The 57,671-nt window shown below is 66.8% G+C and carries 47 protein-coding genes (1 of these 47 running past the window's edge); 20 read left to right on the forward strand and 27 right to left on the reverse strand.

Annotation, left to right across the window (positions count from 1 at the left end; translation table 11 throughout):
• Positions 1–8,972, forward strand: an 8,972-nt coding sequence (locus tag TSH20_RS10430; RefSeq protein ID WP_146207474.1) for a tandem-95 repeat protein, incomplete at its 5' end; no start/stop codon positions are given.
• A gap of 40 nt (positions 8,973–9,012) precedes the next feature.
• On the opposite strand, the gene TSH20_RS10435 is transcribed toward TSH20_RS10430, so the two are convergent.
• The gene (locus TSH20_RS10435; RefSeq protein WP_109074666.1) at positions 9,013–9,489 is read right to left on the reverse strand and encodes a MarR family transcriptional regulator; all 477 of its coding nucleotides are present in this window, start codon (positions 9,487–9,489) and stop codon (positions 9,013–9,015) included.
• 254 nt (positions 9,490–9,743) lie between these two features.
• On the opposite strand from TSH20_RS10435, the gene TSH20_RS10440 reads away from it, so the two are divergent.
• Both TSH20_RS10440 and TSH20_RS10445 read left to right on the forward strand, forming a co-directional pair.
• Positions 9,744–10,442, forward strand: a complete 699-nt coding sequence (locus TSH20_RS10440) for an HAD family hydrolase (protein WP_109074667.1) — start codon at positions 9,744–9,746, stop codon at positions 10,440–10,442.
• 247 nt (positions 10,443–10,689) lie between these two features.
• Positions 10,690–10,875, forward strand: coding sequence for a hypothetical protein (locus TSH20_RS10445; RefSeq protein ID WP_109074668.1), 186 nt, complete (start codon positions 10,690–10,692; stop codon positions 10,873–10,875).
• Positions 10,876–10,911: 36 nt separating this feature from the next.
• Here TSH20_RS10445 and TSH20_RS10450 read toward each other — a convergent pair whose 3' ends face one another.
• Positions 10,912–11,385, reverse strand: a complete 474-nt coding sequence (locus tag TSH20_RS10450) for a nucleotidyl transferase AbiEii/AbiGii toxin family protein (protein ID WP_348770422.1) — start codon at positions 11,383–11,385, stop codon at positions 10,912–10,914.
• 8 nt (positions 11,386–11,393) lie between these two features.
• Here TSH20_RS10450 and TSH20_RS34925 point away from each other — a divergent pair, with 8 nt between their 5' ends.
• Positions 11,394–11,537, forward strand: a complete 144-nt coding sequence (locus TSH20_RS34925) for a hypothetical protein (protein ID WP_158281980.1) — start codon at positions 11,394–11,396, stop codon at positions 11,535–11,537.
• Here the strand turns inward: TSH20_RS34925 and TSH20_RS34605 are convergent.
• Both TSH20_RS34605 and TSH20_RS10460 read right to left on the reverse strand, forming a co-directional pair.
• Positions 11,527–11,832: a hypothetical protein gene (locus TSH20_RS34605; RefSeq protein WP_146205382.1), complete on the reverse strand. Its 306-nt coding sequence runs from the start codon at positions 11,830–11,832 to the stop codon at positions 11,527–11,529. The genes TSH20_RS34925 and TSH20_RS34605 overlap by 11 nt on opposite strands.
• 367 nt (positions 11,833–12,199) lie before the next feature.
• Positions 12,200–13,483, reverse strand: coding sequence for an MFS transporter (locus tag TSH20_RS10460; RefSeq protein WP_109074671.1), 1,284 nt, complete (start codon positions 13,481–13,483; stop codon positions 12,200–12,202).
• Positions 13,484–14,308: 825 nt separating this feature from the next.
• On the opposite strand from TSH20_RS10460, the gene nifJ reads away from it, so the two are divergent.
• The 6 genes from nifJ to TSH20_RS10490 all read left to right on the forward strand — a co-directional run bounded on the left by nifJ (position 14,309) and on the right by TSH20_RS10490 (position 24,061).
• Positions 14,309–17,827 carry a pyruvate:ferredoxin (flavodoxin) oxidoreductase gene (gene nifJ / locus TSH20_RS10465; RefSeq protein ID WP_109074712.1) on the forward strand — a complete coding sequence of 1,173 codons (3,519 nt, stop codon included), beginning with the start codon at positions 14,309–14,311 and terminating at the stop codon, positions 17,825–17,827.
• Positions 17,828–18,158: 331 nt separating this feature from the next.
• A complete protein-coding gene (locus TSH20_RS10470; RefSeq protein ID WP_109074672.1) occupies positions 18,159–19,664 on the forward strand; it encodes a tagaturonate reductase in 1,506 nt (501 codons plus the stop codon).
• Between the two features lie 64 nt (positions 19,665–19,728).
• On the forward strand, positions 19,729–20,025 hold the full coding sequence (locus tag TSH20_RS10475) for a hypothetical protein (RefSeq protein ID WP_109074673.1): 297 nt from the start codon (positions 19,729–19,731) through the stop codon (positions 20,023–20,025).
• A 51-nt stretch (positions 20,026–20,076) separates the two neighbouring features.
• On the forward strand, positions 20,077–21,141 hold the full coding sequence (locus TSH20_RS10480) for a LacI family DNA-binding transcriptional regulator (protein WP_109074674.1): 1,065 nt from the start codon (positions 20,077–20,079) through the stop codon (positions 21,139–21,141).
• A gap of 177 nt (positions 21,142–21,318) precedes the next feature.
• Complete coding sequence (locus TSH20_RS10485; protein ID WP_247871375.1) at positions 21,319–22,362, forward strand: serine hydrolase domain-containing protein; 1,044 nt, start codon at positions 21,319–21,321, stop codon at positions 22,360–22,362.
• A 256-nt stretch (positions 22,363–22,618) separates the two neighbouring features.
• Positions 22,619–24,061: an FAD-binding oxidoreductase gene (locus TSH20_RS10490; RefSeq protein WP_247871374.1), complete on the forward strand. Its 1,443-nt coding sequence runs from the start codon at positions 22,619–22,621 to the stop codon at positions 24,059–24,061.
• A 22-nt stretch (positions 24,062–24,083) separates the two neighbouring features.
• Here the strand turns inward: TSH20_RS10490 and pflA are convergent, their stop codons facing one another.
• Positions 24,084–24,851, reverse strand: a complete 768-nt coding sequence (gene pflA / locus TSH20_RS10495; RefSeq protein ID WP_109074676.1) for a pyruvate formate-lyase-activating protein — start codon at positions 24,849–24,851, stop codon at positions 24,084–24,086.
• A 236-nt stretch (positions 24,852–25,087) separates the two neighbouring features.
• Positions 25,088–27,373 carry a formate C-acetyltransferase gene (gene pflB / locus TSH20_RS10500; protein WP_109074677.1) on the reverse strand — a complete coding sequence of 762 codons (2,286 nt, stop codon included), beginning with the start codon at positions 27,371–27,373 and terminating at the stop codon, positions 25,088–25,090.
• A 396-nt stretch (positions 27,374–27,769) separates the two neighbouring features.
• Here pflB and TSH20_RS10505 point away from each other — a divergent pair, with 396 nt between their 5' ends.
• Positions 27,770–28,654, forward strand: a complete 885-nt coding sequence (locus TSH20_RS10505) for a MurR/RpiR family transcriptional regulator (protein WP_109074678.1) — start codon at positions 27,770–27,772, stop codon at positions 28,652–28,654.
• 271 nt (positions 28,655–28,925) lie between these two features.
• Here the strand turns inward: TSH20_RS10505 and TSH20_RS10510 are convergent, their stop codons facing one another.
• A complete protein-coding gene (locus TSH20_RS10510) occupies positions 28,926–29,303 on the reverse strand; it encodes a hypothetical protein (RefSeq protein ID WP_109074679.1) in 378 nt (125 codons plus the stop codon).
• 206 nt (positions 29,304–29,509) lie between these two features.
• Between TSH20_RS10510 and rraA the strand changes: the two genes are divergently transcribed.
• The 4 genes from rraA to TSH20_RS10530 all read left to right on the forward strand — a co-directional run bounded on the left by rraA (position 29,510) and on the right by TSH20_RS10530 (position 33,527).
• A complete protein-coding gene (gene rraA, locus TSH20_RS10515) occupies positions 29,510–30,025 on the forward strand; it encodes a ribonuclease E activity regulator RraA (protein WP_109074680.1) in 516 nt (171 codons plus the stop codon).
• 202 nt (positions 30,026–30,227) lie between these two features.
• Entirely contained in the window at positions 30,228–32,819 is a 2,592-nt protein-coding gene (gene acnB / locus TSH20_RS10520; protein WP_109074681.1) for a bifunctional aconitate hydratase 2/2-methylisocitrate dehydratase, read from the forward strand.
• A 125-nt stretch (positions 32,820–32,944) separates the two neighbouring features.
• A complete protein-coding gene (locus TSH20_RS10525) occupies positions 32,945–33,223 on the forward strand; it encodes a type II toxin-antitoxin system RelE/ParE family toxin (RefSeq protein WP_109074682.1) in 279 nt (92 codons plus the stop codon).
• Positions 33,224–33,239: 16 nt separating this feature from the next.
• Positions 33,240–33,527, forward strand: coding sequence for a HigA family addiction module antitoxin (locus tag TSH20_RS10530; RefSeq protein WP_109074683.1), 288 nt, complete (start codon positions 33,240–33,242; stop codon positions 33,525–33,527).
• 40 nt (positions 33,528–33,567) lie between these two features.
• Here the strand turns inward: TSH20_RS10530 and TSH20_RS10535 are convergent, their stop codons facing one another.
• The 8 genes from TSH20_RS10535 to TSH20_RS10570 all read right to left on the reverse strand — a co-directional run bounded on the left by TSH20_RS10535 (position 33,568) and on the right by TSH20_RS10570 (position 41,080).
• Positions 33,568–34,473: an MBL fold metallo-hydrolase gene (locus tag TSH20_RS10535; RefSeq protein WP_109074684.1), complete on the reverse strand. Its 906-nt coding sequence runs from the start codon at positions 34,471–34,473 to the stop codon at positions 33,568–33,570.
• Positions 34,474–34,554: 81 nt separating this feature from the next.
• Positions 34,555–35,331, reverse strand: coding sequence for an SDR family NAD(P)-dependent oxidoreductase (locus TSH20_RS10540; RefSeq protein ID WP_109074685.1), 777 nt, complete (start codon positions 35,329–35,331; stop codon positions 34,555–34,557).
• A 27-nt stretch (positions 35,332–35,358) separates the two neighbouring features.
• Complete coding sequence (locus TSH20_RS10545; protein ID WP_109074686.1) at positions 35,359–36,888, reverse strand: tripartite tricarboxylate transporter permease; 1,530 nt, start codon at positions 36,886–36,888, stop codon at positions 35,359–35,361.
• 51 nt (positions 36,889–36,939) lie between these two features.
• Entirely contained in the window at positions 36,940–37,476 is a 537-nt protein-coding gene (locus TSH20_RS10550) for a tripartite tricarboxylate transporter TctB family protein (protein WP_109074687.1), read from the reverse strand.
• Between the two features lie 67 nt (positions 37,477–37,543).
• Positions 37,544–38,533, reverse strand: a complete 990-nt coding sequence (locus TSH20_RS10555) for a tripartite tricarboxylate transporter substrate binding protein (RefSeq protein WP_109074688.1) — start codon at positions 38,531–38,533, stop codon at positions 37,544–37,546.
• 65 nt (positions 38,534–38,598) lie between these two features.
• A complete protein-coding gene (locus tag TSH20_RS10560; protein ID WP_109074689.1) occupies positions 38,599–39,252 on the reverse strand; it encodes a 2-dehydro-3-deoxy-6-phosphogalactonate aldolase in 654 nt (217 codons plus the stop codon).
• Positions 39,249–40,283, reverse strand: coding sequence for a 2-dehydro-3-deoxygalactonokinase (locus TSH20_RS10565; RefSeq protein ID WP_109074690.1), 1,035 nt, complete (start codon positions 40,281–40,283; stop codon positions 39,249–39,251). The genes TSH20_RS10560 and TSH20_RS10565 overlap by 4 nt, the downstream gene beginning before the upstream one ends.
• Positions 40,268–41,080, reverse strand: coding sequence for an IclR family transcriptional regulator (locus TSH20_RS10570; RefSeq protein WP_109074713.1), 813 nt, complete (start codon positions 41,078–41,080; stop codon positions 40,268–40,270). Before TSH20_RS10570 ends, TSH20_RS10565 begins: the two co-directional genes overlap by 16 nt.
• Before the next feature lie 243 nt (positions 41,081–41,323).
• On the opposite strand from TSH20_RS10570, the gene TSH20_RS10575 reads away from it, so the two are divergent.
• Positions 41,324–42,433 carry an ABC transporter substrate-binding protein gene (locus tag TSH20_RS10575; protein ID WP_109074691.1) on the forward strand — a complete coding sequence of 370 codons (1,110 nt, stop codon included), beginning with the start codon at positions 41,324–41,326 and terminating at the stop codon, positions 42,431–42,433.
• A gap of 24 nt (positions 42,434–42,457) precedes the next feature.
• Here the strand turns inward: TSH20_RS10575 and TSH20_RS10580 are convergent, their stop codons facing one another.
• The gene (locus TSH20_RS10580) at positions 42,458–45,472 is read right to left on the reverse strand and encodes an MASE3 domain-containing protein (protein WP_109074692.1); all 3,015 of its coding nucleotides are present in this window, start codon (positions 45,470–45,472) and stop codon (positions 42,458–42,460) included.
• 470 nt (positions 45,473–45,942) lie between these two features.
• Here TSH20_RS10580 and TSH20_RS10585 point away from each other — a divergent pair, with 470 nt between their 5' ends.
• Both TSH20_RS10585 and TSH20_RS10590 read left to right on the forward strand, forming a co-directional pair.
• Positions 45,943–46,269, forward strand: a complete 327-nt coding sequence (locus TSH20_RS10585; protein WP_109074714.1) for an antibiotic biosynthesis monooxygenase — start codon at positions 45,943–45,945, stop codon at positions 46,267–46,269.
• A 34-nt stretch (positions 46,270–46,303) separates the two neighbouring features.
• Entirely contained in the window at positions 46,304–47,194 is an 891-nt protein-coding gene (locus TSH20_RS10590; protein ID WP_109074693.1) for a pirin family protein, read from the forward strand.
• 10 nt (positions 47,195–47,204) lie between these two features.
• Here the strand turns inward: TSH20_RS10590 and TSH20_RS10595 are convergent, their stop codons facing one another.
• The 9 genes from TSH20_RS10595 to TSH20_RS10635 all read right to left on the reverse strand — a co-directional run bounded on the left by TSH20_RS10595 (position 47,205) and on the right by TSH20_RS10635 (position 54,953).
• Complete coding sequence (locus tag TSH20_RS10595; protein ID WP_109156395.1) at positions 47,205–48,053, reverse strand: hypothetical protein; 849 nt, start codon at positions 48,051–48,053, stop codon at positions 47,205–47,207.
• A 128-nt stretch (positions 48,054–48,181) separates the two neighbouring features.
• Positions 48,182–48,526 carry an iron-sulfur cluster assembly accessory protein gene (locus tag TSH20_RS10600; protein ID WP_109074695.1) on the reverse strand — a complete coding sequence of 115 codons (345 nt, stop codon included), beginning with the start codon at positions 48,524–48,526 and terminating at the stop codon, positions 48,182–48,184.
• Between the two features lie 23 nt (positions 48,527–48,549).
• Positions 48,550–48,999: an iron-sulfur cluster assembly protein gene (locus TSH20_RS10605; protein ID WP_109074696.1), complete on the reverse strand. Its 450-nt coding sequence runs from the start codon at positions 48,997–48,999 to the stop codon at positions 48,550–48,552.
• A gap of 16 nt (positions 49,000–49,015) precedes the next feature.
• A complete protein-coding gene (sufU, locus tag TSH20_RS10610) occupies positions 49,016–49,483 on the reverse strand; it encodes a Fe-S cluster assembly sulfur transfer protein SufU (RefSeq protein ID WP_085085654.1) in 468 nt (155 codons plus the stop codon).
• Positions 49,480–50,742 (reverse strand): cysteine desulfurase, encoded by a 1,263-nt coding sequence (locus TSH20_RS10615; protein ID WP_109074697.1) that lies wholly within the window; start codon positions 50,740–50,742, stop codon positions 49,480–49,482. Before TSH20_RS10615 ends, sufU begins: the two co-directional genes overlap by 4 nt.
• Positions 50,743–50,744: 2 nt before the next feature.
• Positions 50,745–52,115: a Fe-S cluster assembly protein SufD gene (gene sufD / locus TSH20_RS10620; RefSeq protein ID WP_247871372.1), complete on the reverse strand. Its 1,371-nt coding sequence runs from the start codon at positions 52,113–52,115 to the stop codon at positions 50,745–50,747.
• Positions 52,115–52,867, reverse strand: coding sequence for a Fe-S cluster assembly ATPase SufC (gene sufC, locus TSH20_RS10625; RefSeq protein WP_109074699.1), 753 nt, complete (start codon positions 52,865–52,867; stop codon positions 52,115–52,117). The genes sufD and sufC overlap by 1 nt, the downstream gene beginning before the upstream one ends.
• Before the next feature lie 85 nt (positions 52,868–52,952).
• Entirely contained in the window at positions 52,953–54,437 is a 1,485-nt protein-coding gene (gene sufB, locus TSH20_RS10630; RefSeq protein WP_109074700.1) for a Fe-S cluster assembly protein SufB, read from the reverse strand.
• Positions 54,438–54,482: 45 nt separating this feature from the next.
• A complete protein-coding gene (locus tag TSH20_RS10635; protein ID WP_109074701.1) occupies positions 54,483–54,953 on the reverse strand; it encodes an SUF system Fe-S cluster assembly regulator in 471 nt (156 codons plus the stop codon).
• Positions 54,954–55,286: 333 nt separating this feature from the next.
• Here TSH20_RS10635 and TSH20_RS10640 point away from each other — a divergent pair, with 333 nt between their 5' ends.
• On the forward strand, positions 55,287–55,814 hold the full coding sequence (locus TSH20_RS10640; RefSeq protein WP_109074702.1) for an MbcA/ParS/Xre antitoxin family protein: 528 nt from the start codon (positions 55,287–55,289) through the stop codon (positions 55,812–55,814).
• 85 nt (positions 55,815–55,899) lie between these two features.
• A complete protein-coding gene (locus TSH20_RS10645; protein ID WP_199232435.1) occupies positions 55,900–56,517 on the forward strand; it encodes an RES family NAD+ phosphorylase in 618 nt (205 codons plus the stop codon).
• A gap of 64 nt (positions 56,518–56,581) precedes the next feature.
• On the opposite strand, the gene TSH20_RS10650 is transcribed toward TSH20_RS10645, so the two are convergent.
• Together TSH20_RS10650 and TSH20_RS10655 are read right to left on the reverse strand one after the other, a co-directional pair.
• Entirely contained in the window at positions 56,582–57,583 is a 1,002-nt protein-coding gene (locus TSH20_RS10650; protein WP_109074703.1) for a hypothetical protein, read from the reverse strand.
• Positions 57,584–57,594: 11 nt separating this feature from the next.
• Positions 57,595–57,671, reverse strand: the final stretch of a protein-coding gene (locus TSH20_RS10655; protein ID WP_109074704.1) for a phage holin family protein. 349 nt of this gene lie beyond the right edge of the window; the window shows 77 of its 426 coding nt (coding positions 350–426); the start codon falls outside the window, past its right edge; it ends in the stop codon at positions 57,595–57,597.

A 57,671-nucleotide genomic window follows, 5' to 3' on the forward strand; every position in this document is an offset into this window, starting at 1 on the left:
TCCGGATCACCGGCATCCCCGCCGGCGCCACGCTCGCCAACACGCTGAACGGCACGCTGACGGTCACCGGCGGCTCGATCACGCTGACCAAGGATCAGCTTGCCGGCCTGACCATCACCCCGCCGTCGAACAGCGACGTCGATTTCGACCTGACGGTTACCGCCGTCGCCAAGGATGGCGTCGCCGCCGAAGCGACGAAGAGCAAGACCCTGCACGTCACCGTCGACCCGGTGACCGACACGCCGACGCTGAGCGTCACCGCCGCGAGCGGCAACGAAGACACCGCCATCGCGCTGGACATCCGGTCGGCCCTGACCGATCTGGACGGTTCGGAATCGCTGAGCATCACCATCGCCGGTGTCCCGGCCGACGCGACGCTCAGCGCGGGCACGCACAACGCCGATGGCACCTGGACGCTGACCCAGGCCCAGCTGTCCGGCCTGACCATCACGCCACCGCACGATAGCGACGTCGACTTCACCCTGACCGTTACCGCCACGGCCACCGACCGCGAGCTATCCCCGGTTTCCGTCCAGACGACGCTGGCCGTCACCGTGGTGGCGGTGGCCGACACGCCGACGCTCGCCGTGACGCCCATCACCTACGACCTTGCGACCGGCCAGAACGACACGCTGACCGGCACCGCCGGCAACGACACGCTGTCGGGCGGCGCCGGCAACGACACCATCCGGGGCGGCGCCGGCGACGACCTGATCTACGGCGACGGCACCGGCATCTTCACCACCGCCCTGACCATCACCCCCGCCGTGACGGACGTCGACGGCTCGGAGTCGATTTCCAAGGTGACGATCTCCGGCGTTCCGGCCGATGCGACGCTCAGCGCCGGCACCCGCAACGGCGACGGGACCTGGACGTTGACCCAGGCCCAGCTGACCGGCCTGACCCTGACCGCCAAGGAGCGGGACAGCGCCACCCCCATCACCCTCACCGTGGTCACGACCTCGGAGGAGCGGGAGAACGGCAGCACCGCCGACAGCGTCTCCCAGACGCTGACCATCCAGTTCACCAACACGCCCAAGGGCAACGACAGCCTGGAGGGCGGCGACGGCAACGACACCGTCTATGGCGGCGCCGGCAAGGACACGCTGGTCGGCGGGGCGGGCGACGACAGCCTCGATGGCGGCACCGACAACGATCTGTTGGCCGGCGGACTTGGCAACGACACCATCGACGGCGGCGCCGGCAACGACACCGTCACCTATGCGGACTCGGCCACCGCGGTGAACGCGAACCTCGCGACCGGGGTCGGCAGCGGCGAGGGCAACGATGTCCTGCGCAATCTGGAGAACGTCACCGGCTCGGCCTTCGACGACACCATCACCGGCGACGGCGGCGCCAACATCCTGCTCGGCGGCGGAGGCAAGGACACCATCACCGGCGGGGCGGGCAGGGACACCATCCATGGTGGCGCCGGCGACGATCTGTCGATCTTCACCGTCGGCACCGATGGCGGCACCTCGTCCAGCCCGGAATTGCAGGATGGCGATGCCGGCATCGACACCTTCCGGGTGATGCTGACCGGTTCGCAGCTGTCGAACGCATCGATCCTGGCCGACCTCCGCACCCTGCGCAACCGGATCGAGGCCGCCGCCGCCGATCCCAATGCCGCGACCAACGACGCCGACGTCTCCAAGGCCGCCACCCTGAACGCGCTCGGCATCAAGGTGGCGGATTTCGAGAAGCTGGAACTCTATGTCGACGGCCAGCCGGTCGATGTCCGCACGGCGTTGAACTACGCGCCGACCGCGACGGCGGACAGCACCTCCACCCGCGAGGATGTCGCGGTCAACGGCCGGCTGGGCGCCACCGACCAGGACACGCTCAACGGCCGCACCGACGACACGCTGACCTACAAGGGCCCCGGCGACAACGGCCAGCCGGTGCGTCTGGCGCACGGCACGCTGGTGGTGAACGCCGACGGTACCTTCACCTACACGCCGGACGCCGATTTCAGCGGTACGGAGACCTTCTCCTTCACGGTGACGGACGGCTACGGCGGCACCTCCACCGCCACCCAGACGATCCAAGTGACGCCGCAGGCCGACGCCATTGCGCTGACCACGCTGACCGCGCGCGGCAACGAGGACGCGGCCGGCGGCATCGCGCTCGCCCCGACCATCACGCTGAGCGACGTCGACGCCGCCAGCCCGGAAAAGGTGGAGAGCGTCACCCTGACCATGGCCGCCTCGCAGCAGGACGTGGCCGGCGCCAAGCTGTACGTGAACGGCGTTGAGTTGACCCGCAGCGGTCCCGATGCCTCCGGAAACTACAGCTGGACCATCCCGACCACGGCGCTGGCGGCCGGCGGGACGGCCGGGACCTGGACGGTCCAGGGCCTGACGGTCGTCACCACCCACAACTCCGACGCCGACCTCGCCTACACGCTGAAGGTCGGCACCAAGGACAGCACCAGCGCCGGCACGGTGTATGGCACGCAGACGGCGACCGGCACCATCACCGTCGATGCGGTGGCAGATGCGCCGACCGTGACCGCCGCCGCCGCCGCGACGGACGAGGACACCTCCGTCGCGCTGACGATCACCCCGGCCCTGACCGACACCGACGGGTCGGAGAGCATCGGCTACGTCACCATCTCCGGCGTTCCGGACGGGGCCAGCCTGAATTTCGGCAGCGTTCTCAGCATCCAGGGCGACGGCAGCAAGACCTGGAAGGTGGATGCGGCCGATCTGCCGAACCTGCGCCTGACGCCGCAGCACGACTTCTCCGGCACCATCACCCTCAGCGTCACCGCGACCTCGGTGGAGCGGGAGAACGGCTCGACCGCCGTATCGGCGCCGGCCACCCTGTCGGTGACCGTGACCGGCGTCGCCGACGCCCCCATCGTCATCCCCACGGCGGCCACCGGCAACGAGGACAGCGCCATCCCGCTGACCATCGACGCCCACCTGTCCGACGTGACCGGGGAGACGCTGGACCACATCACCATCACCGGCGTGCCGGAGGGGGCGACCCTGTCCGCCGGCACCCACAATGCCGACGGCAGCTGGACCCTGACGCCGGGCCAGTTGAGCGGCCTGAGCTTCACGCCGCCGTTGAATTATTCCGGCACGGTGACGCTGAAGATCACCGCCACCTCGGTGGAGGGGACGAGCACCGCCACCTCGGCGCAGCAGTCGCTGGCGGTGACCGTCAACGCGGTCGCCGATACGCCGGTGCTGTCGGCCTCCGACGCGGTGGGGCGCGAGGACACCGCCATCCCGCTGTCGGTGGTGGCGGCCCTGACCGACCGCGACGGTTCGGAAACCCTCAGCATCCTGGTCGGCGGCGTGCCGGCCGGGGCGACGCTGAACCATGGCCATTACGACGCGGGCCTTGGCAAGTGGGTGCTGACCCAGGCCGACCTGTCCGGCCTGACCATCACCCCGCCGGCCAACTCCAACACCGGCTTCGACCTGACCTTCACCGCGCGGGCGACGGAAAGCTCCAACGGTTCCATCGCCGATGCGACGGCGATGACCGTTCATGTCGACGTGCAGGGCGTGGCCGACGTGGTGACGCCGAACGGCACGCTCACCGCCCGCGGCAACGAGGACACCGCGATCAACCTGCGGCTCGGCGATCTGGTGATGGTCGACAATGACGGGTCGGAGCGCCTGTCGCTGGTCGTCAGCAACCTGCCGTCCAACTCCTGGCTGTCGCTGGCGGCTGGGCACGAGAGCGGGCTGGTCTATCTCGGCAACGGCCGCTGGTCGGTCGATGTGGAGTATCGCAACGAACTGACCCTGACGACGAAGAAGGACTTCGCCGGCACGATCACCCTGAAGGTGGACGTCATCACCACCGACAGCAACGGCGCGCCGATCATCACCGTGAACGGCGTGACCTCCGGCGGGACGCTGAAGGACACCCGCGACCTGACCGTCACCGTCGACCCCAAGACGGACGAGCCGGTCGTCTCCATCGGCGCCCATGCGCAGGAGGACGCCGTCGGCGGCATCCCGCTGACCATCTCCGCCCTGACCGGCGACAGCGACGGGTCGGAGCATATCTCCTCCATCGTCATCTCCGGCCTCCCGGCCTGGGTCACCCTGACCAGCACGGATGCCGGCGCGCTGATCGACAACCATGACGGCAGCTGGACCGTCGATCCGGCCAAGCTCGGAAATCTGCGGCTGAACGTACCGGCCCACAACGCCGACGACTTCACCATCACCGTCAAGGTGACGGCGGTGGACGGTACCGACAGCCTGACCAGGACCTACACCCCGAAGGTCACCGTCACCGCCGTCGCCGACGCGCCGGTGTCGCATGCCGCCGACGGTTCGGCGGTGGCCTACCATGTCGATAACCTGTCGACGACCGGCGTGCCGGACGGTTTGGTTCTCGACCTGAACGCCTTCCTGCAGGACACCGACGGTTCCGAAAAGCTGGCGGTCACCATTTCCGGCGTGCCGAAGGGCACGGTGCTGTCGCGCGGCCTCGACAACGGCAACGGCACCTGGACGCTGACCGCCGAGGAGTATGCCCGGGCGCTGGGCGAGGGCGGCCTGAAGCTGACCGTCAAGGACGCCAATGCCACCGGCATCACCCACAGCGTGTCGGGCACCGTCGACACGGCCAGCGTCACCCTGACGGTCAATCCCTACAGCATTGAAAGCGAGGGCGACCGCAACACCAGCGTGTCCGACAGCTTCGTGCTGAGCTGGACCACCACGGCCGCGACGGGCGGCGGGTCCACGGGTGGTGGTGACACCGGCGGCGGCACCGGTGGCGGCTCGACCGGCGGCGGATCGACGGGGGGAGGCTCCACCGGCGGCGGCTCCACCGATGTCGCCGACAGCCCGCTGCTGACCGTTCAGGCGGCTTCCGGCAACGAGGACACGGCCATTGCGCTCGACATCACCGCGGCGCTGGCCGACACCGACGGGTCGGAGGTCCTGGCCAGCATTGTCATCGAAGGGGTGCCGACCGGCGCCTCGCTGTCGGCCGGTTATCTGGACTCCACCACCGGGAAATGGGTGCTGACTCCCGACCAGCTTTCCGGGCTGAAATTCACCCCGCCGCACGACGCCAGCGGGACCTTCCAGCTGACGGTGACCGCGGTTGCGCGGGAGATCAGCAACGCCGACCGGGCGACCACGACCAAGACCCTGGCGGTCGAGGTGGCGCCGGTCAGCGACGCCCCCGCCATCAGCGCCAGCTCCGTCACGGCGCGGGAGGATCACGCCGCCAGCCTGTCCATCTCCGCCGCCGTCACCGATCTGGTCGGCACGGGGGAGGTGATCACCGCGCTGAAGGTGACGGTTCCGGCCGGCTTCACCCTGTCGGCTGGCACCTCGCTCGGCAACGGAGTCTATGATCTCACCGGCCTGTCCGCGTCGGATCGCGCGGCGCTGACGCTGACGCCGCCGGCCAACTATGCCGGCACGGTGACCCTGACGGTGGAGGCGGCCGCCCAGGACGGCACCGCGACGCCCGCCTGGTCGACCAAGACGCTGTCCGTCACCTACACGGCCGCCGCCGACGCGCCCGCCGTCATCGTCCATGACGCGACCGGCGCGGAGGACACGCCCATCGCCCTGAACCTGTCGGCCAGCCTCGTCGACACCGACGGGTCGGAGACGATGGCGGTCATCCTGTCGGGCCTGCCGGCGGGCGCGGTTCTGAACCACGGCTCCAACAACGGCGACGGGTCCTGGACCCTGAAGCCGTCGGAACTGTCGGGCCTGACCGTCACGCCGCCGCGCAACTATTCCGGCGGCATGGACCTGACGCTGACCGCGACCAGCCTGGAAAGCTCCAACAAGGACACGGCGAGCACGACCGCCAACATTCATGTCGATGTAACGGCGGTCACCGACGCCCCCACCGTCATCGTCACCAATGCGTCCGGCAACGAGGATTCGCTGATCGCGCTGAACCTGACGGCGGCGCTGGTCGACACCGACGGGTCGGAGACGATGGCCGTCGTGCTGTCCGGCCTGCCCGCCGGCGCGGTGCTGGTGGATGCCAACGGCAACATTCTGACGCCCACCGCCGGTTCGGTCAGCCTGACCGCCGCCCAGCTGTCGGGCCTCAAGCTTCAGCCGCCGGCCGATGCCGGCACCGACTTCAACCTGACGCTGACGGCGACGACGACGGAGACCGTCGGCGGCGCCACCGCGACCACCAGTCAGCTGTTCCGCGTCAGCGTCGATCCGGTCGCCGACCAGCCCATCCTGACCTGGGCGCCGCTGACCGGGACCGAGGACACGGGGCTACCGCTGAACCTCGCCGTGGCGCTGGCCGACACCGACGGGTCGGAGCGGCTGGGGCTGCTGACGATCACCGGTGTGCCGACCGGTGCGCTGCTGTCGGCCGGCACCCACAACGCCGACGGCAGCTGGACCCTGACGCCGGCCCAGCTCAACGGCCTGATCCTGACGCCGCCGGCCAACAGCGATGCGCCGATCAGCCTGACCGTCACCGCCGTCAGCATCGAATCCAACGGCAGCACGGCGACCAGGGTCGTCACCGTTCCGATCACCCTCCACGCGGTATCGGACACCCCGACGCTGTCCGTCGCCGCCGCCGCCGGCAACGAGGACTCATCCATCGCCCTGGCGATCAACCCGGCGCTGACCGATCTCGACGGGTCGGAGACGCTGACCGTCACCATCGCCGGCATTCCGGACGGTGCCCACCTGTCCAACGCGGCGGGCGACGTGCTGACCGTCACGGGCGGGTCCATCACGCTGACGGCCGGGCAATGGACCGGTCTGGCGATCACGCCACCCTCCAACAAGGGTGACGACTTCACCCTGACCGTCACGGCGACCGCCACCGACGGCACCGCCACGCCGGTCAGCACCAGCGCGTCGCTGCCCGTCACGGTGACTCCGGTGACCGACACGCCGACCCTGTCCGTCACCGCTGCGACCGGTGACGAGGACACCGCCATCGCGCTGACGATCACCCCGGCCCTGACTGATCTCGACGGGTCGGAGACGCTGACGGTCACCATCGCCGGCATCCCCGACGGCGCTCATCTGTCCAACACGGCGGGCGACGTGCTGACCGTTTCCGGCGGCTCCATCACCCTCGCCCCCGGCCAACTCGCCGGTCTGGCGATCACGCCGCCGTCGAACGACAGCCAGAATTTCAATCTGACCATCACCGCCACCGCCAAGGACGGCAGCGCCGCTCCGGTCTCCGTAACGTCGACCCTGCCGGTGACGGTCAACCCGGTGTCCGATGCCCCGACCCTGACCGTGACCGCGGCGGCCGGCGACGAGGATGCGGCGATCCCGCTGACCATCACCTCGGCCCTGACCGACAGTTCGGAACTGCTGAGCATCACCATCTCCGGCGTTCCGGCCGGTGCGACGCTCAGCGCCGGTACGCACAACACCGACGGGACCTGGACGCTGACCCAGGCCCAGCTTGCCGGCCTTAAGATCACGCCGCCGCTGAACGACGACGGCGACTTCACCCTGACCGTCACCGCGACCTCCACCGACGGCACCGCCACCCCGGCCTCCGTCGTGGCGCAGCTGCCGGTCACCGTCCGCGCCCTGTCCGACGCGCCGACCCTGCAGGTTGATCCGGCATCGGTGGCGGAGGACGGCACGGTCGCCCTGTCGATCACCTCGGCCCTGACCGACGCGTCGGAAACGCTGAGCGTCACCATCGCCGACATCCCTGCCGGCGCCACCCTGTCGAACACGGCGGGCGACACGCTGACCATCGTCAACGGCTCGATCATGCTGACGCCGGCCCAGCTTGCCGGGCTGGCGATCACGCCGGCCCACGACAGCGGCAGCAGCTTCACCCTGTCGGTTACCGTCACCTCGACGGACGGCACCGCCACGCCGGCGACAACCAACCGTGCGCTGGCGGTGACGGTGACCCCGGTCGCCGACACGCCGACCCTGGCCACCCCCGCCGTGCACGGCAACGAGGACACGGCGATCACGCTGACGATCACCGCCGCCTCGACCGACGGTGACGGGTCGGAGACGCTGTCGGTGCGGATCACCGGAATACCGGACGGCGCCAGCCTGAACCACGGCACCCACAACGGCGACGGCAGCTGGACCCTCGCCGCCTCGGATCTTGCCGGCCTGACCTATACCCCGCCGGCCAACGCCCATGGCACGGTCGACCTGTCGGTCACCGTGACCGCCCACGATGGCACCGACACCGCGGCGGTGACGCAGACCCTCAGCATCACGGTCGATCCGGTGAACGACAAGCCGACCCTCGCCGCCGCCCACCCCGCCACCGCCATCGCCGCGGACGCGACCGATCATCCGGCAGTTGTCGCCGACGCGACGATCACCGATGTGGACAGCAGCGTCATGTCCGGCATGTCGATCCGCATCGCCGCCGGATCGCAGACCGGCGACGCGCTGAACCTCGACAGCCTGACCATCGACACCGACCCGTCGACCGGCCGCAGGACGGTGTCGGGCACCGGGATCGAGGTCAGCTGGGACGACAGCACCCACCAGCTGTCATTGTCGGGCAGCGCCTCCACCGCGACCTACACCGACATCCTTCAGCATCTGGCGCTCAGCCCGAATGGCGGCGGTGCCCGGACGCTGGAGGTGACGGTCAGCGACGACCAGGGGCTGTCCAGCGATCCGCTGGCGGTGCAGGTGCTGGTCTCGGCCGATGCGACGATGACCGGCAGCAGCGGCGCCGACATCCTGCATGCCGGAAGCGGCACCACCAGCATGTCCGGCGGGGCCGGCGACGACCTGTTCATCTTCGCCCCGCGCGACGGCAACCTGACCATCGACGGCGGGGTGGGCTGGACCGACGTGGTGGAGGTCGGCGCCTTCGTCGCCAATGCCGGCACCAACTGGCTCCAGCAGCTGGACGGGCACGCCTACACCATCGACCCGTCGGGCCACGGCCTGACCTTCACCCAGGAGACGACCGTCACGCTGGAGGACCAGAACCATCACCAGCTGGTGCTGCAGAACATCGAACGGCTGACGTTCTGACCGGATGGAGGCAGTGGGACAGCGGAGTGGGGCGGGGCGGTCAGGCGACCGGCGCGCCGTCCTCCGCGGTCGCGGTGCCCGCCTGCATGTGGGTGATGATCCGCTTCATCAGGCGGCCCAGCATCGCCCGTTCGTCCTCCGCCATGGCGGCAAGCGGCGGGGTCAGCGACTGGCGCAGGGGGTCGCGGTGCAGCAGGGCCCGCCCCTCGTCCGTCAGGTCGAACAGCCAGCCGCGCTTGAATCCCGGATGCGGACGGCGGGCCAGAAACCCCTTGTCCACCAGGGTGGACACCGTGCGCGACACCGGTGCCAGATGGATCCGCTGGAACCGGGCCAGCGCGGTCAGGGTGCGCGCCGGCTCCGGCGCGTCATGGAAATAGCGCAACGCCACCCATTGCGCCGGGAAAAGTCCTTCGGTGAAGCTGATGCCATAGACAAGCCGGCTGACCTGATCCAGCAATGTGACCAGATCCTCGTCTGTCGACCAAGCGTCGCCATGCCCCGGCCTTTCCGACACGCGCTTCTCTCCCTACAGGCATTGCGCCGAACATACAGGCGGCAAGCTTGGGCGCGGACTGTAGCGAAGTCAACGCGCCAGCGGAAGCGCCAGTCTTCGCGTCTGCGTGGTGAAGCCACCGTGAAAGTTCGCGTGGATTATCGTCGAGGAAAATCCATCGCCGTCCTCCGCAAATCCTTGGCAAAACGCGCCGGCCGGTCCCACGTCTGGTCCTGTCGAATTCGACCCGCTTCCACAACCCGCGGACAATGGACATGACCGGCTATCCCCACGTGACCAACGCCTTCCTGTTCGACCTGGACGGCACGCTGACCGACACGGTGTACCAGCATGTGCTGGCCTGGAAGGAGGCGTTGGACGAGGAGGGGATTGCCCTGTCGGTCTGGCGCATCCACCGCAAGATCGGCATGAGCGGCGGGCTGTTCACCAACATGCTGCTGCGCGAGACCGGCCTCGCCATCGACCAGGACCTGCTCGACCGGCTGCGCCATCGCCATACGCAGGCCTACAAGCGGCTGGCCGCCGGCGTCGTCCCGCTGCCCGGCGCCCGCGATCTGCTGGACACGCTGACGGAGCTGAACATCCCCTGGGCCATCGCCACCAGCGGCCGGATGGAGACGGCGCGGCCGGCGCTGGAAAAGCTGGGCGTCGATCCCGAACGCGCCGCGGTCATCACCCGCGACGAGGTCGAATATGCCAAGCCGGACCCCGACCTGTTCCTGGCCGCCGCCGCGCGCATCGGCGTCGACATTACCAGCGCCTTCGTGGTCGGCGACAGCATCTGGGACATGATCGCCGCCAAGCGGGCGCGTGCGCTCGGCATCGGCCTGCTGTCCGGCGGCTATGGCCGGGAGGAGCTTGAGCGCTCCGGCGCGTTGCGCGTCTACGAGGATCCGGCCGACATGCTGACTCACCTGGACGAGGTGGGCGGTCGCCGCGGACTGGCGCAGTAAAAGATCGTCCTACATCAAGTAACCAGCCCGGTCCCTGTTTACAGAACGGATCGGAGCGCTGTGATCACCTTCCGCAGTCTGCATCATGCATGGTCACAGCGCTATGATGCAGTGCAACATCATCATGAAGGACATGCGGGATCGGCGCGTTTCACGGCGGCGCGCTGGTGGCAGCATGGGTTTGCCGATGACGCCGACGCCGCTCCCCGACGCCCGATCATCGCAATTCCAGCCAAGGAGCCGTCGCATGTCCTCCCATCAGCCGTCCTCTCACAAGCCCGCCGCGCGCCACACGATCGCCCGCGCCCTTGTCGCTTCGGCCTTCGCGCTGGCCTCGCTGCTGTCGGTCGCCGCCGCTGCCGCCGTCTCCGCCCAGCCGGACCGCGCCGCCCCCGCAATCGAGATCGACAGCCAGTCCTTCCTGTTCAACTGATCGGCTCCGGAAGGCGCGGAACTCGCCCGGTCCGCCCTAAGCCGGAATCTGCTCGACGAACTCGGTCACCATGCCGCGAGCGAGTGGCTTGAGGTGCTCCCACGCCGGGAGGATCTCCAGATCCTCAAGAACTCGCTCATGGTATGCCTGTGGAAGCGTTTGCAGTCTTCGGACGAGTTTGCCTTTGACCTCGTGCAGACGGTGGATGTGAGCCTTTAGAAGGTCCGCATGGCGTGTCATGATGGCTGCCACATCAAAGATGTCTCTCGGCTTCAACCCCTCGGCACGGTGATACAGTTTCTTGATGGCGATCTCGACGGCGTGTTCCATCGGCACCGTCCATCCGCGGAAATGGTAATCGAGAATCGGCACCGTCGTCAGACGATCCGACAGGATGAAGTCGATCTCGCCTTCTGCATAACGAATTTTCAGATAGTGGGCGGCTTCATCATAATCCTGGCTGTCCCAGAGTCTCTCACCGCCCAGACGGGGGAGAGCAGCGGGATGTATTGAGGGTCATGGATGAAAAGATCGATGTCCTTGGAACGCCGATGTTCGAACTGAACCATCAGCGCGGTTCCACCGCTGAAGCTGTAGAACCTCAGCGGCGTTCCATTCGCTTCGAGCGCATCGATTCCGCGCAGGGCGCGTTCAAGAAGTGACTGCCAGCCCGGAGAGTTCGGCATCGAGCACCTTATTGAATTCGCCGGTAAGCGCCTTGATCTTGGCGTAGGTCGCTCCAAGGGCGGCGATGGTGATGCCATGCCCTTCGGCGAACGCCAGCACGAGATGTGGCTTCACCTCGATGAAAAATGTTGCAATGTGCGGCAGCCAAGGGTCGATCTCGGCCGATTTGACGGACGCGGCAAGCGTTTCTGCGTCAAGCGACCGCTTGAACGATGCGTTGACCGTTCCAAGCACAAGCCTGTCAACCTTTGCGGCCGATACCGACGTCATCGCAACCACCGTCCACAACTGCACGAGTAGCCTACAATACATGGTGGGGTGCGGGCGAGTCCTCAAGCCATGCGTCAAAAAGCGCGCAGCGGCATGATCGGTTCCGGACAAAAGAAGAGCCGCCGGTGATACCGGCGGCTCTGAAGTCCGAGAGGAACGTCCAACAAGTTGTGCCGGGTCAACCCACGGCGCATCCAGCGGTACGGGACTAATATACTAATATCTCATCCGTGTGGCAAGCAACTTCGTCCTTGCGGTTAGCTTTTTTGTCCAGCGGTCCGCCCGGCCGGTGTCATTCCCCATGCTCAACGGAAAACGCCCCCCGGCGCAAGGCGGGAAGGCGTTCCGATCGCGCTGAAGGAATGCGTCAGTCAGCGCCGGCCGTGGCGTTCGGCATGGCGGCGGCGGGCTTGCCCCCCCGCTGGCCCAGGACCAGGGCGATGATGGCGAAGGCGGCCAGATCGAACACGGTCAGGCAGGCGAACAGCGGCTCGTACCCGATGGTGGTGGCCAGCTGACCGATGATCAGCGAGAAGATCATGCCGCCCATATAGCCGGCCATGCCGCCAAAACCGGTCGCCGTGGCGACGTCCTGCTTCTCGAAGGTGTCGGTGACCAGGGCATAGAGCAGGCTGGACAGCATCTGGTGGGCGAAGGCGCCGAGCGAGAACAGGAAGATGGCGGCGATCGGGCTGACGGTGAAGCTGATCAGGGCCGGGCCGACCATGCACACCGCACCCACGCCGACGCCGGCGATGCGGGAGTTGACCAGCGACATCTTGAAGCGCTTGACGAAGAAGGGCGACAGGTAACCGCTGAGGATGCAGCCGATGTCACCGGCCAGGAACGGCAGCCAGGCGAACAGGGCGAACTGCTTGATGTCCATGCCGCGGGTGGAGACCATGTACAGCGGGATCCAGAAGCTGAAGGTCTGCCACGCCGGCTCGGTCAGGAAACGGGCGGCGGCGATGCTCCAGAACTTGCCCTTGCCCAGCACGCGCTTCACCGACGGCTTCGGCAGCTCGACATGCGCCTGGCCTTCCAGGATATAGTCGTGCTCTTCCTTGGTCAGGCGCGGATGGTTCTCCGGGTTGCGGTACAGCATGTACCACAGGGCCGACATGCCGACGCCCAGCAGACCGGTGACGATGAAGGCTTCCTGCCAGCCATAGGTCAGCGACAGCCAGATGACGAAGGGCGGGGCGACCATCGCGCCGATCGAGCTGCCGGTGTTGAACCAGCCGGTGGCGATGGAGCGTTCCTTGGCCGGGAACCACAGGGTGGAGGTCTTCACGCCCGACGGCATCGCCGCCGCTTCGCTGACGCCCAGCAGGCCGCGGAAGAAGGCCATCGACTGCCAGCTGCCGGCCAGTGCATGCGCGGCGGCGGCGGCGCCCCAGACGAAGGCGAACATCGCATAGCCGAGCTTCAGCCCGACCAGATCGGTGATGTAACCGGCGACCGGCTGCATCAGGCTGTAGCAAAGCTGGAAGGCGCTGACGATGAAGGAATACTGCTCGGTCGAGAAGTGGAGCTGTTCCTTCAGCGTCGGCGCCAGGATGCCCAGCGTGTTGCGGTCGATGTAGTTGACCACGGTGCCCAGCATCATCAGGGCAAGGATTTGCCACCGCAAACCACGGATCTTGTTCATGTTTTCCTCACATGCCTGCCACGGCAGGCGCCGGTGCGCACGTACAGGCCCTAAGGCGGCGATCCTCGGGCGGGGATGCCTTGCCGGCGGGTGTTCGGTGCCGGGCGACGGTGTCGCTTCCACTCCGTTTCAAGAGGGGCGGGAGCATCGCTGATAGAGTTATATTAATATATCAGTGTGCGCCGCAAGTGGTTTTCCGGGACCGCCGTCTGCCCTTGCGAAAATGTCGCAGGACGATGATGCGGTGCGCTGACTTCTTCGCAGTCGCAGCATGATCACGTCCTTACCGACGGACGCCATTTGCTGCAATGCAATGTAATTTCGGGTTGAAACGCCTGTTCTTCTGTTCGGAATTTTGGCCGAGAGCTGATCGCCCCGGCGCATCCGCATGTAGGAAGCCACAGCGCCCGGTCGTGATAAATGACTTGCATCAATGGTCTGCGCCCGCCTTGCGCCCCTCTCGGCGGTCGCTTTCACCCCATCGTTTGTCGGCAATCCCGCAGCAAAGCTCGGCATTCACCTAATGCTGCGCTGCGACAAATTGAGGCCTTCCTTGCAAAAGTAATATATCAGACATTGGTGCAGCGCAGAACGGCGCCACCCGGAAATTCTGCGCGGAACTGACGAGTGTCAATGTGTCCGGCCCGCTCCGGATGGACCATTCCCACTGGTCGACAGCCGTTTTCCGCCGGTTTTTGAAAACGCCTTCCCATTGTCGAAGACGCGGCCATGGAGACGACCGTCGCCAGCAGAGAGGACATTTCCGGCATGACCCAGAGCCCACCCTCCACCGCCTCCTCCCGGCCGGCAGCCGCCATCCGCATCATGGACGGCAACGAGGCGGCGGCCTCGGTGGCTTACCGCGCCAGCGACGTCATCGCGATCTATCCGATCACGCCCAGCTCGCCGATGGGGGAGTTCGCCGACGAATGGTCGGCGGCGCGTCGTCCCAACCTGTGGGGCGGCGTGCCCCAGGTGGTGGAGATGCAGTCGGAAGGCGGTGCCGCCGGTGCGGTCCACGGCGCGTTGCAGGCGGGCGCGCTGGCCACGACCTTCACCGCGTCGCAGGGCCTGCTGCTGATGATCCCCAACATGTACAAGATCGCCGGAGAGCTGACGCCCTTCTGCATGCATGTGGCGGCGCGCACGCTGGCGACCCACGCGCTGTCGATCTTCGGCGACCATTCCGACGTGATGGCCTGCCGCCAGACCGGCTTTGCCATGCTGGCCTCGGCCAATGTGCAGGAGGCGCAGGATCTGGCGCTGGTCGCCCATGCCGCCACCCTGCGGGCGCGCGTGCCCTTCCTGCATTTCTTCGACGGCTTCCGCACCTCGCATGAGTTCAACTGCGTCGAGCCCCTCGCCGACGGGGATCTGCGCGCCCTGATCGACGATGCTTGCGTCGACGCCCACCGCCGCCGTGGCCTGACGCCCGACCATCCCGTCGTCCGCGGCACCGCGCAGAATCCCGACGTCTTCTTCCAGGCCCGCGAGGCCGCCAACCCCTGGTACGAGGCCTGTCCGGCCATCGTGCAGGAGATGATGGACCGGCTCGCCGCCCGCACCGGCCGCGCCTACCGCTTATTCGACTATCATGGCCATCCGCAGGCGGAGCGGGTGGTGATCGTCATGGGGTCGGGGGCCGAGACCTGCAACGGTGCGGTCGATCGGCTGGTGGGGGAGGGCGAGCGGGTCGGCTGCCTGACCGTCCGCCTGTTCCGCCCCTTCGCGATTGCCGATTTCGTCGCCGCCCTGCCGCCGACGGTGCGCCGCATCGCCGTGCTCGACCGCACCAAGGAGCCGGGAGCGGTCGCCGACCCGCTCTATCTCGACGTGGTCGCCGCCCTGGCCGAGGCCCGCGCCGCCGATGCCTCCGCAGCCGATCCCATGATCATTGCCGGCCGCTACGGCCTGTCGTCCAAGGAATTCACCCCCGCCATGGCGAAGGCGGTGTTCGACGAGTTGGGCCGCGACCGGCCGAAGCGCCGCTTCACCATCGGCATCACCGACGACGTCACCCATCACTCGGTCCCCTGGGACCCGGCTTGGGGCGTGGAGGAGCCGGGCGTGTCGCGCGCCGTCTTCTTCGGCCTCGGCGCCGACGGCACGGTCGGCGCCAACAAGAACTCGCTCAAGATCATCCAGTCCCGGACCGGCGGCCACGCCCAGGCCTATTTCGTCTATGACAGCCGCAAGTCCGGCTCGACCACCGTCTCGCACCTGCGCTTCTCCAAGGACCCGATCCGCGCGCCCTACCTGATCGGGCAGGCCCAGTTCGTCGCCTGCCACCACCTGCCGCTGATGGAGCGGGTGGAGGTGGTCGAGATGGCCGCCCCCGGCGCCACCATCCTGCTGAACGCCCCCGGCACGCCTGAGCAGGTATGGGGCAGCCTGCCGACGGAGGTGCAGCGCCTCTGCATCGAACGCAAACTGTCGCTGCACGCCATCGACGCCGGTGCGGTGGCGCGCGAGGTCGGGCTCGGCCGCCGCGTCAACACCATCATGCAGACCTGCTTCTTCAAGCTGTCCGGCGTGATGCCCGTCGAGGACGCCATCGCCGAGATCAAGGCGGCCATCGCCAAGACCTACGCCCGCCGCGGTGAGGAGGTGGTGAAACGCAACGTCGCCGCCGTGGATCAGGCGCTGACCCACCTGCGTCCCGTTCCGGTCCCCGACCATGTCACCGCCGACCACGACCGCCCAGCCCCCGTACCCGAAACGGCTCCCGATTTCGTCAAGCGCGTCACCGCCATGATGATCGCCGGACATGGCGACCGGCTGCCGGTGTCGGCCTTCCCGGTGGACGGCACATGGCCGACCGGCACCTCCAAATATGAGCACCGCAACATCGCGGCGGAGGCGCCGGGCTGGAACGCCGACCTCTGCATCGAGTGCAACAAGTGCGTGCTGGTCTGCCCGCATGCCGCCATCCGCGCCACCGTGGTGCCGGAATCGGCGCTGGCCGACGCACCGGCCGGTTTCGAGACCATCCCCTACAAGGGCCGCGAATTCCCCGGCGGCCGTTATCGCCTGCAGGCCTCGCCCGCCGACTGCACCGGCTGCACGCTGTGCGTCGCGGTTTGCCCGGCGGAAGAGAAAGATGGTTCCGGCCGCAAGGCGCTGGAAATGCGCCCGGTCCAGGCACTGGCCGGCCAGCAGGAGGCCTTCGACTTCTTCCGCAGCCTGCCCGCCATCCCGCGCGAGTCGGTCCCGGTCACCGTCAAGCACAGCCAGCTGCTGGAGCCGCTGTTCGAGTTCTCCGGCGCCTGCGCCGGCTGTGGCGAGACGCCTTACATCAAGATGCTGACTCAGCTGTTCGGCGACCGCATGGTGATGGCGAACGCCACCGGCTGTTCCTCGATCTATGGCGGCAATCTGCCGACCACGCCCTACACCACCAACGCCAGCGGCCACGGCCCGGCCTGGGCCAATTCTCTGTTCGAGGACAATGCGGAGTTCGGCCTCGGCCTGCGCGTCGCCATCGACGGCATGGCCGAACAGGCGCGCGACACGCTGGCTCTGCTGTCGGCCCAACTGGAACCCGGTCTGGTGACCGCACTGCTGGAGGCCGACCAGTCCGACTCCGCCGGCATCGCCGCCCAGCGGACCCGCGTCGCCACCCTGATGGCGCAGCTCGCGCCGCTGAAGGACCCGCTGGCCCGCCGACTGGAGCAGCTGGCCGACTATCTGGTCCGCAAATGCGTGTGGATCGTCGGCGGCGACGGCTGGGCCTACGACATCGGCTATGGCGGGCTGGACCATGCGCTGGCCTCCGGCCGCGACGTGAATATCCTGGTGATGGACACGGAGGTCTATTCCAACACCGGCGGCCAGCAGTCGAAGGCAACCCCGATCGGCGCCTCGGCCAAGTTCGCCACCGCCGGCCGGTCGGCGGCCAAGAAGGATCTGGGGCTGATGGCGATGGCCTACGACCATGTCTATGTCGCCCGCACCGCCTTCGGCGCCCGCGACAGCCACACGCTGAATGCCTTTATGGAGGCCGAATCCTACCACGGCCCGTCGCTGGTCCTCGCCTACAGCCATTGCGTCGCCCATGGCTATGAGCTTTCGCACGGGCTGGAGCATCAGAAGCTGGCAGTGGAGAGCGGTCACTGGTCACTCTACCGCCGCGACCCGCGCCGGCTGGCCGAGGGCAAGACCGCCCTGCAACTGGATAGCGGCGCCCCCTCCGCCGGCCTCGCCGCCTTCATGTCCGGCGAGTCCCGCTTCAGCGCGGTCGAGCGTGCCAACCCCGAGCGCTATCACGCGCTGCTGGACGAAGCCGAAGCGGAGATCCGCCGTAAGCGCCACCTGTTCGAGCATATGGCGGGGTTCAAGGAGTAGGGGAGGCGTTAGACCCCCACCCTAACCCTCCCCCGCTCTCAGCGGACCAACGGTCCGCCTGTCGCGTCAGCACAAAGCGGAGCTTTGTGCGAGAGCTGGGCGGGGGAGGGGATTAAGCGCTTGTTCGAAAAAGAAGCGGCAGTCCCTCCCCCGCCCAGCGGGGGAGGTTAGGTGGGGGTCTAACTCCGCAAGAATCCCACTCCCCAACCACAATGCCGCACCCTTTTCCCCTTGCTCCACCCATTAATATATTAGTATATTGAACCCATCGCCCGCGCTTGCCTCCGATGCAGCGGGCTCCGATCTTCAGCTCCCGTAAGGATGCCCAGTCATGCGTTCCCTGACCCGTGACCAGCTTGCCGGCGGCGCGTTCGACGTCGCCCACACCGATGGCGCTCCGACCCTGCCCGTGACCATCCTCCAGGTCGGCGACGGCAATTTCCTGCGCGGTTTCGTCGATTGGATGGTCGATGTCGCCAACGGCCAGGGACTGACCAAAGCTGGCGTCGCCATCGCCCAGCCGCTCGACCAGGGCATCGCCCCGCTGCTGAAGGCGCAGGACAACCTCTACACCGTCCTGCTGCGCGGCATCGAAAACGGGCGCGAGGTCGAATCCCGCCGCGTCGTCTCCTGCGTTTCAGAGGCGCTGAACCCCTACGCCGACTGGGCGCGGATGGTCGAGCTGGCCACGTCCCCGGCGCTGCGCTTCTTCGTCTCCAACACCACCGAGGCCGGCATCGCCGACCGCGAGGAGGCCTATGCCCCCGGCACCTGCCCGGACAGCTTCCCGGCCAAGGTCGCGGTCCTGCTGTACGCCCGCTACAAGGCGTTGGGCGGCAGCGCCGACAGCGGTCTGGTCTTCCTGCCCTGCGAACTGATCGAGGCCAACGGCGCCAACCTGAAGCGCATCGTCCTGGCCCACGCCAAGCGCTGGGGCCTGGAACCCGGCTTTGCCGACTGGGTGGAGACGCACAACCACTTCCTGAACACGCTGGTCGACCGCATCGTCCCCGGCTACCCGAAGGACGAGGCCGCCGCCCTCAGCGCCAAGTGGGGCTATGAGGACAAGCTGGCCGTCGCCGCCGAGCCGTTCCATGTCTGGGTGATCGAGGGTCCGGCCCATCTCGCCGACGAGCTGCCGCTGCACAAGGCCGGCCTGAACGTGGTGTGGACCGACGACCTGCAGCCCTACCGCACCCGCAAGGTCCGCATCCTGAACGGCGCCCACACCGCCAGCGCGCTGGCCGCCTATTGCGCCGGTCTCGACACCGTCAAGTCGATGATGGACGACGCGACCGTCTCCGCCTACCTGAACACGGTGATGTTCGGGGAGATCGTCCCCTACGTGCCCCTGCCGGAGGCGGAGCGCCAGGACTACGCCCGCACCATCATGGAGCGGTTCGGCAACCCCTATATCCGGCACGAGCTGATCTCGATCACGCTGAACTCGGTGTCGAAGTGGCAGGTGCGCGTCCTGCCCAGCCTGAAGGACGCGGTCACCCGCAACGGCTCGGCCCCGGCCGGCCTGTCCTTCTCGCTGGCGGCCCTGCTGCGCTTCTATCGCGGCACGCTGGCCGACGGCGCCTACACCGGCACGCGCGAGGCCGGGTCCTACCCGATCAGCGACAATGCCGAGGTGATCGCCGCCATGAGCGCCGCCTGGGCCGCCAACGCCGGTGATGCCAAGGCGCTGGTCGCCGCCGTCCTGTCCGACGCCCGCCTGTGGAAGGAGGACCTGACCGCCATCCCCGGCCTTGCCGCGCGGGTCGCCGACAGCCTCGCCGCCATCGAGGCGAAGGGCATGAAGGCCGCCATGGCCGAGTTGGTTGCCGGCTGATCCGGCAGCCATTTTATGAAGCGGGGCGTGTCCGATGGGATGCGCCCCGCTGGGCATGACATCAATGACACCCCTTCTGACCCGGCGGATCGCCGAACTGGAACTCGATGCGGCGGTGCTGCGCCATCGCCTGCTGCATATCCCGCTCGCGCTGCAAGAGGATTGCGGACTGCAGGCTTGCCATAGGATCATCGGTCGCGAAGCGCTGACCCTGTTCCGGGCCGTCCGGCAGGAGACGCGCGACGATGACGACGAATGCGACCGTGCGCTCTGCCGGATCGAGGCCGCCTATCAGCTCGTTCACGACGCGATCGAGGCCCTTGCCGTCCTTGCGCTCGCCGATCCGCCGACGCGGCACTGACCGGCCGCCCACTGATGGGCAAGGCCACCTGATGCGTGAGGAAGACCGACGATGCAGACGACCGAAACCAGGAAGCGGACGCGCCGCGGCACCCAGCGGGTGACGATGACCGACGTGGCCGCCGCCGCCGACGTGTCGCCCAGCACCGTCTCGCTCTATCTCCGCCGGCCGGAATCGGTGTCGCGCCACCTCGCCGAACGCATCGCGCGGGTGATCGACGAGATGGGCTATGTGCCCAATCTGGTCGCCGGCAGCCTCGCCGCGGCGCGCAGCCGCACCGTCGGCGTCATCCTGCCGTCGATCCTGAACTCCTTCTTCGCAGAGACCTACAACACGCTCCAGGGCATGTTCCAGGCGGCGCATTACCAGACCCTGCTGGGCGTCAGCGAATTCAGCCCGGAGGAGGAGGAAAGCCTGATCCGCGCCTTCCTCGCCTGGTCGCCGGCGGCGATGGTGGTGACCGGCTTCCACCACACCGAGCGGACCCGCGCCATGCTGGCCTCCTGCGGGGTACCGGTGGTGGAGATGTGGGACATGCCGGGGCACCCCGGCGAGGCGGTCAACATCAGCGTCGGCTTCTCGCATTTCGAGGTCGGCCGCATGCAGACCAGCCACCTCTACGACCAGGGCAGCCGCAAGGTCGCCTATATCGGCGCCGCCGCCAGCCAGGACCTGCGCGTGCGCAGCCGCACCGACGGTTACGAGGCGGAGGTGATGCGCCGCGGCCTGCACGATCCCATCGACTTCACCGTTCCCGATGCGGCGACGACGGAGGTCGGCCGCTGGCTGATCGACGAGATCCTGACCCGCCATCCCGACATCGACGGCGTGGTCTGCTCCAACGACGCTCTGGCGCTGGGCGTGCTGTTCGAGGTCACCCGCCGCGACCTGCGCGTGCCCGACGATCTGGCGGTGGTGGGCTTCGGCGATCTGCCCTTCAGCAACTCCTGCCCGCCGCCGCTGACCACCGTCCGTCCGCCCCAGCGCGAGATCGGCCGTCTCAGCGCCACCCAGATCCTGGCGGCCTTGAACGGCACCCGCGTCACGGCGAAGCACCACAACCTGGACTGCGAACTGGTGATCCGCGGCAGCACCCGGCCGGTCGCGAAGCGGTAGCTTCCGCGTCTTGCCGTTTCCCGATTGCAGGGCATACCCTCAAATTCGGTTATGGCTTTCGGCGTATCTCTGCCGAGCCGTTCACTGGATTGGACAGGGATCATGCAGGCGCAAGGATTGGACGGACCCGGCGGATTCCGGAACTTCATCAGGCGTTTGCCCCGGCTGATGCCGGGCTTGGCGCTACTGCTGGCCCTTGCGGTTCCGCTGTCCGAAGCTGGCGCCGCCAAGCCCGATCGCCTGCAACGGCTGCTCGACCGCTTCCTCGCCGACGAGGAACTGGATGGCGGCATCCTGCTGGTGTCGGGTCCAGACGGGCGGCGGGTGGTGGTGTCCGGCATCGCCGACCGCAAGGGAGAGCGGCCGGTGACGGAGGACACCCGCTTCTACGTCGCCTCCGTCGGCAAGATGGCGACCGCCGCTGCCGTGCTGCAACAGGTGGAGGAGGGCCTGCTCTCGCTCGACCAGCCGGTGCGGGGATTGGCCCCCGACCTGCCGCTGGACAAGCTGGCCAACGCCAACCGGGCGCGTCTGGTCCATCTGCTCGACCACAGCTCGGGCATTCCCGACTACATCACCGACGCCTATCAGGAGGATGAGGCGGCCAAGCCGGAAAAGCTGCCGCGCAACGGCGCTCTGCTCGCCTATGCGGCGGGGGAGAAGGCGACCGGGCCGGTCGGCGGGCATTACGAGTATTCCAACAGCAACTATGTCCTGCTCGGCCACATCGCATCGCTGCGCGACGGCGTTCCCCTCGCGCAGGTTTTGCGGAACCGGGTGCTGGAACAGGCCGGGATGGCTTCGACCAGTGTGGGCGCCGATCCGCGCGACCGCAGCCTTGCCCACGGCTATACCGAGGAGGGCGACGTCAGCCGCCGGTCCTGGGTGGCGACCACCGGCGACGGGCCGCTGGTCACCACCGTCGGCGATCTGGAACGCTTCGTCTTCGCCCTGTTCCGCGACAACCGGCTGCTGGGGGCGGCGACTGTCCGGCGCATGCTGACCCCGTCGGAGAACGAGGAAGGGCAGGGGCTTGGCGTCGCGCTGTGGAAGGACCGCTGGGGACGCGGCGTCGGCCATGACGGGCGTTACGACGGGTTCGAGGCCGATGTCCGCTATTACCCTGGCCGCCGCACCGCGCTGATCTTCCTGACGAACGGCAACCAGCAGAGCGACGGCGCCCTGCTGGATGCGGTGGCGGAGGAGGTATTCAGCCCCTGAGCAGAAAGGCAGTGTGCAAACAGGCGGTGACCGGCCAGCCGCGCACCGGCACACGCAACAGCGACATGATGTCTCGATAATCGACGCTGTGCGTGCTCTGTTGACGGAATTTATTATCGTTAGGATAATAAGTTTCTATAAACACAACTCACAAAGAAGGGTTGGCAGGCTCATGGTGCTCGGACTGCATTCTTCCCGCCGCAACTTCCTTGTCGGGGCCGGCCGTTTCGCAGGCGCGGCGGCCGCGGTTCGGCTTATGCCCGGTTCCGCCTTCGCGGCGGAGGGGGGCGGGGCCTACTGTCCGCCGCCTTCGGCCTGGACGGATCTGGCGAAAGCGGTGAAGGGAGGGGCGGTGCTGCGGCCGGAGGATCCCTTCTTCGCCGATATCTGCCGCCCGAACAACCTGCGCTATGGCGCCACCCTGCCGGCCGGCATCGCGCGTTGCGCGAACCCGCTGGACGTCCAGGCCTGCATCAAGTGGGTGAAGGAGCAGGCCATGCCCTTCGCCGTCCGCTCCGGCGGCCACAGCTACGCCGGCTTCTCCACCACGCCCGGCCTGCTGATCGACATGTCGCTGATGACGGGGGCCGAACTGCTGCCGGGCAAGGACGGGCTGGTCACGGTCCAGGGCGGCACGCTCAACTCCGCCGTCTACAAACAGATGGAGCGGCTGGGCCGCACCATCACCCACGGGCGCTGCGATTCGGTCGGCGCCGCCGGCTTCCTGCTGGGCGGCGGCATCGGCTTCAACATGCGCAAGTTCGGCATGGCGTCCGACCTGCTGCGGGCGACCGAACTGGTGACGGCGGACGGCAGCCATGTGAAGGCCGATTCCGCCACCGAGTCCGCCCTCTATTGGGCCTGCCGTGGTGGTGCCGGCGGCAATTTCGGCATCAACACCTCCTTCACCCTGGAGACCCGCCCGGCGGAGCCGGTGACGGTGTTCAATCTGGTCTGGACCAAGGATCTGCCGAAGGTCCTGAAGCTTCTGCTGACCGAACTGGCGGCTGCCCCAGACGAGTTCGGCAGCAAGATCAACGTCACCATCCCCAGCTGGCAGGAACGTTGCGCCAATGTGCCGCTGAAGCTGTCAATCCTCGGCCAGCTGCACAAATCGAACCTGACGCTGAAGGACATCTTCAAATCCACCTGGGAGCTGATCGACAAGGTCCAGTCGCAGGTGAAGGAGAATGTGCCCTATTGGACGGCACAGGACTTCCTGGTGGAGACGACCTTCCCCTACTACTACCAGGAAAAATCCAGCTACATGAAGGCCGCGGACATCGGCGACGAGGCCATCGCCGCGATGTTCGATTGGGCGGCGAAGATGCCCGCCACCTCGATGCCGGTGGCCTTCAAGTTCTTCCAGGTCGGCGGCGCCATCAACCGCGTCGGCCCGACCGAGACCGCCTATGTCCACCGCGGCTACGACTGGCTGTTCTCGGTTGAGGCCAACTGGTGGCGGCCGACGGACTCCGCCCTGCTGATCGAGCAGGCGCTGGAGTGGCAGCAGCGCTTCTACGACGACGTCAACCGCCGCACCAGGGCGCAGGGCGCCTTCCAGAACTTCCCCGATCCGTCGCTGGCCGATTGGCAGCGGGCTTATTACGGCGAAAATCTCGCCAAGCTGGCCCAGGTGAAGAAGGCGGTCGACCCGGCCATGCTCTTCACTTTCGCCCAGGCGATTCGCCCGGCGTAATCACGGCGGAAAGGCTGCGGGTTCAGTCCGCCCGCAGCCCCCGCGCCTGGAACTGCTCCCGCACCCGCTCCACCAGCTCGCGCGAGGGTGGTTCGGTGTCGGTCAGCATGTATTTGCGCCCCAATGCCTTCCATTTATGCTCGCCCATCTTGTGGAAGGGCAGCACGTCGACCCGGTCGACCACTCCCAGTCCGGCGACGAACTCGGCCAGCCCGTCGATCTCGGCCGCGTCGTCGGTCAGGTTGGGGACCAGCACATAGCGCAGCCAGATGCGCTTGTTCATCCCGGCGAGCCGCTCCGCGAACTCCAGCGTCGGGCGCAGCGGAACGCCGGTCAGGTGGCGATAGGTCTTCTCGGAAAACGCCTTGATGTCGAGAAGGACGAGATCGACATCCTCCAGCAGATGATCGTCGGCATGGTTGCCGAGGAAGCCGGAAGTGTCGAGCGCGGTGTGCATGCCCAGCGCCTTCGCCCCGCGCAGGATGGCGGCGGCGAACTCCGGCTGCACCAGCGGCTCGCCGCCGCTCAGCGTCAGCCCGCCATGGGCGCGCTTCAGGAATTCGGCATAGAGAGCAATGTCGTCGAGGACTTCGGTCGAGGTCGTCCGCGTCCCGTCATGCATGTGCTGGGTGTCGGGGTTGTGGCAGTACAGGCAGCGCAGCGGACAGCCTGACATGAACAGCACATAGCGGATCCCCGGCCCATCCACCGTGCCCCCGGTCTCGACCGAATGGACCCAGCCGGAAACGGAGCCGGGGCGGGCTTGGGGGAGGGTGGGAGGCTGTGTCATGGGAGCTTGCTCTTTAAAAAAATCGGACCGCCTCGCCCTCTCTCCCCCGGGGAGAGGGAGGGGACCCACGCCGAAGGCGTGGGGAGGGTGAGGGGGCCGGCGCGCTTAGCGCGCCGCCAAGGGGCATACTGCCCCTTGGCAATCCCCTGGCACAGGCTGGCGCCTGTGCTGCCCCCTCACCCTAACCCTCTCCCCAGGGGGGAGAGGGGATTTTACAAGGGTGAGTTGGTCGCTCCTCAATGCTTGTCGTGGAACGTCCGGCTGATCACGTCGAGCTGCTGCTCGCGCGTCAGCTTGATGAAGTTCACCGCGTAGCCGGACACCCGGATGGTCAGCTGCGGATACAGCTCCGGATGGTCCATGGCATGAAGCAGCGTTTCACGGTCGAAGACGTTGACGTTGATGTGGTGGCCACCCTGGTGGGCATAGCCGTCCAGCATGCCGACCAGATTGCTCACCCGCTCGTCCTCGGTGCGGCCCAACGCACCCGGGACGATGGTGAAGGTGTAGCTGATGCCGTCCTGCGCGTGCGAATAGGGCAGCTTCGCCACGCTGGCCATCGACGCGATGGCGCCCTTCCTGTCCCGCCCGTGCATCGGGTTGGCACCCGGCGCGAAGGGCTGGCCGGCCTTGCGGCCGTCCGGCGTGTTGCCGGTCTTCTTGCCATAGACCACGTTGGAGGTGATCGTCAGCACCGACTGCGTCGGCATCGCGTTCCGGTAGGCCTTCTGCTTGCGCAGCGCCGTCATGAAGCGCTCGACCGCCCACACCGCGATGTCGTCCACCCGGGCGTCGTTGTTGCCGAAGGCCGGATAGTCGCCCTCGATCTCGAAGTCGGTGGCGAGGCCGCTGGCGTCGCGGATGACCTTCACCTTGGCAAACTTGATCGCCGACAGGCTGTCCGCCACCACGCTCAGGCCGGCGATGCCGCAGGCCATGGTGCGCAGGATGTCGCGGTCGTGCAGGGCCATCTCCATCCGCTCGTACATGTACTTGTCATGCATGTAGTGGATGGCGTTCAGCGCGTTCATGTAGACCTTGGCCAACCACTCCATCATCGGCTCGAAGCGGGCCATGACCTCGTCATAGTCCAGCACGTCGCCGGTGATGGGCGCGAAGGCCGGGCCGATCTGCTCGCCCGAAACCTCGTCCTTGCCGCCGTTGATGGCGTACAGCAGCGTCTTGGCCAGATTGGCGCGGGCGCCGAAGAACTGCATCTGCTTGCCGATGCGCATCGCCGACACGCAGCAGGCGATGCCGTAATCGTCGCCCCAATAGCCGCGCATCAGGTCGTCGTTCTCGTACTGGACCGAGCAGGTCTTGATCGAGGTGTCGGCGCAGAAGCGCTTGAAGCCGTCCGGCAGCTGTTCCGACCACAGGACCGTCAGGTTCGGTTCCGGCGCCGGACCCAGATTGTGCAGGGTCTGCAGCATGCGGAAGTTGGTCTTGGTGACCAGCGTCCGGCCGTCCAGCCCCATGCCGCCCAGGCATTCCGTGACCCAGGTCGGGTCGCCCGAGAACAGCTGGTCGTATTCCGGCGTGCGCAGGAAGCGGACCATGCGCAGCTTCATCACGAAATGGTCGATCATCTCCTGGGCTTCCGCCTCGGTGATGACGCCGTCGCGCAGGTCGCGCTCGATGTAGATGTCGAGGAAGCTGGACACCCGGCCCAGCGACATCGCCGCGCCGTTGGCTTCCTTCACCGCCGCCAGATAGGCCAGATAGGTCCACTGCACCGCTTCCCGCGCCGTCGCGGCCGGATGCTTGACGTCGAAGCCGTAGGAGGCGGCCATCTCGACCAGCTCCTTCAGCGCGCGGATCTGCTCGGAGATTTCCTCGCGCAGGCGCAGGACGTCCTCGTCGATGCGGCTGACCTCCAGCGAGGCGAGCTGGGCCTTCTTGTCCTTGATCAGGAAATCGGCGCCGTAGAGAGCCAGCCGGCGATAGTCGCCGATGATGCGGCCGCGGCCGTAGGCGTCGGGCAGGCCGGTGATGACGCCGGACTTGCGGCAGCGCAGCATCTCGGGCGTGTACACGTCGAACACGCCGTCATTGTGCGTCTTGCGCAGGGCCGGGAAGATCTCTTCCAGCTTCGGCGACGGGGTGAAGCCGTAGGCTTCCAGGCCCGTCTTGACCATGCGCCAGCCGCCGAACGGCATGATCGCGCGCTTCAGCGGCTTTTCGGTCTGCAGGCCGACGATGACCTCCAGTTCCTGGTCGATGTAGCCGGCGGCGTGCGAGGTGATGGAGGCGAAGACTTCGGTGTCGGCGTCCAGTACGCCGCCCTTGGCGGCGCGTTCCTGCTTCAGCAGGTCGGTGACCTTGGCGAACAGCGCGGTGGTGCGGGCGGTGGGACCGGCGACGAAGCCCGCGTCGCCTTCATAAGGGCACAGGTTGCGCTGGATGAAATCGCGGACGTCGACCGAGCGGCGCCAGACGCCCGGGGCGAAACCGCGCCAGGGGTCGGCGGCGGACTGCTGCTCCGTTGTCTGGGCAAGTCCGTCCATCAGCAGGGTGTCCATGATGACTCCTCAGAGATTCAGACGTCGGCGCGGATCATAGGCCGTGTCGGCAGTCTCGTGGTGCCCGCGAACCGCGCGGGACGATTGGAAGCATAGGCGCGATGGGCGCCGGATTCGTTGATACACGTCATATTTTCAGAGCGGGCGGTGGACGGCAGATGCCATGGTTGGATGCCGTGATTTGCGCCCGCTCTGTAGTTTTACTACATACTCCCGGACGGGCTTCCGGACAAGGCGAACCGGCTCGACATTTTGTCGCAGGGCCAAGTCTGACAGCTTGGAAACGCTTGGAAAGGACGCTTCGGCCGGGTGATGGAATCGGTCGTTCGCAGCGCTGTATATGTAGCTTTGCTACATGTGCTAGGCTGACCCACAATCAGAAGGGAGAGCCCCCAAATGCTGGCGAGAATCGCCGCCGTCCGCGACCAGATCCGGCCCTCGGAACGCAAGCTGGCCGACTATGCGATGGCCCATCCGGGCGACGTCATCAACCTGTCGATGGCCGAACTGGCCGACCGGGTCGGGGTGAGCGAGCCGACGGTGGCGCGTTTCTGCGCGGCTCTCGGCTGCCGCGGCTTTCGCGAATTCAAGATCAAGCTGGCGCAGGACATCGCCGGCGGCATGCCCTTCCTGCACCAGGACCTGTCGGCGGGCGGGGAGTTGAATGCCGAGGGCGGGGTGCCGGGAGCGGTGCTGGCCGGCAAGCTGTTCGACCGCACCATCGCCACGCTGATGCAGGTGCGCAACAATCTGCCGGCCGACGCGGTGGACCGCGCCGCCGACGTTCTGGCCTCCGCCCGGCGGATCGAATTCTACGGTTCCGGCAATTCCGGCACGGTGGCGGAGGATATCCAGCGCAAGTTCTTCCGGCTGGGCATGCCGACGGTCGCCTACACCGACTCCCACGTTTATTTCGCCTCCGCCCTGACTCTGGCGAAGGGTGACGCGGTGGTCGCGGTGTCCAGCACCGGCCGCACCCGTGACATCCTCGATGCCGTGCGGAACGCCCGCAAGGCCGGCGCCGACGTGGTGGCGCTGACCCGCTCCGGCTCGCCGCTGGCGGAGATGGCGACGGTCAGCCTCGTCGCCGACATCGCCGACGATTTCGACATCCATTCGCCGATGACCGTCCGCATCGCCCATCTGGTCCTGGGCGACATCCTGTCGATCGCCGTGGCGTTGCGCATGGGCGACACGTTGCAGGAACGGCTGAAGCGCCACGACCGCGCCGTTGACGCTCATGTGTCGGAGACCGTGTCGGCGCGGGCCGGCGATAGTTAAGACAGGTCAGAGGTTCGCATGGACGGGCCGCAGGCCGCGTCCTTTTCAACAAACGCGCCAAAAAGGAGCGAAATCCTATAAAATCCGGCCTTCTCATCCGCATGCGGAGGCCGGTCAGATGGAACAGCATCAGGCATCATGTTTCACCATGTTCCATCCACCGGACACCCTTCCTTTCGGAAGGACAGGTCGCTGCGACATGGAACGACTGCCGGGATCCTGTTCCACGCTGTTCCATCCGCCCGGCCCTCTACCCAATCGGGCGGCGGGTTCAGCGGCTTCCCGGCAGCGTCGCCCCGCCGCGGGCATAGACTTGGATCGGCCGGCAATCCTCGTCCAGCGTGACAACCAGGGAGCCGGGCTGGTCCTTCAGATAGACCCAGGCGTCCCAGCGGACGATTGCGTCGCGGAACTCGTCGCGGTAGAGGCCGTAGCTCAGGCCGCGGATATCACCGGCCGGAACATGCATCCCCGTCAGCACCGCCGCGGTCTGCGGGTTGCACTCGCCCGCGGAGTAGCGCTCCAGCGCGCTCAGCACCGCCGGGTCGGGCTGCGCCACCGGCGGGGGCGAGATGACGGAGGCGCAGGCCGAGACCAGAAGGGTCAGCGCACCGGCCGCGCCGGCGGCGGCAATCTTCGGCATGGTCATGGAGGACACCACGGGTTCTTCTCGTCTTTCCGGAAATATGGGCGCGGGTCGCTGCGGCGTCGACTGCACGTTCGGCAGGCCTCCTGCGTCATGTTCGCCGACCTGCCGTCGTCGCGCCGCGCCGCCCTTGCCTCCCGCCCGCCTTTGGCGCAAGAGGTGACGGGAGAAAGTCCCTGCACCGTTCACGCTGCGGAGCCCCAATCGCCATGAGCACAGATCAGATCACCACCGCCTTCACCCCGACCTGCGACCTGTTCGACCGTTTCAAGGACGATGCCCGCTACGTCCTGCCGGGCTTCCGCGACTTCGGCGCCGTCACCCGCTTCACCGGCGAGGTCGTCACCGTGAAGTGCCTGGAGGACAATTCCCGCGTCAAGGAACTGCTGGCCACCCCCGGCGCCGGCCGCGTCCTGGTGGTTGACGGCGCCGGCAGCCTGCGCTGCGCCCTGATGGGCGATATGATCGCCGCGTCCGCCGTCAAGAACGGCTGGGCCGGCGTGGTGATCTGGGGCTGCGTCCGCGACGTGGCGGAACTGGCGACCCTGCCGCTCGGCATCAAGGCGCTGGCGTCGATCCCGCGCGCCTCCACCCGCCGCGACCAGGGGCTGGTCGACGTGGCGGTGGAACTGCCCGGTGCGGCGGTCCGTCCCGGCGACATCCTGTTCGCTGACGAGGACGGCATCGTCCTGCTGACGCCGGAGCAGGCCACAGCGCTGAAGTAAAGCGGGGTTGGCAAAGTGGTCATACCAAGCGCCGGTAATACCAGTGCAAAAAGAATGGCTGCTTCATCCTGCCCGCTTCACGTAAGCGGGGCGCCCCCTTGCACTTTCATTTAAGCGGGCATATAAACCCGACCTGAGTTCAAGCGGGCCGTCTCACGGTTCCCATCCAAGGGCCGGCCTTTCATTTATGAGGAACCCTGCCGTGCTCGAAGCCTATCGCCAGCACGCGGCCGAACGCGCCGCCCTCGGAATCCCGGCTCTGCCCCTGACCGCGAAGCAGACGTCGGAGCTGATCGACCTGCTGAAGGCCCCGCCGGCGGGCGAGGAGGCCTTCCTCCTCGACCTCATCACCCACCGCGTTCCGGCCGGCGTCGATGACGCCGCCCGCGTCAAGGCCGGCTTCCTGGCCGCCGTCGCCAAGGGCAACGACAGCTCGCCGCTGATCTCCAAGGTCAAGGCCACCGAACTGCTGGGCACCATGCTCGGCGGCTTCAACGTCCAGCCGCTGATCGACCTGCTGTCGGACGCCGAATGCGGCGCCGCCGCCGCGGAAGGCCTGAAGAAGACCCTGCTGGTCTTCGACTTCTTCCATGACGTCAAGGAACTGGCCGACAAGGGCAACGCCAACGCCAAGGCGGTGCTGCAGTCCTGGGCCGATGCCGAGTGGTTCACCTCGCGTCCGGAAGTCCCGGCGTCGATGACGCTGACCGTCTTCAAGGTGTCGGGCGAGACCAACACCGACGACCTGTCGCCGGCCCCGGATGCCTGGAGCCGTCCGGACATCCCGCTGCACGCGCTCGCCATGCTGAAGAACCCGCGTCCGGGCATCGAGGCCGACGAGCCGGGCCAGCGCGGCCCGACCAAGCAGCTGGAAGCGCTGAAGCAGAAGGGCAACCTGATCGCCTATGTCGGCGACGTGGTCGGCACCGGCTCCTCGCGCAAGTCCGCCACCAACTCGGTGCTGTGGTTTACCGGCGAGGACATCCCGTTCGTCCCGAACAAGCGTTTCGGCGGCGTCTGCCTCGGCACCAAGATCGCCCCGATCTTCTACAACACGATGGAAGACGCCGGCGCCCTGCCCATCGAGTTGGACGTCAACAAGATGGAGATGGGCGACGTCATCGAGCTGCGCCCCTATGAAGGCAAGGCCCTGAAGAACGGCGAGGTCATCGCCGAGTTCACCGTGAAGTCCGAGGTGATCTTCGACGAGGTGCGTGCCGGCGGCCGCATCCCGCTGATCATCGGCCGCGGCCTGACCGCCCGCGCCCGCGAGGCGCTGGGTCTGGCTCCCTCGACCCTGTTCCGCCAGTCCGCCGCCCCGGCCGACACCGGCAAGGGCTTCACGCTGGCCCAGAAGATGGTCGGCCGCGCCTGTGGCTTGGCCGAAGGCAAGGGCGTCCGTCCGGGCACCTATTGCGAACCGAAGATGACCACGGTCGGGTCGCAGGACACCACCGGCCCGATGACCCGCGACGAGCTGAAGGACCTGGCCTGCCTGGGCTTCTCGGCCGACCTCGTGATGCAGTCCTTCTGCCACACCGCCGCTTATCCGAAGCTGGTGGACGTGAAGATGCACCATGAGCTGCCGGACTTCATCTCCACCCGCGGCGGCGTCGCGCTGCGTCCGGGCGACGGCGTCATCCACTCCTGGCTGAACCGCCTGCTGCTGCCGGACACCGTCGGCACCGGCGGCGACAGCCACACCCGCTTCCCGATCGGCATCAGCTTCCCGGCCGGCTCCGGTCTGGTCGCCTTCGCCGCTGCCACCGGCGTCATGCCGCTGGACATGCCGGAATCGGTCCTGGTCCGCTTCAAGGGCACGATGCAGCCGGGCGTCACCCTGCGTGACCTCGTCAACGCCATCCCGCTCTACGCGATCAAGGCCGGTCTGCTGACGGTCGAGAAGAAGGGCAAGAAGAACATCTTCTCCGGCCGCATCCTGGAGATCGAGGGTCTGCCGGATCTGAAGGTCGAGCAGGCATTCGAGCTGTCCGATGCTTCGGCCGAGCGGTCGGCGGCGGGCTGCACCGTGCAGCTCAGCAAAGAGCCGATCATCGAGTACATGACCTCCAACATCACGCTGATGAAGTGGATGATCGCCAACGGGTACGCCGATGCGCGCACCCTGGAGCGCCGCATCAAGGCGATGGAGGCTTGGATCGCCGATCCGCAGCTGCTGAAGCCCGATGCCGACGCTGAGTATGCCGCGGTGATCGAGATCGATCTGGCCGACATCAAGGAGCCGATCCTGGCCTGCCCGAACGATCCGGACGACGTGAAGACGCTGTCCGAGGTCGCCGGCGACAAGATCGACGAGGTGTTCATCGGTTCCTGCATGACCAACATCGGCCACTTCCGCGCCGCCGGTAAGATCCTGAACGGCAAGTCGGACATCCCGACCCGCCTGTGGATCGCCCCGCCGACGAAGATGGACGCGATGATGCTGACCGAGGAAGGCTATTACGCCACCCTCGGCAAGGCCGGCGCCCGCATGGAGATGCCGGGCTGCTCGCTGTGCATGGGCAACCAGGCGCAGGTCCGCAAGGGTTCGACCGCCATCTCGACCTCGACCCGCAACTTCCCGAACCGTCTGGGTATTGACACCCGCGTCTACCTGTCGTCGGCCGAACTGGCCGCCGTCGCGGCGCTGCTGGGCAAGATCCCGACCACCGAGGAGTATCTGGCCCAGGTCGGCGTGGTGAACCAGGCCGCCGCCGACATCTACCGCTACATGAACTTCGACCAGATCCCGGCCTTCCAGGAAGTCGCGGACAAGGTCGCCGTCCCGGCCTGATAGCCGGACACAGCGGTCGCTAACGAAAACCCCCGTCGGAGCGATCCGGCGGGGGTTTTTTTGTTGCCATTCCCTCTTCCGAGGAAATGCTTGACGTTTAACGTTTTCCGTTATATGGTGTTTGAATGATACGCAGTTTCCGTGATCGGCGAACCAAGGCGCTGTATGACGGCGAAGCCGTCCGTCAGTTCGGTGCCATCTCCAAAGTCGCTGTTCGGAGACTGGACATGCTGAACGCTGCGGCAGTGTTGGAGGATTTGCGTTCGCCACCGGGGAACCGACTGGAAGCGCTCAGAGGAGATCGAGCTGGGCAGCATAGCATCCGCATCAACGACCAATGGCGTGTCTGCTTCGTCTGGCGCGAGGACGGCGTCTACGAGGTGGAGATCGTTGATTACCATTAGGAGGGGGGATCAGACGATGCGCGTCAAAACACATCCCGGCGAAGTCCTGCGGGAGGAATTCATGGAGCCGCTGGGGCTGACGGCCAATGCGCTGTCCATTGCTCTGCGTGTTCCCGCCACCCGGATTGGCGAGATCGTCAACGAACGTCGGGGCATCAGTGCCGACACCGCCTTACGCCTTGCCCGTTACTTCGGCACCACGCCACAATTCTGGCTGAACCTGCAGTCCGACTATGACCTGTCGGTTGCCGCCAGCGAGCATGGCGCGGAGATCGAACGCGACGTCCATCCCCGCGCAGCGTGACGCTCACCAACGTCGACATCGCCCTTATGACTGTGTTTCACTATTCCTCTGGCCCGCAATAGGCGGTTCCATCCTCCGCCCGTGCCGGCTTTTCCAGATAGATCCCCCGGCGTGGGATGGCGATACCGTCGAACTCGTCGGCCAGCCGGTGCAGCGCGGTTCGCATCTCGGCTCCGTGCATTGGTTCGCCATGGCCGGTGATGACCAGTTCCGGTTCCAGGGCCGCCAGCCGGGCGACTGAATCCTTGGCCTTGTCCCATTCGACGGTGAAGTACATGGGCGGTCCGTGCATTTCCGCCCGCTGAACCGCCACTGCATAGGCCGACTCCTGCCCCGTGGTGACGAAGGCGTCGCCGACGATCATCGAGCGGTCTTGCTCCCGCCAGAAGGAGACATGGCCGACGCTGTGCCCCGGTGTGTGAACCCAGCGCCAGCCGGGCATCACCGGAACCGATCCATCCTCGGGCAGGGCTCGCAAGCGGGAACTGACGTCCACCGGCTTGCGCGGATAGAAGCGCGCCAATGCCGCCATCGCGCCGCCGCCGACCGACGGATCACCGGGCGGGTAGGCGGCCTGCCCGTTCAGATAGGGGTGCTCCAGCGGGTGGGCGTACACCGGGGTATCCCACTCTTCCGCCAGATCCTCCAGCGCCCCGACATGGTCGAAATGGCCGTGGGTCATGACGATGGCGGCCGGCCGTGAATCGCGGCCGAACCGCTCCGCCGCCGCGCTGCGGATGAAGCCCTTGGTGCCGATCAGTCCGGTGTCGATCAGCACCCATTCGCGGTCGCCGGCTCGCGGCGGACCCCAGAACACCACATTGACGATGCCGAGCCGCCGATAGGCGAGGTCGGGCGCAATCTCGTGCGTATGGTCGTTGCGCAGCGCGTCGAGTGCCGGATCGATCGCGCTGCTGTCCTCCGACAAGGGGATCTGCCTGGCCATGGTCGTTCCTCTCCTGCCCGTGTCTTACGACAACAGCATGGAGCGGCGCTTGTCCTGCGATCCCCTGCCGGTCCAGCCTCTTTACGGCATGAATTGGCCGCCATTCACATCCAGCACCTGCCCGGTGATGTATCCGGAGCAGGCGTGGGAGGCGAAGAACAGGAAGGTCGGCGCGCATTCCTCCGGCTTGCCGAAGCGGCCCATTGGAATGCCGGTCGACACGCGGGCTTTTGCCGCCTCGTCCTTGTCGGCATGGAAGGCGGTATCGAAGGTACCCGGCGACACGGTGTTGAACCGGATACCCTCCTTGGTGTGGAAGGCGACCCAATTCTTCTGGATGTTATGCAGCCACGCCTTGGCCGCCCCATACAGCCCGGCGCCCGGCCCGCCGCCGGTATATCCAGCGACCGATCCCACCAGGATCACCGAGGACGTTTGCCCGCTGTCCTTGGCCGACTGCCGCAGATGCGGCAGGGCATGCTTGGTGGTCATCAGGGCGGAGCGGGCGTTCAGGTCGGTCACCGCGTCGAAGAACTCGTCGTCGATCTCCTCCAGCGGCTTGCGGCTGACCAGCCCGCCGGCATTGTTGATCAGCACGTCGATACCGCCGAACCGTTCGACGAAGGCGTCCACCACCGCCTTGCAGGCAGCGCTGTCGCTCAGGTCGCCGGCGAAGAAGGCAGCTTCGCCGCCCGCCTGCTCCATCGCGGCCAGGGTGGAGTCGAGATTGGCCGGCGCCTTGCGGCCGTTGATGCCGACCTTGGCGCCGCAGCGGGCGAAAGCCTGAGCCGCGGCCAGCCCGATCCCCTGGGTCGAGCCGGTGATGAGGACGCGGCGGCCCTTCAGATCGTCGAACATGGACAGGTTTCCTTCGTCAGGCTTGAATCATCTGGTTTGGTTCAGGGGACCAGCGGTGCCGGCCCGCCGGCTCTCCGTCCGGTGAGCGCGCCAGCGCTTCACCAGCGGCAGCAGCAGGGTCAGGATGGCGACGGTCAGCAGGACCACAGTGATCGGCCGGGTGTAGAGGAAGTCGTAGCTTCCGCCCGACAGCGACAGCGCCCGGCGGAAATTGGCCTCCGCCATCGGCCCCATGATCAGCGCCAGCACCACCGGGGAGGCCGGGAAGTCCCACTTCTGCATGAAGTATCCGGCGACACCTGCCGCCAGCATGATCCAGATGTCGAACAGGCTGTTGTTGATGGCGTAGGTGCCGACGATGCACAGGACCAGGATCACCGGCGTCAGCACCGACTTCGGCATTTGCAGGACCCGGCCCATGAAGCGCAGGGAGCCCAGCCCGATCACCAGCATGGCGACGTAGCAGAACAGCATGCCGGCGAACAGGGTGAAGACCAGATCCGCATGCTCCTTCAGCAGCAGCGGCCCCGGCTGCAGCCCCTGCAGCGTCAGCGCGCCCAGCATCACCGCCGTCACCGCGTCACCCGGAATGCCCAGCGTCAGCATGGTCAGCAGCGCGCCGCCGGTGCAGCCGTTGGCGCCGGCTTCGCACGCGGCGACACCGGCCAGTTCACCCTTGCCGTAATTCTCCGGCGTCCGGCTGAACCGCTTGGCCTCGTTGTAGGCGACATAGGCGGCAATGTCGGCGCCGGCACCCGGAATGATGCCGATCACGATGCCGAGGCCGGAGGAGCGTGCCACCGTGCCCAGCATGCGGCGATAGGTCGGCCAATCCGGCAGGATGCGGCCCAGCGCCGCCGCCATGCCCAGGCGGACCTTCGGGTCCTCCAGCGTCTTGAAGGCTTCGGCCGCGGCGAACAGGCCGATCATCACCGGGATGAAGGGGACGTTGAACAGCTCTGTATAGCCGCCGGTGTAGCGGGGAAAGCCGTCCATCGGGTCCATGCCGACCGTGGCGATCAGCAGCCCGAGGAAGCCGGCGATCAGGCCCTTGATGACCGAGCGGCCGGAGATGCTGGCGATGATGCTCAATCCGAAGACGGCCAGCGCGAAGCTCTCCGGCGCGCTGAACTCAAGGGCGAAGCCGGCCAGGATCGGGGCCATGAAGATCAGCACGATGATGCTGGCGGTGCCACCCAGGAAGGAGGACAGCGTCGCCGTGCCGAGCGCCACGCCGGCCATGCCCTTTCTTGTCAGCTCGAAGCCATCCATCGCCGTGGCGGCGGCGGCCGGGGTGCCGGGAATGCGCAGCAGGATCGCCGTCACCGACCCGCCATAGACGCCGCCGAAGAAGACGCCGGAAATCATCAGCAGGCCGGACACCGGGTCCATGCCGAAGGTGAAGGGCAGCAGGATGGCGACGCCCATGGTCGCGGTCAGGCCGGGAAGGGCGCCGATGACGATGCCCAGCGCTACGCCGACCAGTGCCAGAAGCAGCGCCAGCGGGTTCGACGCCAGCGTGGCGAAGCCGCCCATCAGAAGATTGAGTTCATGCATGGCGGCTGTCTCCCACCGGGCAAGGGGTGGTAACGGGAAGGGGGCGGCTGGTCATTCGAACAGGCTCCCAACCGGCAGCGGCACCTGCAGCAGGTAATGGAAAACGCCGTAGACCAGCGCGGTCACGCCGACCGCCAGCACCGGATTCCACACCGGGCTGCGTTGTCCCATCAACGCCATGATGACCGCCATGTAGATGGCGGTGGCCGGACCATAGCCGACCTGCTCCATGGCGGCGATGCAGGCGCCGGTCGCCAGCATCCCCAGCGCGACGCCGGCATAGCCGGCAATGCCGACCGGCCCCTGCCCATTGGCGGCGGGGGCGGTGGGTGTACGCAGCGTGTTGGCGATCAGGATCAGGCACAGCAGGATCAGCGCGCCGGCATGGATGATGGGGAAGCGCGCGGCGCCGACATCGGCGGCGAGCATGCTCTTCGGAAAATCGGATGTCGCGGCGATGGCCGATGCGGCGACCGCGATCAGAACGACGGAGATCACCAGGTTGGCGATCTTGGTCGTCAGCGGCATGGCGATGCCGGAATCGTCGCTGGAGCCGGGGCGGTCGCTCCCGGCGGGCGGGTTGCTCATGGTCCGGTCTCCTCAACCGATGAAGAAATCCCGGCGGCGAACCGCCGGGGGCTGCGTCGGTCAGGCGTTACTTCGCCATGCCCAGCTTGGTCATCAGGCCCTTGAAGAAGGCGTTGTCCTTCTGCATGACCTGACCGAACTCCGGACCGTCGGCATAGGCCCAGGTCAGGTTCATCTTGGCCAGCTGGTCACGGAAGCCCTGGTCCTCCGCCGCGGCCTTGCTGGCGGTGCGCAGGGTTTCGACCACCGCGGCCGGGGTCTTCTTCGGCACGACGATGCCGCGCCAGGTGGCGACGGACAGGTCGATGCCCTTCTCCTTCAGCGTGGGCACGTCGGGGAAGGCTTTCTGGCGCTGGTCAGCCATGACGGCCAACATGCGGAGCTGGCCGGCGGCGAGCTGGCTCGACACCTCAGCCGGGCTGACCGAAACCGCCTCGATATGGCCGCCCAGCAGCGAGGTGACGGCCGGGTTGGCGCCGTCGAAGGGGACATGGTTGAAGGTCGTGCCGGTCTTTTCCTGCATCGCTTCGGCAGCAAGGTGCCAGATGGCGCCGGTGCCGGAGTTGCCGATGCGCACCTTGCCGGGATTGGCCTTGGCGTAGTCCAGGAACTCCTCGATCGTCTTCCAGGGCGCGTCGGCCTTGACCGTGATGGCGCTCGGCTCCGCATTCAGGCGGGCGATGGGCGTGAAGTCGTCCACGGTGAAGCGGGCGACACCCATATGCGGCAGCAGGGTGATCTCCACCGTGCCCATGCCGATCTTGTAGCCGTCGGGACGGGCGGCCATGATCTCGGTCAGGCCGACGGCGCCGCCGCCGCCGGTCTTGTTGACCACGCCCATCGACTGCGGCAGTTGCTTCTTCGCCGCGTCGGCGAAGGCGCGGGCGACGAGGTCGGTGCCGCCGCCGGCGGCGTAGGGGACGATCAACTCGATCGGCTTGGTCGGATAGTCGGCGGCAAAGGCCGCACCGGGCAGGGTCGCGGCTCCGGCGATCAGCACGCCCGCGGACAGGCCGACCGTCAGTGCACGGCGGGAAAGGCGATTGGTAACCTTCATGGGATTCCCTCTAAGGTGCGCCGGCGTGTGCGCCGGTCGTTGGGTGATGAAAATGGAAGGTGAATTCAGCGGACGGCGGTCCCTTCCGCCCAAGCCTGGGCGAAGCGGGCCGCACGGGCGGCCAAGTCGGCAACCGGCAAGCCCGGGCTGTAGAGGGCGGAGCCAAGACCGAAGCCGGCGGCACCCGCAACCCGGTAAGGCTGCATGGTATCGGGCGTGATTCCGCCGACGGGGAGCAGCCGCACGCTGTGCGGAACCACCGCGCGCAGAGCCTTCACCACCGGCGGGGTGATCTGCTCCGCCGGGAACAGCTTCAGCGCATCGGCGCCGGCGGCGAGCGCCGCAAAGGCCTCCGTCGCGGTGGCGACGCCGGGAACACAGATCATCGACCGCGACTTGGCGGCGCGGATGATCGCGGTGTCCGCATGCGGCATCACCACCAGATCGGCGCCGATGGCGGCCAGCCTGTCGACCTGATCCAGCGCCAGGACCGTCCCGGCGCCAACCAGCGCGTCCCGCGGCAGGGCGCGACGGATGGCCTCGATGCTGTCGAACGGATCGGGCGAGTTCAGCGGCACCTCGATCAGCCGGAAGCCGGCGTCATAGAGCGCATTGGCCGCAGGCACAGCCTCCGCCGGAGTGAGGCCGCGCAGGATCGCGACCAGCGGCAGGGCGGCGAAGGCGGCGTCGACGCGGGCGGAAAGCGAAAGCTCTGTCATGGTGCGCTCTTGATGCTGGAGGGCGTGGCAGATGCGGAGGACAGCAGTCCGGCCGCCGCGGCGAACTGGAACAGGCCGCGGGGGGCGGTATTGCCAAGCTGCGCGGCAGGCGTGGTGCCGAAGGCGGCGAGGCCGCGGTTGTAGCGGCGGCAAAGCGCCGGATCGCCGATCAGCAGCAGCGGCGTGCCGGCCGGCATCTCTGCCAGAAGCGCCAGTCCGGACCGCAGCTCGTGCCCGATCAGCAGGCCCGACAGATAATGCGCCAGCGCTTCCGGCGGCAGGCGCTTGGTCAGCCCCAGCGTGCGGGTGGCGAACAGCTGGTGCGGCAGGTCGCCCGGCCCGGCCGATTGCGCCGCCCGGATGCCGATGGTGAAGGCCGCCTCCTCATCCTCCGGCGTCGCGTCGACCCCGGCCGGCATCAGGCGGCCGAGCAGGGAGTGCGTCTTCAGGACCGCGAACAGTTCACCCGTCATGTAGGTGGAGAAGCCGGCGATGCGGCCGTCGGCGACCTGGACCCATTTGGAGTGGGTGCCGGGCATGGCGACGCAGGCGTTGCGCGCCCAACCGGCATTCTCGGCCAGCGCTCCGGCGATCTGGATTTCCTCGCCCCGCATCACGTCGGGAATCGCGGTGCCGGGATCATGCAGGACGCCCGGCGCAATCAGGATCTGGCGGTCGGCCGCCGTCTCGACCCGTGCCGCCTGGTCGGCCAGCGTCGTTGCGTCGGCCGGCGTGGTGACATAGGGCGCCTCGACCCAGCCCTGGGCGCTGCCGACCATGCCGCCGGCCACCACCGGCAGGGTGGGGTGGGTGTCCAGCCAGTCGCCGCACAGAAGGGTCAATGCCGCATCGAAACCCGCGGCGCCGGGCTGCGGTAGGTTCTGAATGCCGTGTCCGTTCGACCGCTCGGCCAGAATGCGGGCGGAGCCGTCCAGCAGGAAGCCGCGCAGGCTCGACGTGCCCCAATCCAGCGCGATCAGCGCGGGACGGTCGGAGGTGGTTCCGGCAGAGGAGGTTACGGTGAGGTCCATCCCAGATCCTTGGAAATTGCCTCCGCCGTCGCGCGGACCAGCGGGCCCAGCGTCGCCATGCGGTCGTCAGGCATGTAGGGGACGGCGCTGGCGACGCTGACCGCCGCCACCACCAGATTCCGGCCGTCGCGCACCGGTGCGGCGACGCAGCGGATGCCGAGTTCGTTCTCTTCCAAATCCATCGCCCATCCCTGGGCGACGTAGCGGTTCAGTTGTTCCTCGAACACCGGCAGGTCCGCCGGACGCGGGCGGCCGGCGGGCGACTCTGCCGGACAGGTCATCGCATGGAGCACCCGCCAGCGCGCCGGCGGCATCCCAAGCATCAGCGCCTTGCCCAGTCCGGTGGAGGCGAGCGGCATACGCTGTCCGGTGCGCGACCGCATTTCCAGCCCGCGGGTGCCGGGGATCTTGTCGAGGTAGAACACCTCGCCATTCTCCTCGACGCCGAGGTGGACGGTGTCGCCGGTTGCCTGGGCCAGCGCCTCGATATGCGGGCGGGCGATGGCGACCAGCGGGCGCTGTTCCAGCGCCTTCATGCCGAGTTGGATGAGCTTGGGTCCCAGCAGGTAGCCCTTGTAGGGGATGTGGTGGAGATAGCCCTCCGCCACCAGACTGGTGAGCATGCGGTTGGTGGTGCTGCGCGGGGTGCCGAGCCGTGCTGCGATGCCCTTCACGTCGCCGATGTTGTCCGCCACGCATTCCAGAAGCGCAAGTCCGCGCAGCAAGGTCTGTGTTCCGGTGCCCTGGGTCCTTCCGGCATCAGCCTCCTGCTCTGTCGCTCCCATCTCCGCGCCCATGGTTTGTTTGACCACCATTGATTTCCCCGATGCTGGCGCATGCGCCAAAGTGTGTCAAATAATTTTGCATGATACCAAATAGTGGGACACTCATAACGGCGACGAACGGTCGCGGCTCCCTTCGAAGCGCTGCGAAACCCATGATCGCGCTTTCAAATTCCTGTCGTATCGGTCAGAAAAGGAAACATGCCGGGACCGGCGGATATGGTCCCGTACAAAACAGCAATCCTGGGAGAACCAACCATGCGTCTCACCGTCCTTTCCTTCGTCAGCGCGACGGCGCTGCTGGCCGGCTTCGGCACGGCGCAGGCCGACATCGTGATCGGACTCGGCACGGCGACCACGGGGCCGGTGGCGGCACTGGGTGAGCAGTCGGTGTATGGCGCCAAGCAGGCGGTCGCGGACATCAACGCCAAGGGCGGCGTGCTGGGCCAGAAGCTGGTGCTGAAGGTGGGCGACGACGCCTGCGACCCGCGGCAGGCGGTGGCCGTCGCCAACCAGTTCGTGCGCGATCAGGTTACCGCCGTGGTCGGCCATCTCTGCTCCGGCGCCAGCATCCCGGCGGCCGACGTCTACCAGGAGGAAGGCGTGGTGATGGTCACCCCGACCGCCACCAACCCGCTGCTGACCGCCAAGGGCCATCCGAACATCTTCCGCGTCTGCGGCCGTGACGACCAGCAGGGCGTGGTTGCCGGCAATTATCTGGCTGAGCACTTCAAGGGCAAGAACATCGCCGTGCTGGACGACAAGCAGGCCTATGGCAAGGGGCTGGCCGACGTCGTGGTGCAGACGCTGGAGAAGGCGGGTGGCAAGGTCGCCTATCGCGGGTCGGTGACGGCCGGCGAGAAGGACTTCTCGGCGCTGATCACCAGCCTGAAGGACAAGAACATCGATGCCGTCTATTACGGCGGTTACCATCCGGAACTGGGTCTGATCGTCCGTCAGGCGCAGGAGCAGGGGCTGAAGCCGCAGTTCATCGCCGGTGACGGCCTGAACAACCAGGAATACTGGTCGATCACCGGTCCGGCCGGCGAGGGCACGCTCTACACCGACAGCGCGTCGGCGGCCAGCGATCCCAAGGCGCAGGAACTGATCGCCTCCTTCAAGAAGGCCGGCCTGCCGGAGCCGGGCAACTTCGCCTTCTACAGCTACGCCGCGGTCCAGGTCATTGCCGAGGGCCTGCAGAAGTCCGGCGGCACCGACAGCGGGAAGTTGGCGAAGGCCCTGCACGCCAACAGCTTCGACACTGTTGTCGGCCCGGTGGAGTTCGACAAGAAGGGTGACATCACCAAGCCGAACTACGTCATGTATGTCTGGAGCAACGGCCAGCCCAAGATGATTGCCCAGAAGTAACAGGGTTCCAGAGCCGGCCCGGCCTCAGGCATGGGCCGGCTCTTCCATGACTGTGAGTTCCGACTTCGTCACGTATTTGCGGATGAAGTCTTCGACAGGCATCGGCCGATCGAAATAATAACCCTGGAAGATCGTGCAACCGCGGTCTTCCAGGAAGTCCCGTTCGGCTGCCGTCTCCACCCCCTCCGCCACCGCCTTCAGGCCGAGCCGGCTGGCAATCGACAGCATCGTCTCCACCAGCACGGCATTGTGGCTGTTGTGGTTGACATCCTGGACGAAGGAGCGGTCGATCTTGATTTCCCCCACCGGCAACTGTTTCAGGTAGGACAGCGACGAGAAGCCGGTGCCGAAATCGTCCAGTGAGAAGGCAATCCCGAAGGCCGCCAGTTCCGACATCTTGGCGACGGTGTCGGCGCAGTCGCTGACGGCGATGCCCTCGGTGATCTCCAGCGTCAGACGGCGCGGGTCGGTGCGGGTGGCGCGCAGGGCGGCGATGACGCCCGCGCAGAAGGTCTGCTGACGGAACTGGCGCGGGCTGATGTTGACCGACAGGTGGCAGTCGCTGCCGGCATCGGCCAGACGGCGCAGCACATGACAGGCCTCCAGCAGGATCCAGTCGCCCAGCGGCAGGATCAGACCGGACTCCTCCGCCACCGCAATGAAGGCGCCGGGGGCGACGAAGCCGCGCTGCGGATGCTGCCAGCGGATCAGCGCCTCCGCCGCCACCAGCGTGCCGTCAGCCCGGGTCTGCGGCTGCAGGAACAGGGTGAATTCCCCGGCATCGACCGCCTTGCGCAAATCCTGCTGCAACAGCAGACGCGCCTGGGCGTCCACCAGCATGGTGGGGTCATAGTCGCGGATGGTGTTCCGTCCGCCGTCCTTGGCGGCATACATGGCGGTGTCCGCCTGTTTCAGCAGGTCCTCCACCGATTCGTCCGGCGACTTGGGGAAGACGGTCAGGCCGATGCTGGCGAAGATGCTGTGTTCGCAACGGTCGAGCTGGAAGGGCTGGGCGACCGCCAACCGCAGCTTTTCCGCCACCCGCCGGGCGATCTCCGCCCCCTCGTCCGCCGTCGCACCCAGGTCGGGCAGAAGGATGACGAACTCGTCGCCGCTCAGCCGGCTGACCAGATCGCCCTTGCGCAGGGTGGCGTTCAGCCGCGCCGCCAGTTCGCGCAGCAGCATGTCGCCGACGATGTGGCCGCGGGCGTCGTTCAGTCCCTTGAAATCGTCGAGGTCGAGGAACATCAGCGCGCCATAGCGGCCGGTCTGGCGCGCAGCCCGCAGATGACCGTCGAGATACTCCAGCAGCAGGCGGCGGTTCGGCAGGTCGGTCAGCGGGTCGTAGTAGGCGAGCTTTTCGATCTGCCGCTCCGTCCGCTTCCGTTCGGTGACGTCCATCACCACGGTCAGGTAGCCGCGCACCGAGCCGCCGCTGTCGCGCAGCATGCTGGTCAGGGTGGAAACGGAAATGCGCGCGCCATCCCTGCGCAGTCCGGTCCATTCGCCGGGTTCGGGCTGGCCGCGATCACGGGTGCGGGCGACCAGCGCATCGAAACCCGCCCGCACCGGCCGGCCCAGTTCCGCGGAAAGGATGTCGGCATGGGCGCGCAGTTCGTCCTGGTCGTACAGGCGCGGCAGGTCGGTTGTGCCGACGATCTCCTCCGACGGATAACCGAAGATCCGCTCCGCCTCGCGGTTGAAGACGCGGACGACGCCGTCAAGCGTGGTGGCGATGATGCCGCAGGCCGCGCTCTCCAGGATGCCGGTGTTCAGCGACAGGCTGTCCTTCAACGCCTCGCGGCTGGCATAGGTCTCGGTCACGTCCTGGAAGACCATGACGACGCCGTGCAGCGCGCCGTCGTGGTCGCGGATGGGGGACGCCATGTCGGCGATGTGGCTGCGGCTGCCGTCGCGCGCCACCAGCACCGTGTGGTTGGCCAGGCCGACCATCTGGCCGTTCTCCAGCACCTGCTGGACCGGCACCGGCACCCGTTGTCCCGTCTCGGCATTCTCGATATCGAACACCTCGGCGACCGGTCGGCCGACCGCTTCGGCCACCGTCCAGCCTGTCAGGCGTTCCGCCACCGGGTTCATCAGGGCAACGCGGCCGGCGGTGTCGGTGGCGATCAGCCCGTCGCCGATCGACAGCAGCGTGACGCGCGCCCGCTCCTTCTCCCGCCACAGGTCGCGCTGGGAACTGTGCAGGGCGTCATAGGGATGGTGCACGGCGGTGACGAACACGGCCCGGTACAGATACCAATAGCCGATGACCTTGTAGATGTGCCCGGCCACATTGGCGAGGTCGTAGACGCTGAGATAGAGCGTGAAGCACATCTCGCTGATCGCGATGGCGACGGCGGCGATGACAAGGCGATAGACGTCCAGAGTCTGCGCCGCGCGCCGGCGGCGGTGGAAAATCAGGGCGGCGCCGGCATAGAGAAGAACCAGCGCATATTCGGCCGCCACCTTCAGCGGCGTCAGCCCCTGGCCGGGCAGATAGGTGCGCGGCAGCAGGTCCGGGTACCACAGGATGGCGAAGAACAGCGCGGCGGTGGCCAGCAGCACCCCGACGATCAGCGGATAGCGCAGCGCCGCCGATCCCGGGCGCCAGGGCAGGGTCGCCGCCATCAGCAGGGCGATCGCCGCCATCAGCCGGGCGCCGAGCCAGAAGGCGATGGCTTTCTCCGGCCCCGACGGCGTTACGAAGTCGGGCATTCCCGCATAGGACAGCAGATGACCGAAATCGAGCAGCGCCACGCCGAGGAAGCCGGTGGACAGGGCCAGCAGGGCCGGCGGAGTCTCGGCGGTGTGGGAATGCCAGCCGATGGCGAAGATCAGGGCGGCGACGGCGATCGCGAAGGTTTCGAAGAAGGTATGCAGCGGCAGGTAATGCGCGATTTCCATCGAACCGGGGAGACGGGCGGCCTGAAGGACCAGCAGGAAGGGAATGGAGAGGATGATGAGCGTCGCGATGGCGCCGGGCGGCTTCGTGCGACCCTGCAGCGCCCCCGTCTTCGCCGGACCTGTTGAAGTCATTCCGTCCCCCCTGGCCGCTTGGTCGGTCGCCCGGTTTGCGGTGTTTATACCTCTTTTGCGTATATTAGAGCTTAACGGTATCGGCAGTCCATGCTCCGCCGCCTCCCGCCGTTCCGAAGGTTTGAAACACCGTGAAACATCTCCGTGGCGACTGTTCAATGTTTCATCCGCCGGGATCGGCTGGGGAGGTCGGGGCTTGGCGGATGCTGTGCATGCGGGGGCCTTCGGGGCAGGTGAGGGGGAGGGCATTTTACCCCAGCCGGGGACGGTCTGCGGGAGCGGCAGAGAAAATCCGTCGCAAGCTACTGGAATATAAGGAAAAATGTCGACTGCTCGGCGGTGAGCCATTGCCCCGGCCCCGGTTCTGATCGGGCATATGGGGGAGCGGCGTCAGGTCGATTGCCGGTCTGGCCTTCCACCCTTATCCTCGAACCGGGTCAGGCCCGTCGACCAATCGGGAAGGAATGCGCATGTTCATCGCGATGAACCGTTTCAAGGTCCGCCACGGGGCCGAGCAGGAATTCGAAGAGGTCTGGCTGAACCGCGAGGTCCATCTGCACAAGGTGCCGGGCTTCGTCGAATTCCATATGCTGCGCGGGCCGGACCGCGAAGAGTACCGGCTCTATTCCTCCCACACCGTGTGGGACTCGGAAGCCGCTTTCCAGGCCTGGACGCGGTCGGAGGCCTTCCGCAACGCTCATGGCAACGCCGGCGCGCGCAAGCCGCTGTATGTCGGGCCGCCGGAGTTCGAAGAGTTCGAAGTGATCCAGACCGTGCCGCGCGATCCGAACGCCTGACCCCAAAACATTTGAACCGACGGGAGGAAGACCCATGCTGGAGCTGGTGATCGAGCAGCGGCGAAAGAGCCTCGGCGGATTCGAAGTGGGGCGGATTCTGCCCTTCGTTCAGCGGCGGATGGTCGGCCCCTTCGTTTTCTTCGACCATATGGGGCCGGTCGATTTCGAGCCGGGCCTGCCCCGCGACGTCGACGTGCGCCCCCACCCGCACATCGGGCTGTCGACCGTTACCTACCTGTTCGAGGGCGAGATCATGCACCGCGACAGCGTGGGCTCCGAACAGGCGATCCGGCCGGGCGAGGTGAACTGGATGACCGCCGGGCGCGGCATCACCCATTCCGAACGCTTCGAGCGCGCCCGGATGGAAGGCGGGCGGATGCATGGAATCCAGGCCTGGGTCGCCCTGCCCGAAGCGGACGAGGAGACCGATCCGGCCTTCAGCCATTACGGAACAGGCGACCTGCCGGTATTCGAGGAGGGTGGCGTGCGCGGCCGGCTGGTGGCGGGGGAGGCCTTCGGTTCCAAAGCGGGGGTGAAGACTCATTCGCCGCTGTTCTACATCCACTGGGATCTCGCCCCCGGCGCCCGCGTGTCCTTGCCGGAAGACGGGTGGGAGCGCGCGGCCTATGTGGTGGCCGGTAGCGTGGAGGCCGAGGGTCAGCACGTCGAAGCCGGGCGGATGATCGTCTTCGCCCCCGGGCAGCCGGCGCAACTGACCGCCGCCACGCAGTCGATCGTCATGGCGATCGGCGGCGAGCCGCTGGGGCAGCGCTTCATCGACTGGAACTTTGTGTCTTCATCGAAGGAGCGCATCGAACAGGCCAAGGCCGACTGGCGGGCCGGGCGCATGAAGCTGCCGGACCTGGACGACGGCGAATTCATTCCGCTGCCGGAGATGCCGAAGCCGGCCAATCCGATGTCGTGAGGCTGATGCATTACTTGCTGATGGGACCCATGTATTTCCATGGAGGCATGGCTTTTTTCCCGAGGCCAGGAATGTCATAGTCGGCGGCGAAGCGGGACAATGCATTTGTGCGGAGGTCGAAGCCGGCTGCGAAGAGCCGCTCCTCCGCATCAAGTTCGTCTTTGCTCTGTATCTTGCTGGTTGTCGTACGGGTTTCGTGGTCGTCTTCGCCAAAATCGACATCAGCGAAGCGATTGGCCTTGCTTCCGAACACGACGTTCAGCAGTCGATGCTCCTCTTCGCTGTCTTCCTGGCTGACCGCTTGAGCCATTTGCGCGCTGCCAGCCCGCAGGCGTTTGCCGATTTCGACCAAACTCGCATCGGCATCTTCCTTGCTGACGGTGCCATTGTTTTTCGCATCGGTCAGCTGGACCAGATCTCTCATAGCGTCCCGCATGTCCTGCGGGGGGCCAGCCTTCATTGCGGCAAGGCGCCGCTCGCTGATGGCTTTGCCTTTTGCACCGGCTTCCGCCTCTTCGGCGGTTACAGGAGCTTCCCCAATAAACCGATTGAACAGCGCGCTCTTTGCCAGGGATCGCAGCCCCTTCACCGCGTCGTCGGCGGAAACGCGGCCTGATTCGACAAGACCTTCCAACTGCTTCTTGCTGTCGGTGTCGAGATGCTCGAAAGCCTTCGCCGCCAGTCCGGTCAGGGCTTTGCCGAGCTTGCTGACCGAAACGGTGTCGCCGCCCGATGCCGCTGACACGGCGGGCGGAGAGGAGGGTGCGGCTTTGCCGACGAAGGTTTGGCCAGTTGCGGCGATGGTCCCAGTCTTGGTTGTCAGCGACGCCCAGGCATTGCTGTAAACGCTCTGCACCATCTCGCACCCCCAACCTTGCGTGGCGATACAATCACCATAGCGCAAGCGCGGGTATGAGTCAAAATTACGCGGCATTTAAAATGATGTTTCCTCCACCGCCGCGAGCAGCGGTGGAGGTGCGCCGGGCCTCAAACGTGGAAGCTCTCGCCGCAGCCGCAGCGGCCCTTCTCGTTCGGATTCTTGAAAACGAAGCCGGTCTGGAACTTGTCGTCGACATAGTCCATCTCGCTGCCGATCAGGAACATGACGGCGGCCGGGTCGATCAGGACGGTGACGCCCTTGTCCTCCACCACCTCGTCGAACTTCAGCTTTTCCTTGGCATACTGAACGTCATAGCTGAGGCCGGAGCAGCCGCGCGCCTTCACGCCGATGCGCAGGCCGACGACTTCGTCGTTGGCCTTGGACATCAGCGCCTTGACGCGATCCGCGGCGGCGTCGGTGATCGTGAGCGCCTTGGGCAGGGAACGGGCCATGGTGACGGTCTCCTAAATACTGCTCAGAACATATCCAGTTGAAGGCGGGCTTCTTCGGACATCATGCCCTGGTGCCAGGGCGGCTCCCACACCAGCTCGATCTTGACCTCGTTGACGTCCTCGACTCCCAGAACGGCCTGACGGACCTGCTCGGGCAGTTCGCCGGCCACCGGACACATGGGGCTGGTCAGCGTCATATCAATCTCGACATTGCGCTGGCCATCCATGTCCACACGGTAGATCAGGCCGAGTTCCCAGATGTCGACCGGGATTTCGGGGTCGTAGCAGGTCTTGATGGCCGCCACGACGCGATCCATGATCTCCTCCCGCGGGTCGTAACCCTCGGGCGGCTTGGGCATCGGCGCGAAGTCCTTGGACTCGGAGCCCTCATTCGCCGCGTCGGCCTTCAACTGCGCCTCGGCTTCGGCCGGGTTCGGGGCGATCGGGCGCTGCGTCAGTGCTTCATCGGGCATTTCGATCCCCCTTCCCTCAATACTGGTCGCTGGAGGCCGCAGCCTCGCCGTGGAGTGCCGCGTTCATGGCGTGCCAGGCCAGCGTCGCGCACTTCACCCGCACCGGGAACTGGCGCACACCGGACATCACCATCAGCTTTTCCATGGTCTCGTCATCGACACCCTCGGGGATGTCGGGCTCGTCCTGGGTGCACAGCTCGTGGAAGGCGTGGAACAGCTTTTCCGCCTCTGCCGCCGTCTTGCCGCGCACCAGTTCCGTCATCATCGAGGCGCTGGCAGTGGAGATGGCGCAGCCGCGGCCCTGGAAGGCCACATCGTCCACCACCCCGTCCTTCAGGGTCAGATAGACCATGAAACGGTCACCGCACATCGGGTTCTCGCCCTTCGCTTCGCGATTGGCGTCGTCGGGATGGCGGAAATTGCGGGGATTCTTGCCGTGGTCCAGGATCACTTCCTGATACAGCTCGCGCAGATCGTCCATCATGCTCCGAAGAACTCCTTGACCGCCTGGAGGGACTGGACGAGGGCGTCGGCTTCCTCCCGCGTGTTGTACAGGCCGAAAGAGGCGCGGACGGTCGGTCCGACGCCGAACCGCTCGGCCAGCGGCTCGGCGCAATGGCGGCCGACCCGCACGGCGACGCCATACTGATCGACGATGGTGCCGACATCGTGCGGGTGCACGCCCTCCAGTGCGAAGGAGATGATCGGTCCCTTGCCGGGCGCGGTGCCGACGATGCGCAGGCCGTCGATCTGTGACAACTGCTGGGTGGCGTATTGCAGCAGGTCGTGCTCGTGCGCGGCGATGGCGTCGCGGCCGAGAGCCTCTACATAGTCGATGGCGGCGCCCAGGCCGATGACCTCGGTGATCGGTGGCGTGCCGGCCTCGAAGCGCGAGGGCGGCGCCTTGAAGGTGGTGCCTTCGAAGGTGACACTCTCGATCATGTCGCCGCCGCCCTGGTAGGGAGGCATCTTCTTCAGCAGGTCGTACTTGCCGTACAGCACGCCGAGGCCGGTCGGGCCATAGAGCTTGTGCGCGGTGAAGACGTAGAAATCGGCGTCGATGTCCTGCACGTCGACCGTCCCGTGCACCACCGCCTGGCTGCCGTCGAACAGGACGGGCACGCCGCGCTCATGCGCCAGCCTGGCGATGGCCTTGGCCGGGGTGACGGTGCCCAGCACGTTGGAGCAGTGGGTGATCGCCACCAGCTTCGTGCGGTCGGACAGCAGGTCCTTGTAGGCGTCCATGTCGAGGACGCCGTCCTCGTCGCAGGGCACGACCTTGATGACGATCTTCTTCTCGGCCTGGAGCAGCTGCCACGGAACGATGTTCGCGTGGTGCTCCATGATCGACAGGATGACCTCGTCGCCTTCGTTCAGGAAGGTGCGGCCATAGCTGGATGCGACGAGGTTGATCGCCTCGGTCGAGCTGCGGGTGAAGACGATGCAGCGGTCGTTGGGCGCGTTCAGGAAGCGCGCGACCTTGGTGCGCACCGCCTCGAACTGGTCGGTCGCGGTCTGCGACAGGAAATGAACGCCGCGGTGGATGTTGGAATAGTCCTCCTCCAGGAAGCGGGTCATGGCCTGGATGACCTGACGCGGCTTCTGGGCGGATGCCCCGCTGTCCAGATAGACCAGCGGCTTGCCGGGCTTTCCCTTCCTGGCGTGGACGCTGCGGGCGAGGATCGGGAAATCCTCCCGCACCCGCTGCACGTCGTAGGCTTGGTTCAGGATGGCATCGGACATGGTTACTTCTGCTCCTCCAGCCAGCCGGCCACGATTTCCTGGAAGGCGTCGCGGATCGACTCCTCGGCGATCTCCTCAAGGGATTCCGACAGGAACGCGCCGATCAGCAAGCCCTGGGCGGTGTCGCGGTCGATGCCGCGGGCGCGCAGGTAGAACAGCGCGTCGTCGTCCAGCTCGCCCGCGGTGCAGCCGTGGCTGCACTTCACGTCGTCGGCGTGGATTTCCAGTTCCGGCTTGCTGTCGATCTCGGCCCCGTCGGACAGCAGCAGGGCGCGGTTCAGCTGATAGCCGTCGGTCTTCTGCGCATCCGGGCAGACGGTGATCTTGCCCTGGAACACCGCGCGCGCCGTGTCGTCGATGACGCCCTTGTAGACCTCGCGGCTGGTGCCGTTGGGCTGGGCGTGGACGATCAGCGTGGTGGTGTCGGCGTGCTGGGTGCCGCGGACCAGATAGCCGCCGCTGACATGGGTGCGGGCGTCGGTGCCGTCGAGGCGGCTGACCACCTCATTGCGCGACAGCTTCGCACCCGTCGTCAGGATGAAGTTGTCGTAGCAGCCGCCGGTCGCCACCGTCGCCGCGATGTGCGACAGGTGGATGGCGCCGGCGCCTTCGCGCTGCGACTTGTAATGGTGCAGGGTGGCGCCTTCGCCGACGTAGACCTCGGTGACGTGGTTCGACAGCGTGGTGCCGGCGCCGCGGCCGACATGGTGTTCGACCACCACCGCCTTCGACCCGGCCTCCGCGATCAGCAGCATACGCGGATGGCAGGTGGTCGCCTGCGATTCCGACCCGACCGAGACGAAGACCAGCTCAATGGGACGCTCGACCTGGACGTTGGCCGGCACGTGCAGGACCGCACCATCGGCGAGATAGGCGCTGTTCAGCGCCACCAGCGGACGGTCGTCCGCTGCGGCGAGGCGGCCGAGGTGGTCGGCCAGCAGGCCGGAATGGGTGCTCAGCGCGGCGTCGAGGCTCAGCAGATCGACACGCGGCGGCAGCCCGTCGACCGACGACAGGTCGGCACGGAAGCGGCCGTCGACGAAGACCATGCGCGGGCCGTCCTGCCCCTCGGCCCGCACGGTCGGCAGCAGGTCGATGGCCGCCGCGGCGGGGGCGGCCGGCTGGAAGCTGACCTTGGCGAGGTCGCGCAGGTTGGTGTAGCGCCAGCTCTCGTTCTTGATCGTCGGCAGGCCGACGGCGGCGAAGCGCTCACGCCCGGCGGCGCGCAGTTCGTTCAGCCAGGACAACCCGCTGCCGGGCAGGCCGGAACCCATATGGTCGAGGGGCGCCAGGAAGGCCGGCGCCGTCGCCGGATCGGCGCCGCGCGTCGAGTAAGTCATGGGGTGAAGGGGGGAGGGATGTTGCGCCGTCATCACGCCGCCTCGCTCGCGCCGAAGTCGCGGTAGCCGTTCTTTTCCAGCTCCAGCGCCAGTTCCTTGCCGCCCGACTTCACGATGCGGCCGGCGGCCAGCACATGGACATAGTCGGGAACGATGTAGTCGAGCAGGCGCTGGTAGTGGGTGATGACCAGCATCGACCGCTCCGGCGAACGCAGCGCGTTGACGCCCTCGGCGACGATCTTCAGCGCGTCGATGTCGAGGCCGCTGTCGGTTTCGTCGAGGATGGCGAATTTCGGTTCCAGCACCGCCATCTGCAGGGTCTCGTTGCGCTTCTTCTCACCACCGGAGAAGCCGACATTGACCGCGCGCTTCAGCATCTCGTCGTTCATGCCGAGCGCCTTGGTCTTGGCGCGGATCAGCTTGAGGAACTGCATGGCGTCCAGTTCCTTCTCGCCGCGATGCTTGCGGATGGCGTTGATCGCGGTCTTCAGGAAGGTGGTGTTGCCGACGCCGGGGATTTCGACCGGATACTGGAAGGCCAGGAAGACGCCCTCGGCCGCCCGCTCTTCCGGCTCCATCGCCAGCAGGTCCTTGCCGTAGTAGGTGACCGACCCTTCCGTGACCTCGTAGCCGTCGCGGCCGGCGAGGACGTAGGACATCGTGCTCTTGCCGGCGCCGTTCGGCCCCATGATGGCGTGGACCTCGCCCGGGCGGATGGTCAGGTCGACGCCCTTGAGGATTTCCTTGCCGTCCACGGTGGCGTGCAGGTTCTTGATTTCGATCATCGTCTTCGCCTCGTTGTCTTCTTCAGGCCGCCGGCACGCCGTCCGGTCTTCACGTTCTGTCGGTTTTCCTCTGGGGGCGGGGGCTTTAGCCCACGCTGCCTTCCAGGCTGATGCCCACCAGCTTCTGCGCCTCCACGGCGAACTCCATGGGGAGTTCCTTCAGGACCTCCTTGCAGAAGCCGTTGACGATCAGGGACACGGCGTCCTCCTCCGAGATGCCGCGCTGGCGGCAGTAGAAGAGCTGGTCCTCGCTGATCTTGGCCGTCGTCGCCTCATGCTCGATGCGGGCGGAGCGGTTGCGGCTCTCGATGTAGGGGACCGTGTGGGCGCCGCACTTGTCGCCGATCAGCAGGCTGTCGCACTGGGTGTGGTTGCGCGCCCCCTCCGCCCTGGGCAGGATCTTCACCAGCCCGCGGTAGGTCTGCTGCGCCTTGCCGGCCGAGATGCCCTTCGACACGATCGTCGAGCGGGTGTTCTTGCCGATGTGGATCATCTTGGTGCCGGTGTCGGCCTGCTGGAAGTTGTTGGTGATGGCGACCGAATAGAACTCGCCCACCGAATTGTCGCCCTGCAGGATGCAGCTCGGATATTTCCAGGTGATCGCCGAACCGGTTTCCACCTGCGTCCAGGAGATCTTGGAGTTCCTGCCGCGGCAGGCGCCACGCTTGGTGACGAAGTTGTAGATACCGCCGACACCTTCCTCGTTGCCCGGGTACCAGTTCTGGACGGTCGAATACTTGATGGTCGCGTCGTCCATCGCCACCAGCTCGACCACCGCGGCATGGAGCTGGTTCTCGTCGCGCTTCGGCGCCGTGCAGCCTTCCAGATAGCTGACGTAGGCGCCCTCGTCGGCGATGATCAGCGTCCGCTCGAACTGGCCGGTGTTGGCCTGGTTGATGCGGAAGTAGGTCGACAGCTCCATTGGGCAGCGCACGCCCTTGGGGATGTAGACGAAGCTGCCGTCGGTGAAGACCGCGCAATTCAGCGTCGCATAATAGTTGTCGGTGTAGGGCACCACCGAGCCGAGATACTTCTTCACGAGATCCGGATGCTTCTGCACCGCCTCGGAGATCGCGCAGAAGATGATGCCCATCTCCTCCAGCTTCGCCTTGAAGGTGGTGGCGACCGACACGCTGTCGAACACGGCGTCCACGGCGATGGCCGGGCTCTTGCCCTCCGACCCCTCGACGCCGGCCAGGATTTCCTGCTCACGCAGCGGGATGCCCAGCTTCTCGTAGGTCTTGAGCAGTTCCGGATCGACCTCGTCCAGCGACTTCGGGCCGGCCTTCTTCTTCGGCGCGGCATAGTAATGCGCGTCCTGATAGTCGATCGGCGGGAAGCTGACGGCGGCCCACTGCGGCTCCTCCATCGTCTGCCAGACGCGGAAAGCCTTCAGGCGCCATTCCAGCAGCCACTCCGGCTCCTCCTTCTTGGCGGAGATGAAGCGGACGATATCCTCGTTCAGGCCCTTCGGCGCGACGTCGGCCTCGATGTCGGTCGTGAAGCCGTACTTGTACTTCTGCTCCGTGACGGCGCGGACCTGCTCGACGGTTTCCGGTTGGGCGGCCATGGCTTTGCCTCGTCCTTCTCAAGAATGCTGTTCGGTGCGCGCCGTTCAGTGCGCAGGGCGGGCCGGCTGGGCGGCTGTGGAGTTCGTTGCGGCTGCCGGGGCGGGGAAGGTGATGGGGGCCATCATGTCGGCCAGCGTCACCTCCTCCAGCGCGCCGCGAATGGCGCGGTTCACCTTTTCCCAACCGCCGCGCATGGGGCAAAGTTGCTCCACCCCGCATTGGCTGTCGGCACCGTCGACGCAGGCGGTCAGCGCGATGGGACCATCGAGCGCCGTGATGATTTCCGCGATGGAGATTGCATCGGCCGGCCGGCTCAGCGCATAACCGCCGGCAGCGCCGCGTTGCGAGGTGGTGAGCCCCGCCGGCGTCATCGTCTTCATCAGCTTGGCGACGGTGGGAGCGGGAACGCCGGTGCGGTCGGCAAGATGGGCGACGGTGTGGACCGTGCCGACCTGGCGCGCCATCTCGCTCAACACGACGATGGCATAGTCGGTCAGCTTGCTCAGCCGGATCATGCCCACACCCCGTTTCACCCCGGTTTCGAATACAGGACCAATTTAGTCCTGATTGCTCCGGGGGGCAAGGGGCGTTTGTCGATTAGAGTGCAGGGTTTCTGCCGGTTTGGCGGGTTTGCATGGCTGATGCGCTGCCAATACCCGTCAACGCTGCTTGGTTATAGCGCCGCTCCCGCCACCACGCTACAGCGAAGCCGCAGGCGCAGGGATGGGGTGCGGCAGTGTGTCGCGGCTGTCGGCGCTGTACAGGCTGCGTGAAGGTTCAGGCGGCGGGATTGACCATGTCCATATCTGGACTATATAGTCCCGTTATGGACAAAAGGGATACCAGCCATGCCCGCTCGTGCTCACCGCGCCGCCGATCCTATCGCTGCCGGACCTTCGCTCCTCCTGCCGGATCGGTTCTCCCCGACCAAGCGCCGGCAACTCAGCGGGCCGGGGCTGCGGGCCTTTCTGGCCATCGCCGACCTTTGGCGTTTGACGGAGGCCGAGCGTCTGCTGGTGCTGGGTTCGCCCGGCCGTTCGACCTATTTCGGCTGGGTCGCCAAGGCGCGCGATGGTCAGGAGTTGACCTTGCCGGTCGACGTGCTGTTGCGCATCTCCGCCGTCCTCGGCATCCACAAGGCGCTGATGATCCTATTCGGCTCGGAGTCGGCGGCGATGGACTGGTTGACCGGCCCGCACGATGGGCCATCCTTTGGCGGTCAGCCGCCGATGGCGCTGGTCACCAACGGCACGATGGACGGACCCATGCTGGTGCGTCGTTACCTCGATGCCGGGCGGGGAGGGGTGTTTGGGCCACCCGGTTCGATGGACGAGACGAGCACCCCCTACGGCGACGACGACATTGTGATCGTGTGAAACCGTGACAGCCTCCATTGCCATCCCGCAATCGACACACCGCCTGATCCCTTCACGGTTTCCGCCCATTCCGGCCTTTGACGGCGTGACGCATCCGGACGATCTGGAAGCCGTCATGGAACTGGAGGGTTGGACCAACGACCGTCTGGTGCGGGAGCGCGTGGCCCGCCTGCCCCGCGACCAGTGGGTCTACGGCGTTCCGAACGCTTCGGTCGTGATGGCCGCCTTCCTGCACGCCGCCCCCGCCGGTGGCCGCTTCAACAGTGGCGATCTTGGGGCATGGTACGGGGCGTGGGCACTGAAAACGGCCATCGCAGAAGTCGCCCATCATCTTCGGCGCGAGGCCGTTTACCGCCGGCTTCCGGAGATGCGGCTGACCTACCGTCTCTACACCGCCCGTCTTGATGGCGACTTCCTGGACATCCGGGGCCAGCGCGCCGTGCGACCCGACCTTTACGCGGCAGGCAGCTACCAGGCGTCCCAGGCATTCGGGGAGGAGGTGCGCGCAGGGCAGGCCGCCGGCATCGTCTACGACAGTTTGCGCCACGACGGGGGCGTCAACGCCATCGCCTATCGCCCGCGCCTGATCCGGGAGGTCACCCAGGCCGATCATTATGAGATCACCGCGCCTGTGGAGGGTGCCGCGATCGCGCGACAGCAGACGGTCGGCACAGCGATGCGCAGGCCGGAAGCGTCGACCTGAATGCGGAAAACCCCGCGCCTGGTGTGGCGCGGGGTTCGTCCGGTGAGCGTAGAAGGACGGGCGATCAGCCCGGCTTCTTCACTTCCGCGCGGGCGGCGTCGGTGGCCTCCGACACGACGTCGTGCAGGTCTTCCTTCGCCGATTCGACCACCGTTTCGGCAGCGGCCTGGGCGGCGCGGGTGCCGCGGTCCAGCGCGTCCATTGCGATGGCCTTGGCCCGCTCGGTCGCCTCGTCGGCATACTCGCCGACCCACTGCTTCTCATAGCGAGTGCCCGGCAGGGCGGCGCCGATGGCCGCACCCAGTGCAACGCCCATGGCACCGGCGACGATGGGATGGTCCTCCACGAGGTCCCAGAAGCCGGTCGACATGTCATGCGCACGGTGGCGCAGATGGTCGGCCGACGGCGCCATGGAGGAGAGGCGCGACATGCCGCGGCTGGCATAGGACTGGGACTGCCGCTGGCCATGGATATCGCCGCGCCCCGTTGGATGGTCGCCGTCCGAACCCCCCATCATGCCGCTGACCCTGTCCGAGGCGCTGTCGTAGGCGGAGCCGACCGCGCCCGAGGCGCTGTCATAGGCGGAACTGGCGGCGTTGCGGACGCTCTCGCCGGCGCCGCTCAGCGATTCGCGGGCGTAGTCCACGGCGTCGCCCATGCGGTGGCGGGCGTTGCGGACGGTGCTGGACCGGGCAATGCGGCGGTCGTAGCCGGTGCTGGACAGGGCCAGCCAGCCCAGCCCGATGCCGACCAGGGCCAGCGGGATCGGATTGCTGGTCATGCTGTCCAGCATCGATCCCGACGATCGGGACTGCGACTGCCGGTAATGGACGGTCTGGCCGCTTTCGTAGCGGTCGGACTGCTGCGACGGCGAATAGGTGTGCTTCATGGAATTCTCCATCAGGGATTGGGGAGACCACCGCGTCAGTCTGTCGCGCAGACGGGAGCTGCGGTCGCGCAGCGCCTCGACGGTGCCGCCGATGCGCGCGCGGCTGGCGCGGATGTCGCCCTCCAGGGCGTCGAGATCCTGCGGCCCGGTTTCGGATTTGCGAACGTCGTCCGTCATCGGCCGGCCCCTCAGCGGGCAAGCTGGGACTTGGCCCAACGCTTGTCCTCGTCCAGCGTGTTGATCGTGCGGCGGGGGCGGAGGTTGG

This window comes from Azospirillum sp. TSH20 (assembly GCF_003115935.1).
Taxonomy (GTDB): Bacteria; Pseudomonadota; Alphaproteobacteria; order Azospirillales; family Azospirillaceae; genus Azospirillum.

Coding starts and splice junctions, on each gene's coding strand:
- TSH20_RS10440 (WP_109074667.1), top strand. CDS start 9,744: ATGACCGGCTATCCCCACGTGACCAACGCCTTCCTGTTCGACCTGGAC.
- TSH20_RS10445 (WP_109074668.1), top strand. CDS start 10,690: ATGTCCTCCCATCAGCCGTCCTCTCACAAGCCCGCCGCGCGCCACACG.
- TSH20_RS34925 (WP_158281980.1), top strand. CDS start 11,394: ATGGATGAAAAGATCGATGTCCTTGGAACGCCGATGTTCGAACTGAAC.
- TSH20_RS34605 (WP_146205382.1), bottom strand. CDS start 11,832: ATGACGTCGGTATCGGCCGCAAAGGTTGACAGGCTTGTGCTTGGAACG.
- TSH20_RS10460 (WP_109074671.1), bottom strand. CDS start 13,483: ATGAACAAGATCCGTGGTTTGCGGTGGCAAATCCTTGCCCTGATGATG.
- nifJ (WP_109074712.1), top strand. CDS start 14,309: ATGGACGGCAACGAGGCGGCGGCCTCGGTGGCTTACCGCGCCAGCGAC.
- TSH20_RS10470 (WP_109074672.1), top strand. CDS start 18,159: ATGCGTTCCCTGACCCGTGACCAGCTTGCCGGCGGCGCGTTCGACGTC.
- TSH20_RS10475 (WP_109074673.1), top strand. CDS start 19,729: ATGACACCCCTTCTGACCCGGCGGATCGCCGAACTGGAACTCGATGCG.
- TSH20_RS10480 (WP_109074674.1), top strand. CDS start 20,077: ATGCAGACGACCGAAACCAGGAAGCGGACGCGCCGCGGCACCCAGCGG.
- TSH20_RS10490 (WP_247871374.1), top strand. CDS start 22,619: ATGCCCGGTTCCGCCTTCGCGGCGGAGGGGGGCGGGGCCTACTGTCCG.
- pflA (WP_109074676.1), bottom strand. CDS start 24,851: ATGACACAGCCTCCCACCCTCCCCCAAGCCCGCCCCGGCTCCGTTTCC.
- pflB (WP_109074677.1), bottom strand. CDS start 27,373: ATGGACACCCTGCTGATGGACGGACTTGCCCAGACAACGGAGCAGCAG.
- TSH20_RS10505 (WP_109074678.1), top strand. CDS start 27,770: ATGCTGGCGAGAATCGCCGCCGTCCGCGACCAGATCCGGCCCTCGGAA.
- TSH20_RS10510 (WP_109074679.1), bottom strand. CDS start 29,303: ATGACCATGCCGAAGATTGCCGCCGCCGGCGCGGCCGGTGCGCTGACC.
- rraA (WP_109074680.1), top strand. CDS start 29,510: ATGAGCACAGATCAGATCACCACCGCCTTCACCCCGACCTGCGACCTG.
- TSH20_RS10525 (WP_109074682.1), top strand. CDS start 32,945: ATGATACGCAGTTTCCGTGATCGGCGAACCAAGGCGCTGTATGACGGC.
- TSH20_RS10530 (WP_109074683.1), top strand. CDS start 33,240: ATGCGCGTCAAAACACATCCCGGCGAAGTCCTGCGGGAGGAATTCATG.
- TSH20_RS10535 (WP_109074684.1), bottom strand. CDS start 34,473: ATGGCCAGGCAGATCCCCTTGTCGGAGGACAGCAGCGCGATCGATCCG.
- TSH20_RS10540 (WP_109074685.1), bottom strand. CDS start 35,331: ATGTTCGACGATCTGAAGGGCCGCCGCGTCCTCATCACCGGCTCGACC.
- TSH20_RS10545 (WP_109074686.1), bottom strand. CDS start 36,888: ATGCATGAACTCAATCTTCTGATGGGCGGCTTCGCCACGCTGGCGTCG.
- TSH20_RS10550 (WP_109074687.1), bottom strand. CDS start 37,476: ATGAGCAACCCGCCCGCCGGGAGCGACCGCCCCGGCTCCAGCGACGAT.
- TSH20_RS10555 (WP_109074688.1), bottom strand. CDS start 38,533: ATGAAGGTTACCAATCGCCTTTCCCGCCGTGCACTGACGGTCGGCCTG.
- TSH20_RS10560 (WP_109074689.1), bottom strand. CDS start 39,252: ATGACAGAGCTTTCGCTTTCCGCCCGCGTCGACGCCGCCTTCGCCGCC.
- TSH20_RS10565 (WP_109074690.1), bottom strand. CDS start 40,283: ATGGACCTCACCGTAACCTCCTCTGCCGGAACCACCTCCGACCGTCCC.
- TSH20_RS10570 (WP_109074713.1), bottom strand. CDS start 41,080: ATGGGCGCGGAGATGGGAGCGACAGAGCAGGAGGCTGATGCCGGAAGG.
- TSH20_RS10575 (WP_109074691.1), top strand. CDS start 41,324: ATGCGTCTCACCGTCCTTTCCTTCGTCAGCGCGACGGCGCTGCTGGCC.
- TSH20_RS10580 (WP_109074692.1), bottom strand. CDS start 45,472: ATGACTTCAACAGGTCCGGCGAAGACGGGGGCGCTGCAGGGTCGCACG.
- TSH20_RS10585 (WP_109074714.1), top strand. CDS start 45,943: ATGTTCATCGCGATGAACCGTTTCAAGGTCCGCCACGGGGCCGAGCAG.
- TSH20_RS10590 (WP_109074693.1), top strand. CDS start 46,304: ATGCTGGAGCTGGTGATCGAGCAGCGGCGAAAGAGCCTCGGCGGATTC.
- TSH20_RS10595 (WP_109156395.1), bottom strand. CDS start 48,053: ATGGTGCAGAGCGTTTACAGCAATGCCTGGGCGTCGCTGACAACCAAG.
- TSH20_RS10600 (WP_109074695.1), bottom strand. CDS start 48,526: ATGGCCCGTTCCCTGCCCAAGGCGCTCACGATCACCGACGCCGCCGCG.
- TSH20_RS10605 (WP_109074696.1), bottom strand. CDS start 48,999: ATGCCCGATGAAGCACTGACGCAGCGCCCGATCGCCCCGAACCCGGCC.
- sufU (WP_085085654.1), bottom strand. CDS start 49,483: ATGATGGACGATCTGCGCGAGCTGTATCAGGAAGTGATCCTGGACCAC.
- TSH20_RS10615 (WP_109074697.1), bottom strand. CDS start 50,742: ATGTCCGATGCCATCCTGAACCAAGCCTACGACGTGCAGCGGGTGCGG.
- sufD (WP_247871372.1), bottom strand. CDS start 52,115: ATGACGGCGCAACATCCCTCCCCCCTTCACCCCATGACTTACTCGACG.
- sufC (WP_109074699.1), bottom strand. CDS start 52,867: ATGATCGAAATCAAGAACCTGCACGCCACCGTGGACGGCAAGGAAATC.
- sufB (WP_109074700.1), bottom strand. CDS start 54,437: ATGGCCGCCCAACCGGAAACCGTCGAGCAGGTCCGCGCCGTCACGGAG.
- TSH20_RS10635 (WP_109074701.1), bottom strand. CDS start 54,953: ATGATCCGGCTGAGCAAGCTGACCGACTATGCCATCGTCGTGTTGAGC.
- TSH20_RS10640 (WP_109074702.1), top strand. CDS start 55,287: ATGCCCGCTCGTGCTCACCGCGCCGCCGATCCTATCGCTGCCGGACCT.
- TSH20_RS10650 (WP_109074703.1), bottom strand. CDS start 57,583: ATGACGGACGACGTTCGCAAATCCGAAACCGGGCCGCAGGATCTCGAC.